Genomic DNA, 57,671 nt, shown 5'->3' with positions numbered 1-57,671 from the left:
CAAACTGAAATGGCCAATCCTGATATTGCGGCTTCATTTGAAAAACTCGGACCACTTCAAGAAAAATTATCTGCTGTTCAAGAACAACTCGAGCAAGCAAATAATGACTGGGAAAATGCCTTAGAAGCATTAGATGAATTTGAATAAAGTAAAAGATCAAGATTCTCAAAAAATAGAAAATCTTGATCTTTTTTCATGTTTATTTTATATATTAGCTATTCATTTCTCTTAATTGATGAATTTTATATTGAACCTTCACTTCTCCGTTTAAATTTTTCACAAAAATATGATATTGATCTTTAGGAACAAATACACGCATTGTAAAAACATTTTCTCCATTGTTAATAAATATCTCTGCAGATGATATATCCTGGATTATTCGTATGCTAATAGATTTTTCAGCCTTCAGATTGCAGCTTCTTTCAGTTCCAAATTCGTCTTCAAATTCTATACCAGTTTTAATTCTTTGCACTATAAATCTATTTTTTATCTTATCTAAAACTAAACGCAAATGACTCGTATTTTCTCTATTAGCGAACAAGTCAATTATACTTATAGCATTATTATCTTTAGTAAAAATATCAAATTTAATATCTCTACAATTAATTAAGCCAGCAACAATCTCCTGATTTTTACTGATTATTTTATTCTCCATGTAATCAGTTGTATATAATTTTATTATCTCATTTACCGGTTTTTGAATAAGTTTGCCATTTCTTATTGATAATTCTCTTGGAAAAATTAAGCATCCATCATAATGATATTTAATTAGTGGGGAATTTGAATTCATAATGCTCATCCATGCGCTTAAAATACGTCTTCCATCAGGTGTGCTCATGGTCTGAGGCGCATAAAAATCAAAACCTGAATCTATTTCTTCATACTCTTTACTTTTAAAATATAAGTTTCTAAAATCCAATTTATTTCCAATGGCATAACATGCTTGAAATGCATTTAAAAATTGATTTCCTTTGCTCTGCAATCCCTGCGGACAAAACAACAGCACTCCTTTATTATCTAGTTCAAAATAATCTGGGCATTCCCACATATAGCCTTTTTTTTCAAAATTAGTTTTAACCTCACCAACTTTGTTCCAACTTTTTAAATTCTGACTTTCATAAATTAGGACAGTACCAGTTTTGGCTTTTGTTTGTACGCCTATTATTGAATAATATTTACCATTTTTCTTAAAAATTTTAGGATCTCGAAAGTGACCTGTATAACCAGAAATTGGTCCTTTAATTAATGGATACATCATTTTGGCTACATTATCATTTTCGTCCATGTAGGCTCCTAATTGACACGGAACTCTATGCCAATCATCTGTATCAGTATTAGTCCAAGAATTACCATTGTACATAAGGAACAATTTATTATTGATTGGGATAGCACTTCCTGAATATACTCCATACTTATCAAATACAGTATCATTGTTCATTACTTCGCCAACCGGTCTCCAATCAACCAAATTTTTCGATTTCCAGTGAAACCATCCCTGTTGAAAATAATTTGGATTCATACTATATTTCATCGGAAACCATTGGTGAAATAAATGATAGTACCCATTAAAATATGAAAAACCATTTGGATCACCCAACATGCCAAATAAGCTCTCAATATGAATTCTTTGATGATATGGTGATCTTTTTACACTATTTTTTTCTTTGAGCAAATTTTCTTCAGGAATATCTTTTAGATTTGAAACTAGGTATTCAAATTGTTTTCTTCTATTAATCATTTTTAACTCTATTAATCATTTTTAACGCACTCATTTTGATAAAAAAGAAAGCTAAATGTATCTAACTAAAAAGAGGGGGGGAAGTACTGATACAATTAGCTCTCTTGCACTTAATACTTATTAATTCATTTCATTCACAGTACCTTTTACTTGCGCAGTCATTGTAGGTTCAGTTAGAACAATTAATTTTTGTTGTGCTTTAACATCTCCAGAAGCAATTGGATCAACTTCTGCATAATCCTTTGAGTTGGTAATCAAAACTATAACTATATTGTCATAACCTTTTTCGCCTATTTCTTTATAATCATATGTTCCAAGCAATTCACCCTTATTTACCTTTTGTCCCTGCTTTACTACAGTGCTAAAGCCTTTTCCTTTTAGATTTACTGTATCTATACCTAGATGAATGAGAATTTCCGCACCATCATCTGACTTAACTCCATATGCATGACCTGTTGGATAAGCCACAGTAATTGTTCCATTTACAGGAGAAACTATATTATTTGATGATGGTTCAATAGCTATTCCTTTTCCCATCATTCCCGAAGCAAAAGCTTTATCAGAAACTAAATTTAAAGCTTCAATTTTACCACTAACAGGAGCATCTATTACTTCGTCTGATACGTGACTAGGCTCTTGTGTAAAAGTATTTTGTTTTTTCTCTATATCTTCTTTTTGGCTATTTTTATCATTACTATCAAATGCATGTTTGCCATAATAAACGTAAGTTAGCCCAAATGCCACTCCAAAACCAACTACACAAACTAAAATATATAATGGAAGTTGTTGATTCAAAAATAATAATATACCTGGGATAACAGTTATTGACATACCAGTAGCTTTCAAATTTAAAATACTTGAAAGAAATCCACCGACACCACCACCAATACAGCCAAATAAGAATGGTTTGATATATTTAATATTTACACCATAAATTGCTGGTTCAGTGATACCTAGTAAAGCTGAAATTGTTGATGGATATGCAATTTGTTTCATTTTATTTGAATGAATTCGTAAAGCTACAGCCAAGGCAGCTCCGGCTTGTGCGGCAATAGCAGCGGATCCAATTGGATTTACGGGATTCCAGTGAGTATTGGCTAATAACTGGATTTCTACTAAGTTTAGTGCATGGTGTAATCCAGTAACAACAATCATCTGACAAACAGCTCCCCAGATCAGTCCACCTAATCCAAATGGTAATTGAACTATCCATTCTGCTGCATGTAAAATGCCTTGCTCAACAATTCTGAAGATTGGACCAACGCAAAGTAATCCTAAAATACTTCCAACTAATAATGTGGCAAATGGAGTAACGATTAAATCAAGAGAACTGATAACATGTTTATGGATCCACTTTTCAGTTTTTGCTCCAATAAATCCTAAAATAAAAGCTGGTAAAACTGAAGCTTGATAGCCAGCAACTGGAATAAAGCCAAAAAACATTAATGGAGCAACTTTCCCTTGGGCAACATCCCATGCTGATGGTAAAGCAGGATTAACTAGCATTAACCCCAGTAAAATACCCAAAATTGGACTACCACCAAAAACTCTAAATGCAGACCAACAAATTAAAACTGGTAAAAAACTAAAAGCCGTTCCAGTCAAAATATTAAAGTAAGTAGTAAATTGAACGGGAATTGATTTAGCTGACATTCCCATCATCTTTAAAAGAGATGGTTGTGTTAATAAACCTTGCAACCCCATAAAAAGCCCTGTTGCAACTAAAGCAGGGATAATTGGTACAAAGACATCTGCAAACATTCTTATCGATCGTTGAAACCATCCCGACTGTTCTGCAGCTACATCATTTAACTCATCTTTAGATGTTGTAGAAACGCCTTCTTCTTTTACCGCTTCATAAACATCATTTACTAAACCAGTACCAAAAATAATTTGATATTGTCCAGCTGTAAAAAAGTATCCTTTTGCCTTATCAATTTTATCCAGTGCTTTTTCATTTACCTTTTCACGGTCTTTTACAACTATTCTTAATCTGGTAGCACAGTGGGCTAAAGAAACGATATTTTCTTTGCCACCAATGGCGGCTATAACCTCCTCAGCTATCTTTTGGTTTTCTTTACTAGACATTTTCTTTCTCCATTTCTTTTACATCCCTTACGCCAATTATTGTAAGCGCTTATCATATATGATTAAATACATTTCTGTTACATCTAATATGTAAAATTATGACATTTTATTTATAAAATCAAATTTTCCTTCTAATAACTGAACTCCATTAGTACCAACGTAAACATGTATTTTGCTACTTTCTTTATGGGACCTGCCCATATTGTCATAAAATGACAATTGATTTGCATTTATATAAAATTCTACATGTTGACTTGAATGACCTGATATAGCAATCTTGGTAAAATCTATTAACCGCTTAACTGGCTGAACGATACTCGCTGTTTCTTGATGGATATATAACTGTATAGTTTCTTTTCGATCATAATCACTTAAATTCTCAATATCTATTGAAATTTTTATAGGCCTATCCAGAAATAGTCGATCAGAAGAAATAGTTAAATTTGAATACTTTATTTTTCCATACGAAAGTCCATAGCCAAATGGATATAAAGCTTTAGCCGGTGCATCAATGTACTTAGATACAAATCTACCAACATGTTGAGAGTTACTCTCTGGTCTTCCTGTAGACAGATGATTGTAATACAACGGCTCTTGAGCTGAAGCATATGGAAAGCTCATAGTTAATCTTCCTGAAGGATTTACCTTGCCAAATAGTATATCTGCAATTGCATTTCCACCTTCAGTACCAGGAAACCAACTTTCCAGTATTACATCGACCTTATCTTTAACTTTTGTCAGTACTAACGGTCTCCCACTAATGAGTACTAAAATTATTGGTTTATTTAATTGAGATAATTTATCCAATAATTTCAATTGATTTGGTGCAATATTTAAGTTTGTCTTAGCACCAGCTTCTCCTGCTTCATATGTTTCTTCACCTAATGTTAAAACGATAGTATCAGCTGCTTTTGCAGCTTTAATTGCATTCTGAATATTTATTCTTTCTTTTTCCGGTGAAGATACAATTTTATTAATATCTTTCTCTGTTAAAAAACCTAGCTTTTTTAATAGTGCTTTATCACGACACAAGTCTGTCCCATGATTTACAGTTAAATTATTAGTATATTGTCCTAATCCATCAGCTATTGTTACAGTATCTCTTGAATTTCCATGAATTGCCCACATACCAATTAATTTTTGACTATTGGCATAAGGACCAATTAAAGCAACTTTTGCATCTTTCTTCAGAGGTAATATACTATTTTTATTTTGAATTAAAACTAATGATTCTTGAGCCAATTTTCGTGCTAATTTACGTTTTTGAGGAGTAAGTATACTATTTTTTTCTTTTTCAACAGACGCACCAAAGCATGGTTTTTCAAATAATCCTAATTGATTTTTTAAATTTAGTACTTTGAGAACTGCATTATTTATTTTTCTTTCATCTAGCATTCCATTAGTCACCAAATCATGCAGGCCATTTGCATAACAAGGAGATTTCATATCGATATCTACGCCTGCATCCATAGCTTTTAAAGCAGCATCAGTTGAATCTCGTGCAAAACCATGCTTAATTAATTCATAAATAGATGCATAATCAGAAATTATAATACCGTTGAATTTCCATTTTTTACGTAGTACATCTGACAACAACCAATTATCTGCTGTAGAGGGCACCCCATTTAAAGTTGTTAATGCAGTCATAACCATTCCTGCCCCAGCTTTTACGCCAGCTCTATAAGGTGGCAAGAAATTTTGATATAAATTACTTAAAGACATATCAACTTGATTGTATTCCCGTCCAGCTTCCACGGCTCCATAAGCAGCGTAGTGCTTTATACATGCTACTTGACCTGTTTTATTTGCAAGATTTTCTTGCAAACCTTCAACCATATTTTCAGAGTAAACAGAATTTAAATATGGATCTTCACCTGGCGACTCTAAAACTCTTCCCCATCTCGCATCATGCACAACATCTACCATGGGTGCAAATGCTACTTGATTACCCGATGCTGATGCTTCTTCGGCAGCAACAGAGTATGCTCTTTTTACTAATTTTGGGTTCCATGAACTTCCTAAACCTAAGGGAATTGGAAAGATAGTTTTAAAGCCATAAATAACATCTGACATGAACAGCATCGGTATATGATGTGGCTGCTTCTGCATTTGTTGATTTTGTACTCTGCGAACATTTTCCGCACCTACAATATTTAATGCTGATCCACATAAATTAACCATCTTTTTAGAAATACCCAATTTTTCAATCGGACCAATAGAAATATCAGAAGCTGAAAAGAATTCTCCAGATAGCTGAATTAATTGACCAATTTTTTCATCTAGTGACATTTCATTTAATAATGTAAATATTTTCTCTTGTTTCATTTTTATCCTCGATATATTTATTTATCCTTTTCACTATAGATTTTAGATAATTAACCGCTTACAATAAATACCAGAATGTTACTACTTATATGTAAAATATTTACATCTACACTAAAAACAGCCACATGATAAAAGAAAGAAACAATTTTTGTATTATGAAAATAACTCACGAACAAATTTTAAATAAGTCAATTGCACCATTTAAAGCTTTCTCTTTTCGCTCCAGAGATTCATCAAGAATCATTCCATCACATTGGCATGAAAGCACTGAAATTCTTTTTGTTCTAAGTGGTAAAATGAACACCACTATCAATGGAAAGCTCCAAGAAATTAATCAAAATCAATTTATTATTATCAACCCATGTGTAATTCATTCAACTAATGCGCTTAAAAATAGCCATATTCTTTGTATACAATATCCATTCACATTTCTAAATTTAATTACTAATGGAAAATTTCAGCAGTTTTTTCAATTTAATTCCAATCTTAATTCTATTTCATCTTTAACCTTGTCAGCAAATATCATAAATTTAGTAAAAGCTCTTGAAACACAAGATAAAGACATTTCTATTAATTTATCTATTTATATCTTAGGCCTACAGATTCTACAAGAACTCATAAAGAATTATTTAGTTGTGACACATTGCTCCACTAATAAAAATATTCTTTTTCTCAATGAATTTATTGACTTCGTTTCAAAACACTACACAGAAAATATCAGTTTACACATGGTTGCTGATCATTTTGGCTATTCAGTAGCTTATTGTTCTCGATTAATCAGAAAAAATTTGGACCACTCTTTCTCTGATTATTTAACATCACTTAGACTTGAGCAATCACTTCGGCTTAGTTTGCAAAGCAATTTAAATATAGAAAAAATTGCAGAAAAATCAGGATTTAAATGCTATCGAAACCTTTATAATGCATTCAAAAAGGTTTATAATTGCACGCCAGAAGAGGCTTTTAACCAACTAAAAGAATAAATTTTTAACCATAAAAAAAGATTAAGATTCTCAAAAAATAGAAAATCTTGATCTTTTTTCATGTCTATTTTTATTCAAATTCTTTACGAATCTGTTTACCCTGTTCATTCAATTTCGGTGCATCTTTTTGTAAACCATATGAATTCCAAGTTCCATATTTAAGTGGTGAACCTAAAACTTCATTGCCATCAGGTAGCGTCTTAACCATCCCGCGCTCAATAATTTGATCAAGGCGTCTAGTCTTATCCACATTCAAAACTAAGTCAGCTGGCACCCCTGCTTTATGCAAAATTTCATCCCATTCTGTGGCAGTCCTAGTTTTAAGCACAGCTTGCATCGCATTCTCAACTTCTTGCCAGTTTTTCTCACACAAATCATTTGTCTTAAAATCTGCTTGATTAATCCATTCTTCATGCCCTAATGCATTAGATAATAATCCCCATAAATGATCGTTACCTCAACAAATGGCAATTGGCTGATCTTGGCAATCAAAAGTATCAAACGGATACATATCAGGATACGATTGCCAATTCTGTGTGGTACTTCATGTGGCCCAAGAGCAAGCATCAAGTCCTGCACCATTAAGGAAAAAGTAGAATCTAACATTGAAACATCTATTGTGATTCCTTTTCCAGTGCGTTCTCTTGCCACTAAGGCAGTGGTAATCGCGCTATAACCCATGATTCCAGCAACAACATCAGAAACTGAAGTTTCAACACGTGTTGGTTTACCGTTCGGCTCGCCTGTAGCATCCATTAATCCCGAAACAGCTTGAATAATGGTATCGTAAGCAGCTTGTTTTGACCAAGGTCCATATTGTTCAAATCCAGAAACAGATGCAAAAATTAATTTAGGATACTTCTTCACCATTTCTTCTGGAGCAAAACCTAAACGCGCCATAACACCTGGACGGAAGTTTTCTACAACAACATCTGCCTTGGCAATCATTTTTTCAGCTAAGGCATGATCTTTTGGATCTTTCAAATCTAAGGCAATTGATTCTTTTCCTGCATTGCAGATTCTGAAATATTCACTTGAACCATCTGCAATGTATGGGCCCATGTGGCGGGTATCATCCCCTGTTTTTCTTTCAATATGAATTACTCGTGCACCTGCGTCGGCAAGCATTCTTGTACAAGTTGGATCTGACAAGACATGGGTGAAGTCCACAACTAAGATTCCTGCTAGTGGATATGGCTTATCTTTATCTAAATGAGGATTATTTGCTTCTAACTAGGCATAATTTGGTTCTGACATTTTTATATACACTTTCTTGTTTTAACTGTATTCAAGTCTTATTTTAGATAAAAATGTGCAAAATAAAAAGCCGTTTGATATCGACGGCTTTGAACTTGTCAAGATTTAAAGTAAATAATTCAGCAGAAGTAGTCTTTTTCTTCCTACTGGTGTATGTTATATAAAAATTTTTTAGTAGAATAAACATTAGGTTCAATATAACAGGTAGCTCTTGTTAGAACTTAGTGACTTTTTAGCATGGCTACACACTCCTCAAATAGTTTAAGTTACGGAGGTGGAAGCTTATGCATAATTGGATAGACTGGAGAGTTAGACTGCCAAGTGATTTCTTTTGCTATTGCAGTAAGCATTAGCTTAGGTGCTCTTGGTACTTGTGCCATACGTATTGCAAAAGCTTACGCAATAATAAAAAAAGCTAATCACAAGGATTAGCTAGCAACACAGTCATACTTAAGTTACGATTGGAGTTAGTGAGTAGCAGTCACTAACTCCTTTTCTTTTGCTATTATATAATTTCTTTTAGTTATTGTCTACTTTTGAATTTTCTTATGCAGTTACTTCAAAACTAAAAAATAGAAATAAATTAAGGGGAACACCTTTTATTCCTAATAGTTAATTAAATAAGTATTAGCTTTTGCTAAAATCAAAGCTAAATCTTCAAAACTAAATTCCTTAAAGTTTTGCTCTCTGATTCTTTTTTGTGCATCTTCATAGTTTAGCCAAGCAGTCTGCCTAATTTCACTTTCTTGACGTTTTATTTTCTGATCAGGATTGTATTTTGCTAAAAATAAAGTTACAGTCTTTTCACTTTCTGAAGTAACTTGATATGAATAACTCTCATGAAAATCAAAATCAAATTCAGGCTTTAATCCTACTTCTTCAAAGACTTCTCTCTTTGCAGCATCCCGTTCTGTCTCATCTGCTTCAAGATGGCCCTTTGAAAATGCCCAAGCACTCTTGAATTGCTTATAAGGCTGACTTTGAATTAATAAATATTGGATTTCGTTATTTTTCTTGCGCCAGATAATTGCACCTGCTGAATGTTCATATTTCATGATGTTCTCTCTCTTCCAAAATAAAAAACGCCTTGTCAGACACAATTATATCTAACAAAACGTTCTTACTTCTATCTTAATCTAAGCCGCACTTTTCAAAAATTTCATCAACATGCTTCAAGTGATAGTGATAATCAAAAGCATTGTCTAGATCTTCTTCAGACAAGTAGTTCATAACTTCACTTTCTTCAATTAACTTTCTAAATGAAGTTTGTTCTTGCCAAGACTTATTAGCAAGCTTTTGCACCATGTCATAAGCCTTTTCACGTGATAAACCTGCTTCATCAATTAACTTTAAAAGCACACGTTGTGAATAGATCAAACCATAAGTACGATCCATATTCTTGAGCATTGTTTCTGGGAAAACATCTAAGTTGGTTAAGATACGGTTGAAACGGTTTAACATGTAATCAATTCCAATGGTTGCATCAGGTAAAATTACACGCTCAGCACTTGAATGAGAAATATCTCTCTCATGCCATAAAGCAACATCTTCATAAGCTGGAACCATGTAGCCGCGCATTACTCTAGCCATACCAGATAAGTTTTCTGAGCCGATTGGATTATGCTTATGAGGCATTGCAGAAGAGCCCTTTTGACCAGCTCTAAAGTGTTCTTCAACTTCATGAATTTCACTACGTTGCAAACCACGAATTTCTGTTGCCCAATTTTCAATACTTGTAGCAATTAAAGCAATCGTAGCAATGTAGTATGCATGTAAGTCTCTTGGCAAAACCTGACTAGTAACTGGTTGCTGAGTTAAACCTAGTTGCTTTAAAACGCTAGTTTCAACTGCTGGTGGAACATTGGCAAAAGTACCAACGGCACCAGAAATCTTACCAGATTCTACATCTTTAGCGGCTGCTTTAAAGCGTTCAATATCACGGTTAATCTCGGCATACCAGCGAGCAAGCTTCAAACCAAAAGTAGTTGGTTCTGCTTGAACACCATGAGTGCGTCCCATTTCAACAGTGTATTTATATTTTCTAGCCTTATCTGCAATAGTTTCTTTTAAAGCTTCTAAGTCTTTCAAAATGATCTCATTAGCTTGCTTCAAGATATAACCTTGTGCAGTATCAACAACATCAGTTGAAGTTAAGCCGAAGTGAACCCACTTCTTCTCTTCACCTAAGCTTTCAGAAACTGTTCTAGTAAAAGCAACCACATCATGATGAGTAATGGCTTCAAGTTCTGAAACACGCTCAACAGTAAAAGAAGCATTGTCTGCAATCTTCTTAGCATCTGCTTCTGGCACTTCGCCAAGTTCTGCCCAAGCGTTAGTTGCCGCGATTTCTACCTTTAACCAAGCAGCGTATTTATTTTTTAAGGACCAAATTTTGCCCATTTCTGGACGAGTATAACGTTCTAACATAAATTACATTTCCCAAGGATTCTTCAAAACAATAGTTTGTTCACGGTCAGGACCAACTGAAACAGTAACTAAAGGAACACCCACTAATTCAGAAACGCGGTTCAAGAACTTCTTAGCGTTTTCTGGTAAATCTTCCCAAGTCTTTACATTGGTAATATCTTCTTCCCATGCAGGAAGTTCTTCGTAAACTGGCTTACATTTGTATAATTCCTTCAAACTTGCTGGGTAGTAGTCAATCTTTTCACCATCAAGTTCGTAAGCAGTGGCAATCTTAATCTTGTCAAAACCAGAAAAGACATCTAATAAGTTCAAACTTAAAGCATTGATACCAGCAACACGTTTAGCGTGACGAAGAGCAACTGAATCAAACCAACCAACACGACGTGGACGACCAGTAACAGTACCGTATTCATGAGCAGTTTCACGAATGCGATCACCAACTTCATCTAATAATTCAGTTGGGAATGGTCCTTCACCAACACGAGTGGTGTAAGCCTTGCAGACACCAATAACAGTATCTAAGCGGTTAGCACCCATTCCGATACCAGAAGCAATTCCACCTGAAATAGTGTTTGAAGAAGTTACGTATGGGTAAGTACCTTCATCAATATCAAGCATTACTCCCTGTGCACCTTCAAAAAGAACTTTTTCGTCGTTGTCTAAAGCATCGTTTACAACTACTGAGGTATCAGTAACGTATTTCTTCATCTTTTGACCGTATTCAAGGTACTTTTCAAAGATGTCTTCAAATTTAAGTTCAGGCTTACCGTAAACCTTAGTGAATAAAGCATTCTTTTCAGCTAAATTAGTACGTAACTTCTCTTCAAAAGTATCTCTTTCAAGTAAATCGCAAACACGGATACCAGTTCTTGAAGCCTTATCCATGTAACAAGGACCGATACCATTCTTGGTAGTTCCGATCTTCTTGTCACCCTTTGCTTCTTCTTGATAAGTATCTTGCAAAATGTGGTAAGGCATAATAATGTGTGCGCGGTTAGAAATCTTCAAGCCGCTGATGTCGATACCTTCTTTTTCAAGGTTATCTAATTCTCCGAACATTACTTCTGGATTGATAACTACACCATTACCAATTACAGCACCCTTCTTAGCAGCAAAAATTCCAGATGGAATTAGGCGCATCTTGAAAGTCTTATCACCGATTTCAATTGTGTGGCCGGCATTATTACCACCATTTGAACGAACAGCCATTGCTGCTTCTTTACTTAAGAAATCAGTAATTTTACCCTTTCCTTCGTCGCCCCATTGACTACCTACAACTGCTATTGCTGTCATTTGATTTCACCTCATAAAAATCATTTTCTTAAAACCGAAGACTAGTTTAACAATCTATATCTTAATAGTCAATTTATTTCCGAACATTTTTAATAATCAATAAAATAAATATTCATTTTTATTCTTGACTTTAGCTAACTTCACCCGTATATTAACTCATGTAGTTTTTAAAGAGCACGAGGTAAATTAAATGAGCAATTATTTTAGTATGGAAGCTTTCGATTACGATGACATCCAACTTGTACCCAATAAATGTATTATTAAGAGCCGGAAAGAAGCTAACACAGGAGTTAAATTCGGAAGTCGAACATTTAAAATCCCAGTTGTTCCCGCAAACATGGAAAGTGTTATTGACGAGGATTTAGCCATCTGGCTTGCAGAAAATGGCTACTATTATGTTATGCACCGTTTTTACCCAGAAAAACGCGCCGACTTCATTAAAATGATGCATGATAAGGGATTATTTGCTTCAATTTCAGTTGGAATTAAGGATAGCGAATACGACTTCATCGACTATCTTGCTAAGGAAAACATTATTCCAGAATATACAACAATTGATGTAGCACATGGTCATTCCGACTATGTCATTAAAATGATCAAGTACATTAAGGAAAAATTACCTGATACCTTCTTAACGGCTGGTAATATTGCTACTCCTGAAGCAGTTCGTGAATTAGAAAATGCTGGAGCTGACGCAACTAAGGTTGGCGTTGGACCTGGTAGAGCCTGCATTACAAAGCTTAAGACCGGCTTTGGTACTGGTGGCTGGCAATTAGCAGCGCTTAGAATGTGTTCTAAAGCCGCTAGAAAGCCTTTAATTGCCGATGGCGGAATTCGCCACAATGGTGATATCGCTAAGTCTGTTCGTTTCGGTGCTTCAATGGTTATGATTGGCTCACTTTTTGCTGGTCATGAAGAATCCCCTGGTAACTTAATTACTATTGATGGTAAACGTTATAAGCAATACTGGGGTTCAGCTTCTGAAGTTCAAAAAGGCGCCTACCGCAATGTTGAAGGTAAGCAAATGTTAGTTCCATACCGCGGCTCAATTAAAGATACTTTGCGTGAGATGCAAGAAGATCTCCAGTCTTCAATTTCTTATGCTGGTGGAAAAGATCTAAGTGCAATCAGAGTAGTAGATTATGTTATTGTTAAGTCTTCTATCTTTGATGGAGATAAATAATAACCCTCACAACAAAAAAGATGTCGTTAATCTTCGCACTACGCGTTGATTAAACGACATCTTTTTTGTTTAATATTTCTACAAGTTGATCATAATGCTGAAGGCTAAGCCCCAAATAATAGCATAGATGACAACAATCATTACTAGGTAAATTACTGCACCCCAGAATGGATCGTGGATCATCTTTTCGGTTCCTGGATCAGGACAAACAACCAGTAAGAATGAACCTAAAGAAAACAGTGCATAGAAGATCCAGACTAAAGCCTCTCCAAATCCAAGCAAGCCTGAACTTAAGCTTAGGATTAAGAATAAGAATGCACAAATTACAATCCAGAAGTTCCAGTTAGTTACTTGTGCAACCTTGTTGACACACTGCCAAAAGCCGCCGGTACTGCCGAACACGAACAAGTGACCAAACATGGAACAAAGAATCGTAATAATCTGAACACAGAACAGAATTACGATTGCCCAGAAGGTAAACCCTGATGCATGATGGATCAGCCTAATATCAAACATATTAGCAATATAATTAATAGTAATAGCTAAACCAATGAATAATACAATATCTTCACCTAATAAGGTAACGACTCCGTACCACTTTTCCCCTAGGTTGTGGCCGAGAGGATAGCGCCATGACTCTACTAGCCAACGCCAATATGTATTAGGAGTTTCCTCTTGTGGAGCTTGAACTTCATCTTTCATAATAAATTTTCTCCTCAAGATTATTGATCTTTCACTTCTTATATAACAATATTCCTTATTCATAGGCAGAATAAGGACTTTTTTGTTATTAAACACAAAAAACAAGCAACCATTTCAGTTGCTTGTTTTCAATGAAAAATGTTAAACGATATTTTATGTAAAAATAAAATAAAAGATAAGTGGATTAGAGCTTTCACCCTAATAAAAAATCAAACTGTTATTTATTCTTTGGAGTTAACAGCCTATTTCCATTTTAGACTGTTTAAATCACCTCCTATAAAGAAGGCGCGATAATCATCTACCGTGTTTTCGCGTTTCAAAACTGACTTTGGACCTTTTTCTGCGTAATCGCAATTAGGAATGAAGATGTGAACTGCAATTTCTTCATCCGCATCTGAATCGATTACATATTGGCGATTGTCTTCTTCATTCTTTCTAACTGGAATAACTCGAAGTCTAGTACCAATCGGAATATTGTCATTAATATTTGCAAAAATAGCTTCTGCTTCATAGTAGAAACAAGTATCTCTATTATTCCAAATATTACTTTCGATTGACCCGAATATTCTTTAGAACTTTCGTTAGCACGTTTAAATTGAGGATAGGTCATTATATTATCGATATTTTGATCTGTTCCTAGATACTTTTCAATATTTTGAAGTACTCCACTAAATTTTCCTAGCAAATGACCTGCTTGAATATTCAAATCCGATTTAGTAATCTTTGTTTCCTTACCAATTAGTTCAGGCTCACCCACCATTACCTTATCAACGGATGTTCCCTTACCATTTTCTATCTTTTTCTTGATCCAAGATAGTTCATGATTTTCGGAATCTTCATCAGAAGCAGGCGCAACGTTCAAAAGTGCCCTCCAGCCCGTTATTATGATCTTAGCATAATCCCGATAGAATAAAATTGGCTGAATGAGTTGAGTAGAAGATAAATGACTAAGACTATTATTAACTACTAATTCATCTTTATCTGAAAGTCTAAATAAATCATTCTTCTCATCTTAATCAAGTGAATATTTATTTAATTGATCTAATTCACTCAATTCCTTATCATTCTCAAGGCCAAGCTTTTTTAAAAATTCTCTCTCTTCCATCGGCTTAGTTACGCTTTCTCTTCTTCTCGCCTACTAAAGAGCCTAGGCCTAGGGATGCTAAAGACAATCCTGCTAAAGCAGCAAATACGCTGAGCTTATCGTTAGCACCAGTTTGTGGTAATGAGTTCTTAGATGCATTAGCTTGGGCAACTAACTTCTTAGTTTGAGGACTTAAAACAGATGCAGTATTTGATCTTACTACTGCGTTAGTTAAGACTTTACTGCTTTGAGTAGTAGATACAGTACCTACTGAATCTACTGCCCGTGCTAAACCTACTGAGCTAGAAGTGCCAGCTTGAACACTAGTAGTTGTAGTAGCAGTATGCTTAGGAGCTGAAACATTATCTAGAGCCTTGTTGATTTGAGCATCAAGGGAAGCACGTTTTTGGTCTGCCTTTTGCTTGTTGATTGTAGTATTTAATTGCTTGATCTTAGATTCATAGTTAGTGATAGCTGTTGATAAGTCTTCAATATGATTGTTTAACTTAGTCAATTCATCTTGAGCAGCTTGGTATTCCTTATCAGTCTTAGCAGCGTCTTCTTTTGCTTCGTTATAAGCTTTAGTCTTATCTGCTAATTCAGAATTTGCCTTGTTCAAGTTATCAATTACATCTTTATGGGTGCTTACATATTCATCATATGCAGCTTTAGCCTTAGCTAAGTTAGCGTCAGCTTCTTCTTTAGTAGTTTTAGCAGTTGATAACTTAGCTTTCAATTCATCTAAACGAGAAGAAATAGCTGATAATTCACTTGTTGCCTTGTCTAAGTTAGCTTTGCTTTCTGCTACTGCACTTTCAGCCTTGCTCTTTGCACTGTTAAGATCATTTAACTTAGCTGTTAACTTATCTAAGTTAGATTTAGCAGCGTTAAATTGAGCAAGAAGATCTTTATTCTTAGCTTGGTAAGTAGCTAAATCAGCTTCTGCCTTAGATTGAGTCTTATCTAGGGATGCTTGTTTATCCCTCAATTCTTGAACGCGACCTGGTAGAACTGCAATCTTCTTGTCTGCATCTTCCTTAGTTGCTTTTGCGTCTGCAAGAGTCTTGTTAGTATCGCTAATTGATTTAGTCAAATCACTAATGCGAGTATTAAGTCCCTTAATATCGTTAGTTAAACCGTTAATTTGATTATCTAAGTTGGATTTCTTAGCACTCAAATCGTTTACTTGAGCTAAACTTTCAGAATATTGCTTAGATGCATCAGATTTATTTGAATCTAATGGAATATTTGCATTTACATTGAATACTTTTGGATCAAGAACCATGGATTCATGAACATTGATAAAGTGCAATTGCAAATCGTCATCGCCCCAATGGTTAGGAGTTGGTTTCGCACTGAAACTAATTGCGGCATAGTTTTTACCTTTTGCACTATAATCGAAAAAGTCTTGTGACAAAATACCATACGCATGAAGCCATTCATTATAGTTGAATGCAAATCGCTTAACTGCGTTATATACTTGATTCTTTAGGTGATCCATATCGTCTAATCGATTATTATAATCGTCTTGTGAGTGACTATACGTATTATCCATATTGTATGCTAATTCTTGGTCACTATAATGATATGGATTGCCAAATTTATCTGCATCGGCTTTTGCTTGTTCGAATGGGATTTCGGTCCATCCAAATAAATCAGTCATCATATTTTCATAATATTGGCCATCCTTACTATATGTACCATCCTTACGTGAAACCGCATAGTCTAAGCCATATTGATGGGCTAATTCATTAATAGCTGCACTATCATGGCCATTCTTATCTGAATCCCAGTCATCTTTTACATATCTATCGGCAATCGCATTTGCAAAGTCTAAAGCTGATTCGTTAAAGGTCCATGGATCTACGCCAATTTGGCTTCTTAATTGATTAATTAAATTAATACCAAACTTATTTAATTCAATTTGATCAGCTCTGGACATATGCTTTAAATCAACCATATGATTCTTTTCAGCTTCATTATGCTTGTATTCGTTTTGGGTCCAGCCAATCCAACTTGCGGCTTCCATTTCTTTGTAATAATCATCAGTAGGATCTCTAGTCAACCACTTCTTTACAGTATCCTTGTAAACTTGTGGCATAACCATAGTGTTGACTACTGTATCTTTATCTGCATTTGAGTCGGCTTTTGCAGCGTTCATCTTGTTTTGTGCCACTTGTAAATCTTTAGCTACTTGATCTCTTTGACTAGTTAAGTCGCTTGCTTGTTTTTGCTTTGCACTCAATTCACTCTTTGCACCGTTTAATGCGTTAGTATCATTAGTCAATTTTGTTTGCGCATTATTAATAGTTTCAGCAGACTTATTTGCAGTGTCTTGTGCCGTCTTTAACTCGTTTTGTGCTTGAGTTAATTCCTTAGCATTTGCTTCAGCAGCCTTTTGTGCATCACGCACTTCTTTAGCTTGCTTATCTAATTCGGCTTTAACGGGTTGATAATCCTTATTTACAGCATCATGAGTCTTTTGAACTTGGTCAACTTGACCTTGAGTCTTACTAATTTCTTCATTAGTTTTATTCAAAGTTTCAGTATTAGTCTTTAAGTCATCTTCTTGACCTTGACGATTATTTAAAGCTTCTGCTTGTTTAGTGTTTTGAACATTAATTTGTTCTTGAGTACTTTGAACATCAGCGTTAGCTTTATTTACATCGTTTTGTGCAGACTTAACATTATTTTCGTAAGAAGCATCATAATTTGCTTGAGCTTTAGCTTGTGCATCTTGCGCAGTCTTTAATTGATCTTGAGCGTCAGCTAAACCTGATTGAGCTGATTGATTATTTGAGTCAGCAGTTAAAACATTTGCTTGAGCATCTGAGGTCTTGCGAACAGCTTCATCATGCTCTGCTTGAGCCTTGTTTAATTGATCTTGAGTTTGAATTAAATCTTTTTGATTTTGATCAATTGTATTTTGTGCTGCATTCTTATCAGCTTGCTTTTGAACTTCAGCCGCATGAGCGTTTTGAGTGTTAACGCTAGCTACTGCACCAGCTGCAAGCACTGCAGCCGAAACATACATTAATTTACTATTTTTACTTTTCATTCTTACTCCTCCGAATATAATTAAATAACTGATTCTGATCTAAAAGGTAAACACAAGCCTAGTTTACCCCCCCATTTTTTATTTTGTCAAGGTGTTTTACGAACAAAGCAAAAAACCAAACGACATCAAAGAAAAAACGTTCTTCTTCAACATCATTTGGTTCTTTATAAAATAACTTATTCTGTTAACTATCTACAATTATGCTTTGTTTAGCTCTTACTTCAACATACTTTCAGCATAGGGCAACTCAAGTGATGGATCTGCATTTAAGTTCTCATCACTAAATTTACCTGCTTGATACAAGTTATAGGCAGCTGCACCAATCATAGCTGCATTATCTCCGCAAAGCTTCAAGTCTGGTAAGATCACCTTCGGCTTAATATCAGCAGGCAACTTCTCAATCTCTTCGGCTAATCTATCCCGTAAGCCGTGGTTTGCGGCGACACCGCCGCCTAGAATAAAGGTCTTTGGCTTATATTCCTTAATAGCTCTAATTGTCTTGTGACTTAACACATCAACAACTGAAGCTTGGAAGCTTGCAGCTAGGTCATACTTATCAAGTTCTTTGTGAATTTGGTCTGCATGGTGGCAAGTATTAATGAAGGCACTCTTAAGACCTGAGAAGGAGAAGTCATAATCATCATCTTCCATCATTGCTCTTGGGAAGTGGAAGGTATCTTTCCCCTTGTGTGCCCATTCATCGATGGTCTTACCTGCTGGGTAATTAACACCTAAAACGCGGCCGATCTTATCATAGGCTTCACCAGCTGCATCATCCCTCGTATCACCCACAATTTCAAAGTGGATCGGATCCTTCATCAAGACAATCTCAGTATGTCCACCAGACACCTGCAAAGCAAGGGCTGGATATTCAATTTCATCCTTTAATTGCGCTGCCATAATGTGGCCCATAATGTGGTCAACCCCAATTAACGGAATTCCAGTTGCCATTGAAGCTGCCTTTGCTGCACTAACACCAATTAAAAGTGCCCCAACTAGACCTGGTCCATAGGTGACCGCAATTGCATCAATATCATCCCAAGTCGCATTTGCTTCATCTAAAGCTTCCTTAGTAATCTGCGTAATTACTTCAATATGGTGACGACTTGCTACCTCTGGCACAACCCCACCAAAGCGTTGGTGACTTTTAATTTGAGTAGCTACAATTAAGCTTTCGATTTCACGACCATTTTTAATCACAGCAGTTGAAGTTTCATCACATGAGCTTTCAAATGCTAAAATTCGAACATCTTTTTTAGTCACTTTATCTCTTCCTATTCTTAATCTGTCAATTCTTTAATCATGCTAATCGCATCTGCTTGTTCAGTAGTATAGTAGTTCTTCCGGATAAAGTTATCTTTAAAGCCTAACTTACGATATAGACTCTGAGCATTATAGTTATCGCTGCGTACCTCTAAAGTCATCTGAACTGCACGATTTTTCTGAGCAATCCCAATCATGGTTCTGAGTAAGAACTCACCAATTCCTCTTCGTTGATAGGTAGGCTTTACCGCAATATTGGTAATATGTCCTTCTTGAGCCTGCATTCTCATCCCCACAAAGCCCACCAAAGTTGAGCCTTGATAAACTACCAAGTACAAGGAATTCGCATGCTTCTTTAATTCACTCTTAAAAGAGAATCGACTCCAAGGCGTCCGTCCAAAGTACACCTCTTGCTCTAGACCTAGCAAGTCCGCAATATTCTCATCGCTAGCCTTCATAATCTGATAAGTTTCATTATCTAACCTTAATGCAAAGGGCGTAAAGCTGAGGTCTATTTCTACCGGATGAAAAAATAAACTAAACTTCTTCAACATAGTCGCTATCGGGGCCAAATGCCTTTCCAGTCTTATTATGCCAGTCCATTTCAGCTTGCGTACGTCTCAAATATTTTGGCACCATCTTATCAGGATCTACTGCTTCTTTATCAAGAGCTAACTTTCCAATTTCACCAGCATGAATTTGGTTGTCGCCAGCATCTTGAGTGAAATTGTCTGAACCTAGTAAGTCCCTAATTTCATCTTGATATTTTTCAATTGGGCTACCAACAAAGATAACTTGTTCAGATAAGCCAAGGTCTTTCACCTTATTCATCAAGTCATCTAAATGGTAGTGACCGTCAGGAACTAGATTCTTTAACTTGCCGTCAGTTTTACGATAAACACCAGCAAAGAAGTTCTTGTTACGAGCATCTAATTCACTCACGATTAAGCCATCGCTTGCGCCGTTAGCTAATGCAGCTAAAGTTGATACCCCAACTAAGTCTTTATTTAAAATAGAAGCAAACATCTTCGCAGTAGTAATTCCAATTCTTAAACCAGTATAAGAACCAGGACCTTCTGCAACTGCAAAACGATCAATATCTTTTAAAGTAAGATCATTTTCCTTCAACAATTCATTAATTAAAGGATCTAAATGTTCACTATGATTTCGATGATCTTCTTCGTTCTTTTCCCAAATTTTATCTCCATCATTCAAAGCTACGCTCAAATGATTGGTTGCAGTAGTAATACTTAATATTTTCATTTAAATTCTATCCTTGATTATTATCGAAATTACCTTCTTATTTTAACACGTTGAAGAGCATTTAAAATCACGTAAAGAACGACAATTTGAATCCAAGGAGCGATCAACTCTTTTAGAATTCTTTGTAGAAATGCTGCTCTTAAATCTAAGCCACGTAATATATGAATCCAGTAAGTATTCATTAAGACATTAACCACTAAGGTAACTAATAAGGTTGAAGCAATAATACGCCACCACTTAATTGGTTTTTGATATAAGAAAAGAGCATAAATTACCACAGCAACAATTGCTGACAGCGTAAAGCCTGGGAAGAAGCCTCCCTCAACTCCAAAAATCGCTGACCGCAACAAGTCACTAACTAATGCCCCAATTCCGCCCCACAAGGGACCAAAATAATAAGCAAGCAATGCACTTCCAATAAATCCTAAACCTACCTTTAAGGTTAATGAACCAAAAGATATCTTCCCAAGCACAACATCCATTGCTACAAAGAGTGCTAGGGTAACTAACCCCTGCAAATCTAATTTCTTTATTCCTGTCTTCATTGACATACCTACCTTTCAAAAAAAAGCACGACTGTACTAACAACAAATCATGCCTTTAATTTTCTTTCCAATTAATTTCAGCCAAGGCAGACTCCTTACCCTGATTAGAAATCAAATGATACGAAGTCAATGTATCTTGGTCAAGCTCTACTTCTGCTAGTGCTTGGTTTCCATATTGAACTTCTTTTTTAAATGAAATATCAATACTTTTGACAGTATGAGAATTCAAGAATTCTCTTGGCAAGGTATCAATCATCCAATCGAAATAAATACTATTAGTTAAATGATGGTTTGTATCTAAATCATAATATCTAACAGTATATTTCTTACTTGAGCGATATTCTTTTAAGGGACGTAATCTCTTAAAGCGCGGCATATGTTTCAAGTATGGATTTCCAAATTTCTGCATCATTTGATCATCTGCTTCAGTAATTTTGCGATTTTTTAAATCTAAAATTACCCATTGGCTTTTGACATCCACTATCTTTTCGTTAGTAGAATCAATTATACCAAAATCTCTGTATTCAAAAAAGCGATTATATCCACTACCGTTGGTAGTAACAGTGATTTTTTCACCAGCTTCAGGCAAGCGGTCAATATCAAGATGATACTCAACTACAACCCAGCCTAGATTTTGCTTTAGTAAATCATGAATCCCAGCACCACCTGAAGTTAATTGATCATTTGAAACCTGCATAAAATGCTCAATTAAATGAGGAAGTTGAATTTTTCCTGTTTCATCACAATCACCATAGCTAACTTGGTGTTCTTCTTTAAAAATCTTTTCCATCTTAATCCTCGTGCTTAATTTTGATGGTATTTGTCATAAAGTTCATTCTTTGAAACCTTATTTGCCTTAGCAACTGACTTAATCGCATCTTTTTTACTTTCACCAGCTGCTACTTGGTCGGCTACTTGCTTGATTAACTCATCCCAAGAAAGTTGCCTTTCTTCCTCTTCATTAGGAGAAACTAAAACCACAAATTCACCTCGTGGATCGTTCTCAGTGAAGTATTCATTAATTTCACTGATTGATCCTCTGATATATTCTTCATGAATCTTGGTTAATTCACGAGCCAAGGCAATCTTTCGATCTGGCTTAATTACTTCAGCTAAAGTCTTCAAGGTCTTCTTCAAGCGATGCGGTGCTTCATAAAAGATTGAAGTAGCACGCGAAGTGTTCATCATTTCAAAGTACTTCTTCTGCTCACTGCTCTTACGCGGCAAAAAACCATAATAAGTAAAGGGTTGTGCATCAAACCCCGAAGCAATTAAGGCAGTGGCAAAAGCTGAAGGACCAGGAAGAGAGACAACTGGAATATCATTTTTGATACATTCTTGCACCAAGACATAACCAGGATCTGAGATTACTGGCATCCCAGCATCAGAAATCTCAGCAATTGTCTTTCCTTCCTTAAGCAGCTTAATCAATTCTGGAGCACGTTCTTTAGAATTATACTTATGAAAAGAAATCATCTTATTATGAACGCCAATCTTTTCAAGCAAGATCCCACTAGTTCTGGTATCTTCAGCTGCAATGTAATCAGCTTCAGTTAGAATTCTTTTAGCTCTTAAAGTAATATCTTCTAAATTTCCAATTGGAGTAGGGACAAGATACAGACGCCCCTTATCTTTTTCATTAAAACTACTCTGCACTTGCATCATTTTTATCCCCTACTCTTTTGTCCGTGATTTACAAAATTATCTAAAATATCTAAGCAAAACATGCAATCTTCACCTGATTCACGGTGAGAACCATAGTACATATTGCAGATATGGTAACCAGAATCGTAAATATTTCTCAGTGACTTCAAACCAGCTTGTGACTTATTTTCAGCTGGTTCTTTATTTGCATCTAGCTTACTAATCTTTTCTCTTAATAGTTGGTTTTCAACTTTTAATTCTGTATTTTCTTTCAATACTTCAAGCATGTCATTTTCCAGACCGGCAACAGTTTTTGTCATTGCCTGAAGATTGTGCTGTAATTGTGACAATTGTGAAAATGGATCCACTCAAAAACACCTACCGTTCAAAACTCAATACTAAATAATCTAATGTATTGTGGAAACTAACATTACTGGCTCGCATCTTATCGCAAGTCATTAATAACTCTAATAAAGATGCACTTTCCCTTAACTTTTGACCAGTTTCTAAGTTCTTCATAGCCAAAGTTTTAAGCTGATAAAAAACAAACTTTTGACTCGCTGGCTTAGTAGCAAGACTGCTAATCTGATTCACACGCACCAAAGCTAAATCATTACGTTCTAACAGCTCTTGAAACAAGTATTTACTCTCTTCTTCAAGCTTACTTGTATCGCCTAGATCATCAATTTCTTCATCTGTTAAGCCATATTCAAGTAATTGTGCTCTTTTACTATCAATCTTTTCATCAGAGAAATTAAGAATCTGGGTTCTAGATTTAACCGTTGGTAAAATTTGATTTTCATTATTTGTGATCAGAATGGTAACGACCGGCGCTACTGGTTCTTCTAATAAATTAAGCAAGGCGTTGCTTGCAGCTAAAGTTAATTTTTCCGCATTTTCAATTATAAAAAAGCGGCGATTTCCTTCAACAGGGCTCTTAGCAAGTTCTTCTTTTAAAGGACGAATCTGATCAATCGAGAGAGTCTGCTTACCTTCTAGTTTTACTAAGAAGACATCTGGATGATTTCCATCTAAGATTCTCTGGCAATTGTTACAAGTGCCATCCGGTTTGTCTTCTCCTACACAATTAAAGAGACAAGCTAGCCAGTAAGCTGTATTAATTCCCTTCTTTTGCATGGGATCAACAAACAAGTAACTATGGGCAACTTTTTTATTTAAATATGCATCCCTTAAAAGATCAGCCTGCTTTTGGCCGATATTTTTTAAATCAATCATTAAAAGTGTTTAAATTCCTCAACTGGTAATACAAAGACAGTCGCTCCGCCAACAGTAACTTGAACTGGTTTTCCAAGCATGGAAGTGCCTGCAGCATCCATGTTCATATTCGAGACATATTGTTCTCTAGTATGGGAGCTCTTTTTAATGATTTCTAATACTTCATTTACGCGGTCATCTTCAATACCCACGATAAAAGTTGTATTTCCTGCTCTCAAAAAGCTACCGCTGGTAGCTAATTTAGTTGCACGTACATCATTTTGAATAAATTCTTTTGCTAAGGTATCTGCATCTTTATCCTGTACAATTGCTAAAACAAGTTTCATTCTTACCAAATCCTTACATAAAAATATCAGGTAATTGTTTTCTTATTATTTTAACACTATTAGCTGCAACATCCTTGATCGGCAAATTAGCATCTACTTTTTTTATTCGATCAGGATAGCGTTCAAGTAATTCACGATAACCAGCATAGACCTTATTATGGAAGTCAATTTTTTCTTGTTCAAGTCGATCTTCTTGACCAGCGCGCTCTTTTTCAATTCTAGCTAAACCAACAGCTGGATCTAGGTCTAAGAAGATGGTTAAATCAGGCTCAAGTCCGCCAGTTCCGAAATCATTAATTTGCTTTACTTCTTCAATGCCTAAATTTCTACCTACACCTTGGTAAGCGAGTGAACTATCAATGAATCTATCTGATAAGACTACTTTACCCGCTGCTAAGGCTGGACGAATCACTTCACTTACGTGTTGACTTCTTTGGGCTGCATAAAGCAAAGCCTCAGTTCTATCGTCCATTTCTTTATTTTCTGGATCTAAAATAATTGTTCTAATATTTTCTGAAATTTTAGATCCACCTGGCTCACGCGTGACAAGAGTCCGTTCTTGTAAACTTTGCGGTAATTGCTTAATTATTTCGTTAATAACTGTAGTTTTTCCTGCCCCATCTGGGCCTTCAAATGTAATTAAATATCCTCTCATGTCTACCCCCACTTGGCATTGTACTGTAAAAGAAAAAAGAAAGACAGACTTGTTTTTTTAAGATTATTTATTTTTCCACAAAAAAAGTCCACCGCAGTGGACTACATTATCTAGTAATAACGCTTGATGAGCTACTAGATTTAGTGTTTCTTCTTCTAGCTTCTTCATACAAAAAAATAAATTTTGCATGGAGAATTTTATTTAAAACTCGATTATCAAATGAATAATCAATTGTCGTTTGATCGAAAACTTTTTGTTCAGCAAGTTGTCTTTGCAGTTGAGCAACAATTCTTAGTAATCGTTCGTCGCCTGCTTTTTTAACTTTGTTCCTTTTTCCAATCATAGATCTGTTCTCCCTTGAACAGCGCGCTTCAAAGTAATTGAGTTAGCGTATTCAATATCGCTACCTACGGCTAAACCAGCAGCAAGACGCGTTACCTTTAAGCCAGCTGGCTTAATCAGCTTAGCTAGATACATAGCAGTTGCTTCACCTTCTGGGCTGGAGTTTAGAGCAAGAATGACTTCTTTAACTTCATCTTGTTTCTGAAGTCTGGTAATTAAACTTTTAATGTTAATTTCTTCTGGTCCTACTCCATCCATTGGGGACAAGACACCATGTAAGACATGGTACAAACCATTATATTCGCCCATTTCTTCAAAAGCCATGACATCTTTTGGTTGCTCAACCACCATTATCGTTGAACGGTCACGGTTTTGATCGCGGCAAATTTCACATGGATCACTTTCAGTAATATTTCCACAAATAGAACAAGAATGAAGATTTTCTTTTACCTGCATTAATGACTTAGAAAAGTCTTCCACATCCTGTTCTGGCATGTCCATTGTGTAAAAGGCTAAACGTGTTGCTGTTTTTTCACCAATACCAGGCAGCTTCATATAATTATCAATTAAACGGGCAATTGGTAATGGATATTGCATCTTACATCAAACCTTTAGTGTATTTTCCCATTGATGCTTGAGTAGCATCATCTACTGCCTTGATTCCCTTGTTTACGGCATCGATAACAAGATCTTGAAGCATATCTGGATCATCTGGATCGATTGCTTCTTTATTAATCTTCAAGTCTTTTAGCTTGCGGTCGCCGCTAAAAGTAGCAACTACCATGTCATCAGCAGACTTACCAACAAATTCTTGAGTAGCTAAGTTTGCTTGTTCAGCTTCCATTTGTTGTTGCATCTTCTTAGCTTGCTTAATTAAACCTTGCATGTTACCCATGCCCATACCACCAAAATTAGGTCTCTTACCCATAGTTTTCTCTCCTTAATCTTTAACTTGTGCTAGATCTCCAAACAATTCTTTAGCCTTATCAATGACTTCTTTTTTTGCTTGAGGATCTATCTGATTACCATTTGCTTCTTGTTCAGATTTTTCTAGTCTTTGAAATTTTTTAGCAAGTAACTCTTCTTTATGACTTGCCACAAAATCATGCCGTACTTTCAACCATGAAGAATCTGCAACTAAAACAATACTATAATTATGCTTTGTTAGCTTCGCAATTTCAGCTTCAAGTTGAGAAATTAGATCTCCGTCTTGATTTGCTCGCTCAAACCATAATTCATACTTACATTTTAAAACAATTTGCTCGTGACTTGCAGCCACAGGATCTAAAACTTCCATTACAGCTCTTTGAGATACCTTTAGCGTAGACAGTAAGTCTGGCCAAATATCTTTTACTGTATTTAAGTCTTCCTTAGTGGCATTTTCAAGCACATGATATACCTGCCGGCGGTTATTTTCTTGAGCCGCTTGGTTATTAGAACTAGCCTTTCTTCTTTTCGGCTTTTGTTCTGGCTTATTTTCTTTATCGGCAACACGTCTAATTTGTGACTTAGTTTCAGTTTTAATTGTGCCTGAAAAGTCTGAAGTAGTACTTCTAGCAGGTGCTGGTCTGTTTTTCAATTCCGCAATTTGCTTACTTAAAGTGTCAATTTGATTTTTTAGAGTTTGAACAACATCTGACGAAATTGCTTCAGCTTGTTGAGGTGCATTATCAGCTTTTACTGGAGATTGAGTCACTTGAACTACAAATACATCAAGCGGAATTTGTTGCTGGTTAGTGTAGCGCAAGTCATTTAAGGCGTTATTAGCTGCTTGCACAAGAGAGTAGAATTTTTCTTCTGGAATTTTAGTTAATTCAGAAACATAATCCTCAGTTAAAAAAGTTTCTTTCTTATTACTCTTAATGGCCAGCATCCCTTTAACAGTTAAACTAATCAACTCATCTAAAATATTCTTAGTTGATGCTCCATCCTGCAAAAGTGCATGAACTATTTCAAGAGCTGCTGAAGTTTCGCCATTAAGTAAATTTAATAATACTTGTTCAATTTTTTCTTGAGCCGCATAACCAGTTATTCTTAAAGCATCTTCATATTTAACCTTATCTTGATCATAAGATAAAATCTGATCCAAGATACTTAAACTGTCACGCATTCCACCATCAGCTACTTGAGCAATTACTTCAAGGGCCTTTTCTTCAAAGTCAATTTTTTCTTGGCCAAGAATATAGGTCATGCGAGCGATTAAATCATGTTGATCAATCCGCTTGAAATTGTAGCGCTGGGTTCTAGAAATAATAGTTGCTGGAACCTTTTGAAGCTCTGTTGTAGCTAAGATAAAGACCACATGCTCCGGCGGCTCTTCCAGTGTCTTAAGTAAGGCATTGAAGGCCCCCATCGAAAGCATATGAACCTCATCGATGATGTAGACTTTATATTTACCCTGTGTTGGGGCGTATTTTACTTTATCTCTGATATCTCGAATTTCATCGACACCATTGTTAGATGCAGCATCGATTTCGATGATATCGTTCATTGTTCCTTGATCTGCTGCAAGACAGTTTTCGCATTCATTACATGGTTCTCCGTCTTGTAGATTAGTACAATTTAAGGCCTTGGCAAAAATTTTAGCACATGATGTTTTACCAGTACCACGTGGTCCTGCGAATAGAAAAGCATGTGATATCTTGCCACGCTTGATTGCATTTTTTAATGTATCAGTAATCGCTGTTTGTCCTACGACTCCATCAAAAGTTTGCGGACGCCATTTACGATATAGCGCTTGATAAGCCATTTTGCACTTCCTTTATCAAAAAAACTCCTAGCTCAAACGAGCTAAGAGCTGTTTAAATTCTCAAAAAAAGGCACATGCCCAAGCAACCTTAGTGCTGCTACCTTCCGGTCCTGACACAATTTGGAGGTCGAACATTGCCCACAAACTATAATACAGTATTTTGATTTATTTTTCCACTATTTATCTTGCTTTTGTTTACGTCTAATTTCACGGAAAAAATCCTTTAGCATTTGGGCTGCTTGATCCCTAAATAAACCGCCATAAATTTTAGGATGATGATTAAATTTTTCTACCTTAAATAAGTCAATGACACTGCCTGCTGCTCCAGCTTTTGGATCAAAAGCACCATAATAAACTTCAGCTAATCTTGAATTAATGATAGCACCGCTGCACATGGGACAGGGTTCAAGTGTAATAAACAAACTACAGTCGACTAGGCGCCAGGAATTTAACTTTTTACAAGCTTGTCTAATCGCAATCATTTCGGCATGTTGCGTCGCATCTTCATCAAGCTCGCGTCTATTATATCCTTCACCAATCACATTGCCATCTTTATCTACAACAACTGCACCAATTGGTACTTCACCTTGTTCTTCAGCCTTTTTTGCCTGTTCAAAGGCTAGGTGCATATATTTTTCTTTTTGCTCTTTAGTTAACATATATCTTCCTCTTTAATTTCTGCTTATATTCTAACAAAAAGAAAAAAGCTAGCGACCTGCTAGCTAAAAATTTTTATTGTTGGTTATAAAACTGATTTTTTTAATGTATGAAATTGATTTTACATATTGGCCCTTATGATGGATCTTAATATATTTCTGATTTGGATCATAGCCACCCACTTGTTTTATTTTATAAGCCCTAGTTTTACCATCCTTTGGGTTAATGATCGTTACTTGTTTATAATTCTGAGTGTTTTTTGGAACCTTAGCATAACTAACTGTTTCACTAACCAATGGATTTAACCGATCGGTAGCAGATGTATGAACAGTCAAAACGCCAATAATTGCTATTACCAGTACAGTCAGAAGTGAAATAGCTCCTATTTTAAATTTCTTCATATTTACCTTCATTACACTAAACTTATCGATTAATTATTTTAGATTGATTATATGTTACTAAGAAAGTATCGTCATCAGCAATTAAATTTCGATATTTCGAATTATTTTTATATCAGCTTTCATTCTGTAATCGATTTGCAAGTTTCGTTAGACCTGCATGTCTCAACACATCTTTTAATTGCTGCATAGATTTTTTATCTCCATTTCTCATATCTTCAAAATATTGAGTAATGAGAATCTTTAATCCAAACCTATCATCAAAAGACAATGTACGAATAAGAGCCATTGTTTCTGACACATATTTATCAATTTTTCTAATACAAAGCGCCGTGTATAAATAATTAACACAAACTGCGGATACTCTCCGCTGAAAAGTAGCTGGACAATTTTCTAAATTTTTATAGTAGCGTAAGACCTTTCCCATTCTAGCAATCAAAATATCTGGATCAGAAATAGGCATAGATTTACCAAAAATTGTCAATGCCTCGTTATCTGTAACCCAATTATCTTTTTGATAAATATATTGATTAATTTTTGTTCGAGTTGCTTTATCCATTGAAGTCATTTCATCCTTTAAATAAGCCCTGATTAATACAGCCCGATAATATGTAATTTTTGGAACAGCAGGCATATTTTCCAATTCATGAGTAATTTTTTCAATTTTTTCTAAATCATTATTATTAAAAGCAACCGATAATTAATTAGAAATATTCTCTATCATCCTTGCACGTTCATCAATTTTGTATGAGCCATTGACTGACTCAAAAAATTTTATTATATCTAGCTTCTTTTCCATTTTTAGCGTAACCTGTTTCTATTTCTGAATAGTGAGAAACAGACATAGGTATATTTTTAACCAAGCGGCTTGTGTTTTATGCTGAGCCAATCTTTCTTTTCGAAAAGCTTCTCTTATTTTCATATCATCATCTATTCCTATGTTTGAGCTTATAAGTACTGGTATTTGTAATATAATAACCTTTATAACTAAAAAAAGCTGGCTAAATTAACCAGCTCAATTAAATAAATTCATCATAAAACGTATTCATGTATAGAATAATAAGTAAAAATAAAAAAGATCCTCTGACCCTTTCTATTTAAATACGACCACGTTTTTTAATCGTATAACAGTTAACAAAATAGCCGATTGATCCAATGAAATAAAGCATTGCTAACCCAGCTGCACCTAAGAAACGATTACCATTAACTGATAAATAAATCATTCCACCAAGACCAGCTAAAACAATCAAGACTAAAATAATGTTAATAAACAGTTTCATAATGAATTCACTTCTTTCAAAGTATTTTTCTCCGCTTTGTATCCGCTTTCATTATAAACCTTTATTGTTATTTTTTTAATTATTTGTACTCATTAAAATGTAGTAGCCCTTGTCACGAGCTAGAATCTCACAATTTCCGTATATCTTTGTCATTAATTTCTTGGCACTAGGTGCACCTTGTTTCTTCTGAATTACTACCAATAAGACGCCGTTTTCTACTAGATGATCTTTTGCATCAGCTAAAATTTGGTCAACTACCTTTTTACCAGCACGAATCGGTGGATTAGTAATAATTAGCCCATATTTTTTATTCACTTGTTCATAAATATCTGACTGATAAATATTTACATTATCAATTCGATTGAACTGTGCATTTCTTTTAGCTAAGTCTAAGGCACGCTCGTTTACATCTACCATATCAACTTCTTGATCAGGCCAAAACTTGGCCGCAAACAATCCCATTGGACCGTAACCAGTCCCAACATCTAAGATGCCATCTTTAGGAAAATCAACGTTTTTCATTGCCTTTATTAAAACGCCAGAACCATAATCAACTCTTAATTTTGAAAAAACGCCCGCATCAGTTGTAAATTTTAAATCAATATCATCAATATGATAGTCAACTAAGTGTTCATCATGCTTGGCATCAGGATTAGCCGCAAAATACATTTGATTCTTTTTTGTCATAATTATTCTCGCTTCTTTAATTTCTATTTATAGTTTATCAATTCTGCTTTGTTTTTTTCCATAAAGCCTTATACTTAGAATGTTACAGAAAGGAAGAGATAGAATGATGATTTCTATTCCTATATTTATTTTAGCAATTATTATTGGAATTATCTTTTTATGGGTAGGATTTAGAATAAAAGGCAATCAAGCAGTTTTTGGTCGTGTTCTTTCAACAAATAGACAAACCTGGGCAAGATTTTGGTTAACAGCTGGTTGGGTTATCATTATTATCGCCGGATGTTATCTTCTATTCATGATTATTCTACATTTTTATTTGAAGATGTAAAAAAGCGTAAATTCATTTTTGAATTTACGCTTTAATTTTTATCTTTTTTCTTTTCAATCCATTCTTTAAATTTATCCCACTCTCGAGGAGGGCGACTTTCTTTTAATTCTTGGATTTGTTTTTGCAAGTTTTGATTTTGCTCAGCCAACATTTTATTTTGATCTTCTAGCCGGTCTAATTTATCTAAAATTAAGGTCAAATCTGCATCTTTATCTTTAATACTGATTTTACCTTCATTTCTTCTCATCAAGTAGGCAGTAAGCGAACTAGTAACGATTCCCATTACCCCTACTCCAATCAGAATCATCGCTAAAATCACTAATTTTCCCAGTAAAGATTGTGGTGAAATTGTGTGTTTAGAAATATCTCCATATCCTACCGTGCTTGCTGTAGTAATTGCCCACCAGAATGCTTGATCAAGTGAAACATGCTCAGTAATCGAAATTGCAACTGATCCTAACATCAAAAAGGCAATACTAAAGTATATTACATATAAAATACCATGAGTATGTAAGATATCTTTTAGCATCCCCACTAGACCAGCCAACCGGATTAAACGTAATAGCCTAAAATATAAACCAATATCTCCCAACTGAGCCAGTTTCATCCAACTAAAGGCAAGACCAACGGGAATAATTGCTAGCAGCTCAAAAATATTATTTCTAAAAAATACTTTCTTATTTTTTGCAAGATAGAGCCGAGAAAAGTAATCTATTGCCAAAATAATTAAAATAAGATTATTTAGCCAAAACCACTTACTATTCCTACTATTAATATCAATTATTGCCGCAAAATCTAACACAAGCAGAATAATTGGAATAATAGCTAAAGCAGCTTTAAACCATTTATAAAAATTTTTCCTAAACATAATTTTATTGTAAACAAAAATGAGGACTCCGTAAAATAGAGTCCTCATTTTCAGTAGGATGTTCAGTTAAGACGTTATTACTTAACAGTAACAGTTGCGCCAACTTCTTCAAGCTTAGCTTTGATGTCGTTAGCTTCGTCTTCAGAAACGCCTTCCTTAACGTTCTTAGGAGCACCATCAACAAGGTCCTTAGAATCCTTAAGGCCAAGACCAGTGATGTCACGAACAACCTTGATAACCTTAACTTTTTCTTGACCAACATCAGTCAATTCAACGTCAAATTCAGTCTTTTCTGCACCTGCGCCTGCAGCACCTGCAGCAGCAACTGGAGCAGCAGCTGAAACACCAAATTCGTCTTCAATAGCCTTTACTAAGTCGTTTAATTCAAGGATTGAAGCACCTTTTAAATCTTCAATAATCTTTTCAGTATCTAAAGCCATTATAAGTTTCCTCCGAAATTAGATATGTGTAAATTTACTAATATTATTCGTCTTTTGAATCAGCGACAGCCTTAACAGCGTATGCAAAGTTGCGAACTGGAGCTTGTAATACAGATACAAGCATTGAAAGTAAACCTTCGCGACCTGGAATAGCTGCAAGTTTCTTGATTTCTTCTTGGCTGGCAACCTTACCTTCGAGCATACCACCTTTAATTGATAATGCGTCGATATCATCTTCGTATTTAGAAACAATACGAGCTGGTTCAGTGATGTCTTCTGCATCAGCAGTGTAAACAACAGCAGTAGGACCAACAAAAGTATCTTCTAAACCTTCAATACCAGCCTTTTCAGCAGCACGCTTTAAGTAAGTGTTCTTGATAACTTTCATCTTAACGTTAGCATCACGTAGATCCTTACGTAAGTTAGTTACTTCTTCAACAGTTAAACCTAAGTAGTCAATTACTAAGATAGCCTTAGCTTCCTTAAGTTCTGCTGCAAAGTCATCAACAAGCTTTTCTTTTTTAGCAATAATTGCTTTACTCAACGAATTCACCTCCAAATTTACTTTAAGATAAATTCTATCAGCCGAAATAAAAACTCCATGCCAAAAAGACATGGAGTTGTAAAACTCTTTGTTTTTCTGGCCTCGGCGGGATATTAAGGCACGTTAGCCACCCGAGTCTTAGGTAGAATTTACTGTACAATATATTACCTTAAATTAGATAAGTCGTCAATAGCTTTTTTTAATTAAACCATTTTTCGCGAATCTTTTTTAACTCTCCCGTCTTCTCTAAGTGGTCAAGAGCTTGATTAATCTTGTTTTTAAGAGTTTCATCTTTTTTATTGATTCCTACTGAAAATTTTTCACTTGGATATGGTAATTTTTCTTTTTTAAATTCTTTTTGATACTTACTATGAGCTAAATAATAATTTGCATATACCCCATCAATTAATAAGCCATCAATTCTGCCAGCTTTTAAATCAATGAAGGCATTGTTATAAGTATCATACAAAACTGTACTTTTGACACGTTTCTTTAAGACTTTCGGATAATTATCCAAATCATCGGCTCCTGAAGATCCTGTTTGAACTCCAAGAATCTTCCCCCTCATTTGTCGATAATTATTTATTCCTTCATTTTTTCGTGTAACCAGGATCTGATCATTTTCAAGATATGGTTTTGAAAATGCTACTTTCTTTGCCCTAGCCTTCGTCTTAGTATACCCATTCCAGATAACATTTATTGTCCCATTGCGAAGTTCTGTTTCTTTCATTGACCAATCAATTGTTTGAAAATCAGGTTTTAAACCGATCTCCTTGCAAACAGCCTTAGCTAAGTCAACATCAAAGCCAGCGAGCTTACCATTCTTTTGGCGAAAATCCATTGGTACGAAGCTGTCGTCAACACCAATTACTAAAGTACCACGTGATTTAATCGCCTGCCATGAGTTTTCCTGTCCTTGACACCCAGCTACGCCAACAGAAGCTAGCACAATGATCAATAGACCCAAAAATCGTATTATTTTTTTCATCATTTTTCTATTGGCTCAACTTTTAAGATTTTATCAGCAACAGCTTTTCCAAACTGGTGATCGTGAGTGATAATTACCTGCGTCATTCCTGTTTGTTTAAGCTTTAAGAAAATATCTTTTACTTTTCCTACTAACTCGGGATCTAAGGCAGACGTAGGCTCATCATAACACAAGATTTCAGGTTTCATTTGCAGGGCTCTGGCAATGGCTACACGCTGCTTTTGTCCTCCTGATAATTGGTATGGATATAAAGTTTTAAACTTGTCTAAGTCTAATTGCTCTAAAACAGGTGCAGCTGCTTTTTCAGCCTCTGCTTTACTCATCTTATTTACCATAATTGGAGCAAGCGTAATATTATCCATTACTGAAAGGTTTGGAAAAAGATTGTAATCTTGAAAAACCATCCCTACCAAATGATTATTACGATCTGTAGGATCAAATTCTTTTCCATTATGGAGGAATTTTCCACTATCGGCACTTTCAAGCCCTGCGATCAAGCGAAGCAGTGTAGTTTTTCCTGCACCTGAAGGGCCAATAATACTTAAGATATCTCCTTGATCTAGTGACAAATTTAACTTATCAATAATTTTTCTCGTGCCAAAACTCTTACTTATATTCTTGAGCTCTAAAACTTTATTTCCAGACATTGCTTCTCTTCTCCACTACTCTCAATAAAGCTGTTAAAACTGCTGTCATTGCCAAATATACGCACCCTACTAATACTAGTGGAACTAAAGACACGTCTCTTGCAGTCGCAACATTTCCGGCACGTAAAAGGTCTCCTAAACCAATTACATAGACCAAACTGGAGTCCTTAACTAAGTTTATCAGCTCATTACCAATCGAAGGCAAAACAATCTTAACAACTTGTGGACGCACAATACGATTAATTGTTTGCCATCTACTTAAGCCTAGCACTTGTGCTGCCTCAAATTGACCGACGGGTACTGCTTGCAGTCCACCACGGAAGATTTCTGCAAAGTAAGCAGCATAATTGATAATAAATGCGACTAATGCAGCCTCGTATCTTGGAAAGACAATTCCAACAGTTGGTAAGCCATAAAAAATAAAAATTAATTGTAGTAAAAGTGGTGTACCACGAATAATCCATACATAAAATTTCAAAATAGCTTTAACTAATTTCAATTTTGAATGTAAACCAAAGGCAACTAATAAACCTAGCGGAATAGAAACTACAGTCGTCCAAAAAAAGATTTCAGTAGTTAACCAAGCACCGGAAAATAATGATGGCATAATACTAAAAATATAATTTAGCATTTCCTTCACCTGCTATATAAAACATGGAAATATGTAGAAGAATACGAATTTTCTACATATTAGAAAGATATATTTTTCCTTTCTTTGTTTCATTTACTGTCGTCTTCACTAGTATTCTGATATTCCAAATAGGAGTAATCACATTGACCAGCTCTTCGATGTCCTGCATCACTAGCAAAACAAGTTTTGCAGTGAGCCAGACTCTTCCAGCTTAAGGACCTAGCCAGCCCCGTTTATTTTTTTTATTTTGCTAACGCTAAAAGGTTTAAAACCGCATTTTCATCTCGATCATTCTTGTAGCCACACTCATAACAGACATACTCATTATGTTTGGTACCATGCTTTTTGTTACCTTGCAAAGTGATCTTTTCCTCGCCTTTTTTGACATAACCACACTGAGCACATCTTTGAGTTGATGGGTATTTTTTATCAGCCAAGATTAATTCTTTGCCATACCAATCACACTTGTAAGTTAAGATCTGTCTAAACTTGCTAAAGAGCGATCGCTGCATACCTTTTGAAGCTACATGCATCATCATCATTTCTTTAACTGCTAAGTCTTCAATTACAATTTGGTCGTAATTATCTATAAGCTTAGCAGTGAACTTTTGTAAAAGATCATTTTGGATATTAGCCACTTTACGATAATCTCTTTGCAGTTTGGCTCTCACTGCATAGTAATTATTTGACTTAGTAGCTAACTTACCATTCACTTCTCTTTTACGCGCCAGCATTCTTTGATAATGCTTAATACGCTTATAAAGCTTTTGCAATTTAGCTGGCAAAACATTGATTGGGCCCTCTGTATAGTTGAAGTGACCAACATTAACATCAACTGCTGTCTTTTGATGAGTTTTAGCCTTAGCTGGCATGTCCTCTTCATAAGGCAACGCCGCATAATAGCTCTCTTTTTCTTTGAAGATGCTTACCACTTTGACTTCATCCATCTTTAGGGCTTCATAACTTTTTAAATCAAACCAAGACTCTTTTGAGATGCTTCTTGGGCGATCAAGACGAAGCTTGCCATTAACAATCTTAGCTCTATCAGTTTTAAAGCCTTGTCTGGGGGATTTCTTAGATTTAAAACTAGGTATTCCCCAATCAGGCTGTGCCTTATCAAAAAAGTTCTTCCAAGCATTAGCTAAGTCTTTAACAGCTAGTTGTAAACATCTAGCAGACAAAGCATATTGCCAGGCGTCTTTATTTGCAACTAGTTCATCGCGGACTCTGCGTTCATTAGGACTTGGATTATTTTGCTTATTCAAGGTATGAGCTTCATACATTAATTGCCAAGTTTCAAGTCCTTTATTCCAGCAGTATCGGCGATAGTCACATAAAGCATCAAGATACTTTTGCATAGTCTTATTAACTTTTAGCTTAACTACTTGAGTTTTAATCATTGCTTCACCTCCTAAAATACAAACATAAGTTTATCTAAGGAAGAAAAGCAAAACAAGTAAGTATTGAATTAAAGCTTATTTTCCATGTTTAACTTTCTAAATAAGCTAATTTTTCCATCTTCTTCTATAAATTTCTATATTTTTGTTAACAGTTAATCAGCTCCTGTTCTAAAAATAGCATATTGTTTGATTTTAACTAAAATCTCATTACACTTTCAACCTTAGTACAAAAAAAGACTTCACAATTGTGAAGTCTTTTTGCTTAATTAAACAACTATTAATTAGTCTAAGTTTAATGGATCCAAGTGGATACCAGGGCCAAAGGTTGCAGAAACGGCAACACTCTTAACGTATTGACCCTTAGCTGATGCAGGACGTGCACGAAGAATAACGTCACGTAATGCATCAAAGTTTTGTGCTAATTTTTCAGCGTCAAATGAAGCCTTACCGATTGGTGCATGGATTAAACCTTGCTTATCAACACGGTATTCAACTTGACCTGCTTTTTGGTTTTCAACAGCTTTAGCAACGTCCATAGTAACAGTACCAGTCTTAGGGTTTGGCATTAAGCCTTTAGGTCCTAAGATACGACCTAAACGACCAACCTTAGCCATCATCATTGGAGTAGCAATAACTACGTCAAAGTCTAAGTAACCGTTTTGAACTTTTTCTACTAAATCATCAGAACCAACTTCGTCAGCACCTGCTTCTTTAGCTTGATCAGCTTGTGGACCTTCAGCAAAAACAACAACTTTCTTAGATTTACCAGTACCGTTTGGAAGTACCAATGCACCTCTAATTTGTTGATCTGCTTGCTTAGGGTCAACGTTTAAGTTATATGCAACTTCAATAGTTGCATCAAAGTTTGCGTATGAAGTTTCTTTTGCTAACTTCATAGCTTCATCTACTGAATAAAATTTAGTTGAATCAACTTTTTTAGCTGCTTCTAAATATCTCTTTCCATGCTTTGCCATGTAAAAATCCTCCTGAAAATGTGGTCAAACGAGTCTTCTCACACTCTCCCACCTTGATTCGTTAATTTTGATTAACGATCCGACGTTCCTAAAAACACTAGTCTTCTACAGTGAAGCCCATGCTTCTAGCAGTACCTTCAATCATGCGCATAGCAGCTTCAATATCTGCAGCGTTTAGATCTTTCATCTTGGTTTCGGCAATTTCCTTAACTTGGTCCTTAGTTACCTTAGCAACCTTCTTAGTGTTAGGTTCACCAGAACCCTTGTCCACTTTAGCAGCCTTCTTCAAAAGAACAGCAGCTGGTGGAGTCTTAGTAATGAATTCGAATGAACGATCTTCATATACAGTAATAACTACAGGGATAATCATACCCTTTTGATCAGCAGTACGTGCGTTGAAGTCCTTAGTGAAACCAACGATGTTGATTCCAGCTTGACCTAATGCAGGACCAACTGGAGGTGCAGGAGTTGCTGCACCAGCAGGAATTTGCAGTTTAACTACGTTAATAACTTTCTTTGCCACGGTCAATACCTCCTTGATTCCGTGATGCGGTTATAGTGGAGAATTTTCCTTCTTCTCCTCCCACAATAATAAAGATACTCTAATATACTACCAGCAATTTATTAAATTGACAATAGCTAATTAAATTTTATTATTGGTCAAATTCTTTTACTTGGTTATAGTCAAGTTCAGCATTTGTTTCTCTGCCGAACATATCAATAGAAACATAAAGTTTATCTTTTTCTGGATTAATTTCAGTAATCTTACCACTCATGCCACTAAATGCACCATCAATAATAGTTACGGTTTCACCAACTTCATAGTCAGCTTTAGGTTCTTTAGCTGGTTGGCCTTGAGAAGCAAGAATTCTTTCAATTTCGTCATCGTATAAAGGCGATGGCTTTGATCCACCACCGTGACTGCCAACAAATCCAGTAACGTTTGGCGTGTTTCTGACAACATACCAACTTTCATCAGTCATTACCATTTCTACTAAAACGTAACCTGGAAATACCTTTTCATCTACTTCTTGCTTCTTACCACGAACAGTTTCAGTCTTTTGTTCTTCAGGAACAATTACTCGAAAGATATAATTTTGCATACCCATTGATTGGGCTCTTGAAAGTAAATCTTTCTTAACCTTTTCTTCGTAGCCAGAATAAGTGTGTAAAACGTACCATTTCTTTTCGCTGGTTTCAACCATGTTTCTAAACTCCTTAAAATAATACCTTTATGCAAATAAAAAAACCTCCGAGGGAGGTTTTTTAACTGATTTAATTATAACACATATACTGTTTTTATAAGAACATTTGCGTTAAGTAGCTAAATAATAAATCTAGCAAGCCAAGGTAAGCACCAAACAAAATTGAGCTGATGATTACAACACCTGTATCACGTCTATTTTGTTTCCATGTAGGCCATGATACTTTTGCCATAGTTTGGTTAACACTCTTAATAAACTTAAACATTGCTACCTACCTCGTTTCCTTGTGCAAAGTTTGCTTTCCGCAATGCTTGCAAAACTTCTTAAGTCCAAGTCTTTGCGTTCTATTCTTGCTTGCTGCAATAGAATAATTGCGAGAACCACATACAGTACATGCAAGAGCTGCTTTCTTTACTGCCATAAAACCACTCCTAAACTGCATTTATCTTAGCAAAAAAATGTTATTTTAGCAATTCCTATCAATAAAGTAAAGAAGAATCTAATTTACTCATCAAAAAATTATATCTCCTTTTAAATAATATTAATAGATAGTGTAGAATTATACTTATAAGATCTTTTTTAATTAAAAATAAAGCTATCTTCAAAATTGAAAATGAAATAAAAAATAACAATTTTACTTCATTAACTTTATTTCCGTTTAATTTTAACTGCTCTTATGCTGATATTCAACTGATTGGGAGGATTTATTAATTAAAAGGAGCAACTTTTTCCTTTTAATTAAATATTTATCATGGCAGAAAATTCAACTCATCCACTACAAAATTTACTTCCCGAAAAAAGGAACAATAACAAGAGCAATTTCACTTTTTGGGATAATTTTCCAGAAACTCAAAAAGATATGATTGCCATCAATCGTATTATTTTAAAACATGTAAATACTGTTCCGGGTCTACTAGGAGACGCCTTAAAAGATACTTTTGCTTCCCCTGGGAAAATGCTACGTCCTGCTTGTGTAATGCTCTTTGGCTCTTTTGGGCCAAACGCTAACCAAAAACGCGAAGAACTACAAAAAATAGCAACCTCAATTGAGACACTCCATAATGCTACTTTAATTCACGATGATATTATCGATGAATCGAGCATGCGCCATGGAAGACCCTCAATTCAAACAAAATATGGCAAGCATATCGCAGTTTACGCTGGCGACTATTTATTTGCTTTATCACTCACTCTTTTAAGTGAAAATGCTCAAAGCTTGCACAGTGTTATTGCAGATGGAAAAACCATGCAAAATATCCTAGTTGGTGAAACTGAACAGTATAACAATGCCTATAACATTAATATTTCTGAAAAGGAATACTTAGACCAAATTAAGGGTAAAACTGGAGTCTTATTTGGCCTAGCTTGTTTTATTGGCGCTTATGAGAGTGGTCTTAAAGTAACTAGGGCTCTAAAAGCTAAAAAGTTTGGTGAATACTTGGGCCAAGCTTTTCAACTAAGAGATGATATTTTAGACTATACAACTACTAGTTCTACTTTTAAAAAGCCGGTCTTATTAGATGTTAAAGATGGTATCTACTCTGGCCCCTTAATTTTCGCCTTACAAAACGACTCTACAGGCCGCTTACATGAGTTAGTTAAATTAGGAAAAGATTTGACTAAGGAACAACTACAAGAGATAGAAAAAATGGTTAATGACCTTGGCGGGGTAAAACGAGCACAAAAGTTAGCTGATAAATTCACTGATAAAGCTTTACACAACTTGCAAAAGCATTGGCCAGACAACAAAACTCGCCAGCAACTTGAAGAGCTGACAAATATTTTATTAAAGAGAAGCTATTAATTAAGAGAATGTTAAGACATTCTCTTTTCTTTCCTTATTTTTTACTAATTCGCTATAATCTTTTTTTGGATTATAATTCTAGAAAGTAGGAAAAGAAGTGAATAAGAAAAAAGAAAATTCGCATTTTTTTGCCTGGTGGGTTTTTATTGCCTCCTGTTTAATTTCTTTAGTAGGATTTGGATTAATTGTTAATACTATTGGTTTATTCTTTGAACCAATTAGTAAAAGCTTCCATGTTGGTCGAGCAAGCGTTGCCTTAATGACAACCTTGCAAAATGCTGCTGCCGCAATTACCTTGCTGTTTGCAGGTAAAATTATGACCAAGCTTAACTTGCGTTGGCTTTTAACTTTCTGTTTTGCTGTAATTGGAGTTTCCATGCTTAGCTTATCAGCAGCTCAAAGTTTAACTCATTTTTACATTGCTTGGATCATCATTGGAATTTGCCAACCAATTGCTATTACTTTATCCATCCCTGTCCTATTAGGAAATTGGTTCAATGAAAAATTAGGAACTGTGATGGGAATTTCCCTTGGAGTTTCAGCCTTTGGTGGTACCATCTTTAACCCAATTATTGGTAACATCATTACCAACTTTGGATGGAGAGGTGGCTTCATCTGCGAAGGATTACTGATTCTCGGAATTTTAGTTCCTTCAGCATTCTTCCTAAGAGAAAAACCTAACCAAAAACACCAAGCATATGGCAAAGTGAAAAATATACCAGAAAAAGTTCTTGAAACTAGTGGCATTACCCTTAAGGCAGCTCTTAAGACCCCTGTCTTTTATGCTTTAGCATTTGCAATGCTTGCACTGCAATTTGTTTCTGGATCTGTGCAACATATTTCAGGTCATATCACCAGCCAAGGCCTCCCATTAACAATTGGTGCATCAGTAGTTTCTGGGGTAATGCTTGGAGCAGCGGCTGGTAAGATTTCTATCGGTTTTATGCTTGATCGTTTTAATACACGAGCTACTTTATTTATTTATTCTCTATTTGGCTTGTTAGGCTGGAGCGGCGAAATTTTCTTTAAGACTAGTCTTCCACTTATTGCCTCTGCCTTTATTTTAGGTTTGGGTCAAGGTGTGTGTTTAGTTGCTCTTCCTTACCTTATTCGAGAAGAATTCGGAGCTAAGGACTACAGTACAATTCTTTCAGTAATTAATATGACTGGTGCATTTGCAATGTCTGCATCTGTTTACTTGAACGGTCTTTTATTTGATACTACTGGTTCTTATAACTTCGGTTGGGCAATCAACGCAACTGCTTTTGGGCTCAGTTTTGTTGCTTTGTTCCTTACTCTCAAAAAGCAAAATGCATCTCAACCATTAGAAGAAAGTATAGATTAAACTTATAGTTATCTATGCTAACTTAATATTAGTAAAAGCTTACTCATTGACTTACAATAAATGAGTAAGCTTTTTTTATTAATGTTGGGGTGAAAAAGTATGAACAAACATCCAGAATTTTTATTAAACAAGATTAAAAGTCCAAAAGATCTTAAAAAATTAGATCTAAAAGAACTAGAACAATTAGCTAGTGAAATTAGAACCTTGATCCTAGAAAAAGATGCTGCTAAAGGTGGCCACTTAGGACCAGATCTAGGAATTGTCGAAGCTACAATTGCCTACCACTATGTTTTTGCTGCACCTAAAGACAAGATTGTTTGGGACGTTTCTCACCAAACTTATCCACACAAGATGTTAACTGGACGTGCTTATGGTTGGCTTGATCCTGATAAGTACGAAGAGGTAACTCCTTATTCTAATCCTGAGGAAAGTCCATATGACTACTTTGCTGTTGGTCATACTTCAACTTCAGTTGCTTTAGCAACTGGAATGGCCAGAGCACGTGATATGCTCGGAGAACATGAAAATATTACGGCTCTTATTGGGGATGGTTCTTTAACTGGTGGCTTAGCCTTTGAAGGCTTTAATAATGCAGCTGATGAAAAGCATAATCTAATTATTGTAGTAAATGACAATCAAATGTCGATTGATGATAATGTCGGCGGTGTTGTAACTGCTCTGAAGAAATTACGTGAATCAAATGGTCAAACAGCTGATAATCCATTTACTGCAATGGGACTAGATTATAAATATGTTGGTCAGGGAAATGATATTAAAGCAATGATTGATGCCTTCAAATCAATTAAAGATATTGACCACCCAATTGTTTTACATATCAATACCCTTAAGGGTAAGGGATATGAGCCAGCTATTGAAAATGAAGCTAGTCACCACTGGGTATTGCCTTTTGATCTTAAGACGGACAAGACAACTGTACCAGCTCCAAAGACTCCTAATCCAACTACTGTAGTTTTGGATTTCTTAAAGAAACATATTGAAAATCAAGAAAACATCTTAGCCATCAATGCTGCTATTCCTGGCGTCTTTGGCTTAGGCGAGATTAAGAATAAGTATCCTAATAATTATAAGGATGTAGGAATTGCTGAACAAGAATCTGTTGCCTTTGCTGCAGGGGCTGTTAAAGAAGGAATTATCCCAGTCTTATTTGAAAACTCTACTTTCTTACAACGGGCTTATGATCAGCTTTCTCACGATGTAGCAGCTAACGATCTACCAGTCGTAATGGTGGTAGCTGGCGGCGGAATTACTGGCACTTCTAAGACCCACTTAGGTATTTTTGACAACGCCATGGTCGCAAATTGGCCAAACTGGGAATACTTAGCTCCTACCACCTTGAATGAATTAAAATCAATGCTTGAATGGGCAGTTAAGCAAAGAAAGCATCCCGTAGCAATTAAATCTCCAGTAAATCCAATTCCTGAAGGTGAGCCAGTGGATGAAGACTATTCAACTATTAAGTATGATGTAAAGCCCGGTTCTAAGGTTGCCATCATTGGTTTAGGTGACTTTTATCAATTAGGTGAAAAGGTAGTTGATTTATTAAAGACAGAAAACATTAATGCCACTTTGATCAATCCAAAATCTGCTGCTCACCTTGATTATGACGCATTAGATAAACTTCAAAACGACCATGAATTAGTTGTTACTCTAGAAGACAACAGTATTGATGGTGGTTTTGGTCAAAAGGTTGCTAGCTACTATGGTCCAACTAAGATGATGGTTAAGAATTATGGTGCTAAAAGAGAATACACTGATAATGAACCAAAAGAATCCATCTACAAGCGTGATCATTTAATGCCTGATCAAATTGTTAGTGACATTTTAGAAATCCTAAAATAAGTCAAATTCATATTTATATTAGAAAAAAGGTAAATTGTACTAATTTGATACAATTTACCTTTTTATTATTCAAATAATTTAGGATATTTTTTCTGAAATTGAGCTATTTTGTCATAGCTTTGGTCTAAATCATGTTCTACTTCTCGATATATCGGAATTATATTCTGGTAGACCTGCACATTTTTTTGATTTGGAAAATATACTTTACTGTCATCTATTTCTTTCACTATTTTGTCTAAGCTATTCTCTTCATTCAAGCCTAATTGCGCTAGAAACATGGCTGCTAAAGTTCCACTTTGATCATTTTTAATTACCACTACTGGTAAATTAAAAATATCAGCAATTAACTGTCTTACAAAATCACTTCTTACAAAGCCGCCAGTGACTCTTAATGCTTCTGGTTCCCCTATTTTTTCGCGCAATCCTCTAGCTGCACCTAAAAGATTAAAGACAATACCTTCTAAAACACTCCGCGCCATTTGCGGTTTAGTGTGGTTTCGACTTAATCCAATAAAAGATCCGCGAGCTTGAGCATTCCAAATTGGTGCTCGTTCTCCCCCTAAGTAGGGATGAAAAATTAAGCCATTACTGCCTGCAGGAACAGTTTCAGCAACATTAATAAAATCTTCTGCAGTCTGATCGGGCCCAAAAATTGTTTTTCTAGCCCACTCAAAGACGATTCCCCCATTATTTACTGGGCCACCAAGAAGATAATGACTTTTATCGACTGGATAACAAAAGAAGCGATTTTTTGAGTCAACTATTGCTTTAGGTGCAATTGCTCTTACAGCCCCTGATGTACCAACATTTAGTGCAAAGTATTTTTTATCTAAAACACCAACACCAATTGTTGATAAATATCCATCACTAGCTCCTAAAATAATTTTTGTTTCAGAATTTAAACCCAATTTTTGTACATATTCTGCTTCTACTTTTCCAACCACATATTCTGGTTTAGCTAAGCCGGGCAATTTTTCTCGATCTAGTTCAATTTTATCAAGTAATTTCCTATCCCAAGTTAAAGTGTGCAAGTTAAGCAAGCCAGTTCCAGCTGCCATCGTTGTATCGGTAACTATCTTGCCAGTTAAACGCCAAATAATATATTCTTTAATTCCAATCCACTTTTGCACCTGTGCAAAAAGTTTAGGATTTTTTTCTTTAATCCACAGTAATTTATATACAGGAGCCATTGGATGGGGCGGCATCCCTGTCTGCTGATAAATATCTTGCGCAAGACCATTTTCTTTTGCTTGAGCCACAAGCTGGCTACTTCGATTATCCGCCCAAGTAATACTGTTAGTTAATGCTTGATCATCTTTTCCAAGTCCAATTAAACTATGCATTTGACTCGACCAAGAAATTGCTTTAATTTTTCCTGACACTCTTTTACTTAAGTCGAAAATAATCTTTTGAACAGCATCAAATATTACTTGTGGATCTTCTTCCGCTTGATCTACTTTTTCTTGAATTAAAGGATAAGGAAGTGACATTTCTTCAATCTTCTTGCCATTTTCTTGATATAATACACCCTTACTTGCTGTTGTTCCGATATCTATCCCAATTATATAGTCCATAAGCCGCCCCTTTCTTTTAAAATATATTTTCTCACAAAAAAAGAACAATCCCTAGAGATTGTTCTTTGGTGGTCAAACAATGCGTGACCACTGTGCGTAGAATTATTATTTTTAGGTGATGTTACTTCTTAAGATTTTCGTTGACGAAGGCTTCGATCTTATCGTCAGAGTCTTTCAAGAACGGAAGCATGTCACTTTCCGTCTTCATGGTATCTCTACCATTCTTTTCCATAAAGTAGTCCCAAAGTGCGTCTCTAACAGGCATGTCAGAATCGCTCCAATCAAAAACTTCCTTCATGTGACGGTCTAACAATTCTGTCTTAATAACTTCATCTGCCATCTTAAAATTACCTCCTAAATAAATTCTACAAAACTTATTATAGTCTTTTTATTCGTTCTATGCGAATTTAAAATAATTCTTTCCGCATTTTTGCCTTACACCGAGCCTTTGCTTGTAGTAATTGATAACGACTATAATTTGTCTTCTTACTCGCTTCTTCAATCGTTAATTCTCCCAGAAAAATTTTGAGAGCAATTACCTCTTTTTCTGACAACTTGTTAATAAATTTTTGATACATTTCCTTTCTAGGTGTGATGTGCATCTCTTCAACTTCTTCTTTAATCAAATTTTTATGCACCACATTGTCATAGGAAATAGCTTTAGTAAAAGACGTTCTTTTCTGTGCTAATTCATACCTTAAGAGTGATCGGAGATGATTATAAAATTTTGTCCGATAATACGCCCCAAAACTATTTGCTCGTTTCTCATCGTAGGTACAGCAACTTTGATAACACATGATTAATGCTTCTTGTTCCCAGTCATCATGATCAAAATTGCGAATGAAAAAATTTAGTTTTGCTCCATTGATTAAAGGCCGATACCGCTCTACTAGTTCATGCAAAGCTTCCATATCTTGCTCTTCTTTTACACGTCGAATCAAATAAACTTCATTCAATCTTTCCATTCCGGAAATTCCTCCTTTTCTATTTGGTAATAAGAATAAAAAAGAAAAAATCTCATTCTAAGGGAACGAATGTTTATTAATCACAGGTATAGAGCAACTGTACTTTATTAATGATCAAGACTTTATTATGTGTTCGTTTTTATAACTATAAGCAATAAAAAAAATGTCACTTAGCTCTTTCTAAAACTAAATGACAATTTTTTCTAATCTTTAATTATTTTTCAGGATGACGACTATTGAACATTCCGTAAAGCAAAACACCAGTTGCAACACTAGCATTTAATGATTGAACATGTCCAACCATTGGAATGGTTAAAGTTTGATCCATTTGCTTTAACAATAATGGAGAAATTCCCTTACCTTCATTACCAATCACAAGCACTGTCTTTCCTTTGGCATTCCACTTACGATAATCTTCACCTTCCATGGCAGTACCAAAAATCCAGTAACCACGCTTTTTCAGCATCTTAGTAGTTTGAACTAAGTTATTAACTCGAGCTACTGGCACATAATCAATTGCACCCGTTGAAGTTTTGGCAACAACGGAAGTTAAACCACTTGCTCTTCTTTTTGGAATAATGACTGCATCCACGCCTGTCGCATCACAAGTTCTTAAGATCGAACCTAGGTTATGGGGATCTTCAATTGAATCAAGCATTAAGATAAATGGTTCTTTTCCTTCTTGGTCAAACTTATCTAAGAGCTCATCTAAATCAGCATATTCAAATGGAGCTACAGTTAAGACCAAGCCTTGGTGATTTTCATGGTTAACCATTTGATCCAACTTATTTTTAGGTGCATTTTGAACAACTAGATTTTTTTTACGTGCTAATTGATAAACTTGATTAGCAAATTCTTCCTGAACGCCATTTTGTAAAAATACTTTATTAATTAAGTTAGCATCCTGTGTTTTTAAAAAATCAATGCCAGCATGACGTCCATATACAAATTCATCATTATTTGAACTCATAATTATCTAGTCCTCCTTGTTCTACTTGGTCAATGCACCATTTTGCAAGTTCATCAACACGTTCTTTTTTACCTAATAAATCTAAGTATCCAAACATCGCTTCAAATCCAGTTGAGAGCTTATAAGTGTTAATTGAAGTATTTTTTGCATGCGTATGACTTTTAGCATTTCTTCCTCTCTTAAAGGCTGCTAATTCATCTTTATCTAGCATTTCTAAGTCTTGCATTTTAGTAATTAATGCTGCTTGAGCTTTGGCGGAAACATAATGTGTTGCATATCGTTGAAGCATTTGTGGTTTTACAATTCCGCCCTTAACCAAGTGACGTCTGATATAAACCTCATATACTCCATCCCCTAAATAAGCTAAAGTAAGAGGACCTAACCCATCTGGATTAGTATTTTTTTCTGTTAAAATCTTCGGCTTAAGCACGGTGCCACCTCGTTCCTCGTGGAGTATCTTCAATTACAATGCCTTTAGCCTGTAACTCATCTCTTAAGCGGTCACTTTCAGCCCAATCCTTATTTTTACGTGCTTCATCGCGTTGAGCAATTAATTTTTCAATTTCATCATCATTTTCAGCTTGCTCTTCCTTAAAGCTAACTCCAAAAATTTCGAGCCAAGCAATCAATAATTTTTTAGCACGCTTTAAAGCTGGCTTATCCACTTGATCTTTTTGCAAGTGATTATTTAAAGTTGTAGCCAAATCGTACATAATACTCAAAGCATTTTGAACATTAAAATCATCATCCATGGCCTCAATAAATTCAGCTTTTGCTTGTGTTAAATCATCTCTTAAGCCATTATCTTCAAGCGTCTCATTTTCATCATTTAGTCTAGCATCAAGATTACGCAAAGTATTTTGGTAGCGTTTAAGAATAGTTTCAGCTTGTTTTAAGCCATCTTCAGAATAGTTAATTGGACGACGATATTGAACACTAGACATGTAAAAACGTAAAACTTGTGGATCAATTTGCTTTAGAATATCATGCACAGTCACAAAGTTATGGAGTGATTTTGACATTTTTTCTTGTTTCTTACCTACTGTCACAAAACCATTGTGCATCCAGTAATTAACAAATTTTTTACCGGTCTTAGCTTCACTTTGAGCAATCTCATTTTCATGGTGCGGAAATTCCAAATCTTGGCCACCACCATGAATATCAATAGTATCGCCTAAGTACTTAGTTGACATTACTGAACATTCAATATGCCAGCCTGGACGCCCCTTTCCCCATGGCGAATCCCAAGCAATTTCATCCTCTTCTTTTTGAGCCTTCCATAAGGCAAAGTCAATTGGATCTTCTTTCTTACTTTGTTCTTCTTCATTAATATGCTCAGAAGCACCTTCTTCAAGTTCAGCAATATTTTGATCGCTTAGTTGACCATAGTTAGGGAATTTTCTAGCGCGGTAATATACATCCCCATCAACTTCATAAGCAAAGCCTTTATCAATTAAATCTTGAACAAAGTCGATAATTTCTTTAATTTCATGAGTTGCGCGTGGATGAAGAGTAGCTGGCTCAATATTTAATGCTTCGGTATCTTCCATAAAAGCCTTAATGTAGCGCTCAGCAAGCTTTTCGACAGTTGTATGTTCTTTACGGGCCTCATTAATCATCTTATCGTCAACATCGGTGAAGTTAGAAACATAATTCACATCATAGCCTCGATACTCAAAATATCGACGAATTGTATCAAACGCAATCACACTGCGGGCATTTCCAATATGAATATAATTATAAACAGTTGGTCCACAAACGTACATGCTTACTTTTCCAGCTACTAATGGCTTAAACTCTTCTTTTTTTCGAGTTAAAGTATTAAAGACCTTCATGATCATCCCTCTTTCATTTAAGACATTCTTTCATAACTATTCTAACAAAAAAAGCTACGCTTTCACGTAGCTTTAACTGTATTAAATAATTAAAGACCTAAATCACTTAATTGCTTTAAAGTTAAATCAATGTGCTTGTTAACTTTTTCCTTACCCATTAACTCAATAGCTTCACCAATACCAGGTCCAACCATTGAACGAGTAGCAGCAATTCTAATTGGCATAAATAATTTTCTACCCTTTACGCCAGTTTCACGACGAGTAGCTTGAATTGCGTTCATAGCTTGTACAGCAGTAAAGCGAGGAACAGCATTTAGTTGCTTCTTGAATTCTTCAATTACAGGACGAGCATCGTCTTTCTTGATTTCTTCAATTTCTGCATCAGATAATTCTGGAGCTTCTTCAAAGAAGATCTTAGCAATATCTACAATTTGCTTAGTATAAGACATTTGTACAGCGTAAATATTTACTAATTGACGAACCCATTCCATCTTTTCTGGTGAAATTTCTTTATCAACTAAACCTGCTTCTTGTAAGTTATTCAAAGCAAGATCTAATAAAAGATCACGGTCTGCCTTCTTAACGTATTGGTTGTTAATCCATTCAAGTTTCTTTTGGTCAAAGGCAGCTGGTGACTTAGATAAACGCTTAGGATCAAATGACTTAATTAATTCTCTTTGTGAGAAAATTTCACTTTCACCAACAGGAGACCAGCCAAGTAAGGTAATAAAGTTGAACATTGCGTCTGGTAAGTAACCAAGGTCACGGTATTGTTCAATAAATTGAAGAACTGATTCATCACGCTTAGAAAGTTTTTTACCAGTTTCAGAGTTAATGATCAAAGTCATGTGACCAAACTTAGGTGGTTCCCAGCCAAGTGCTTCATAAACAACTAATTGCTTAGGAGTGTTAGCTACGTGGTCATCCCCTCTAAGAACGTGAGTAATTTCCATTAAGTGGTCATCAATTACAACGGCGAAGTTGTAGGTTGGCATACCATCACGTTTTTGAATAACGAAGTCACCACCGATAGTATCTGATTCAAATGATACCTTACCCTTAACCATATCTTCCCAAGCATAAGTTCTATTTTCAGGAATGTGGATACGAACAACTGGCTTTAAGCCTTTTGCTTCTGCAGCTGCTTGAGCTTCTTTAATTTCATCAGCGGTCATGCCTTCATATTCATAAGTGTAGTGAGGAGCAATTCCCATTGCACGTTGTTCTTCACGTTGTGCTTCAAGTTCTTCCTCAGTCTTGTATGAATAGTAAGCTTTACCTTCATCAATTAATTGTTGAATATATTTATTGTAAATGTCTTTACGCTCTGATTGGCGGTAAGGGCCAAAGTCGCCACCCTTATCAGGACCTTCATCCCAGTCAATACCTAACCAGTGCAAGTTTTCCATTTGGGACTTAGAACCACCTTCAACGTTACGTTTTTGGTCCGTATCTTCAATTCTTAAGACCATTGTCCCTTTATTGTGACGTGCAAATAGATAGTTAAATAATGCAGTACGTGCGTTACCAATGTGCAAGTGACCTGTTGGACTTGGTGCGTAACGAACGCGGATTTTTTGTTTTGCCAAAATTAAAGCGCCTCTTTCAAAATTTATTAAAATTCATCCATTTAAGTGTAACTTTTAACGAGCAAAAGTTCAATCTCTCTGCTAGTTAAAAACAAGTTTTAAAGCTTGTGGTAAACTTGCTACTCCAATTACTTCGATCTCAGAGTTATTCTTAAGGTCCTGGTTTAAGTTGTTTTTAGGGATAAAAATCCTCTTAAAGCCTACTTTTGCAGCCTCTTTAACTCTAGCTTCAATTTGATTAACTCTTCTAATTTCACCAGTTAAGCCAACTTCACCTACAAAGCAATCAGTCGAAGAAATTTCTTTATTTTTGTAACTTGAAGCAACCGCCATACAAATTGCAAGATCAATTGCTGGTTCATTTAATTTAATCCCACCAGTTGCAGTTAGAAAAGCATCTTGATTTTGAAGCATTAAGTTGCCTCTTTTTTCTAAAACTGCCAATAAAAGTGCTACTCGATTAAAATCTAATCCTGAAGTTGTTCTTTTTGCATATCCGAATGCTGTTGGGGTTACTAAAGCTTGGATATCCGCAAGAAGCGGCCGCGTTCCTTCAAGTGAAACGACAACTGAAGATCCAGTCGAATTAGGTAAGCGTTCGTCTAAGAAAATAGCTGAAGGATTACTTACTTCTGCTAACCCTTCATTTTTCATCTCAAACATTCCAATTTCATTAGCTGCGCCAAAACGATTCTTGACTGATCTTAAAATTCGATATGAGTGGTGCCCATCCCCTTCAAAGTAAAGGACGGTATCAACCATATGTTCCATAATCTTGGGACCAGCAATTGCTCCTTCTTTAGTTACATGCCCAATAACAAAAGTAGTTATTTGTTCATTTTTAGCAATTTTCATTAATTCACTTGTTACTTCACGTACTTGAGAAGCAGATCCAACCATTGAATCAAGTGAAGGTTCGTTCATTGTTTGAATAGAGTCAATTACCAAAAAATCTGGCTTAATTTCATCAATCTGGTCACGAATATTTTGCATATTTGTTTCTGGATAAAGCAAAATTCCGCTATCGCTTACTCCTAGTCGATCTGCTCGCATCTTTATTTGACTCGCAGACTCTTCTCCTGAAACATATAAGACGCTATATTCTTTAGCTAAAGCACCAGTAATTTGAAGCATTAAGGTTGATTTTCCAATTCCTGGATCTCCTCCAATTAAAACTAAAGATCCTGGAACAATCCCTCCTCCTAAAACTCGATTTAATTCTTCAAAAGGAGTCACAATTCTTTTTTCTTTCTCAGCTTTTACTTCAGTTAACTTTACTGGATCATTATTTCCAATTTTAGTTATCAACCGGCTTGCAGTTGCCTTAGCTGATACTTTTTTAATTTCCTGTGTCTCTTCTTCAAATTGATTCCAAGCACCACAATTGGGACATCTCCCAAGATAGGAAGCAGAAATATATCCACAATTACGACACTTATAACGAGTTTTAACTTTTGCCATTAGTCATCATTCCTTGTTCCAGACGAACCAAATCCTCCAAGACGCTGTCTTTGAACTGGATCATCATTATCTGCTTTTAAGTAAGGCATAAAAATTCCTTGTCCAATTCGTTCACCCTTTTTGATCTTTAGCGGACGAACGCCGTAATTAATTAATTGAAAGTAAATTTCACCTTCGTTTTTTTCATTATTATAGTAGTCACTGTCAATTATACCGATCCCATTTGGCAAAGTAACGTTTCGCTTATAAGTATTAGAAGAGCGGTTAGCTAAAATTAGAACTTCATCCTCTGGCATGTATGCCTTAATTCCAGTGGGTACTAAAAAAGGTTTTAATACTTTTTCAGCTAATTCTAAATCGTGTTCATTCAATTCATGACCATTTCTAATTAGTCTAAAAATTCGAACAAAGTTCATACACCAAATTGATGGCAAAACTATATCTTGTGCACATTCAAAGTCATAGCCTGCACTCGCAATTGTTTGGCGTTGAGGCAGGTGTAGGCCTGCATTACGGTATTTAGATACTATTTCAAAACCACGTTTTTTCATTTTTATCCTCTCTTACATTCGCTTAGACCTATATTTTACGTTAATTTATTATACTTGTCTTACTTATATATACGAAAAAAACACTTATTTTTTGGGCCAATAAGTGCTTTATTTTTTATCATACTTTATTAACTGGAATATAAACTTGAGCGTCATTTGGTAAAACATAATTTACATTATTATAGCCATTCCAGTTAGTTTGCATATCATTCATTTTGGTTTGAATATTATTAACTTTAACCTTTGTTAATCCTAGTGCTTGACGGGTATTATCTGACAAACGCTGCATTTCCCGATTTGGAGCTATTTGAAAACTAAAATTATCAATTGTCGCATTTTTCCCTTGTAAATGATCACTCTGAGTATTGGATAATGCCCCATGATAGTTCTTATATAGAGTCATTAAATCATCTAAAGGTAAATCAGTCCGAACATTATCTTTGGCCGTGTCGAGTAAAGAATTCATTTGTATAATATTTTTTGATTTATTAACTTTTGTCAGAGCACTAAGCAGAACCTGCTGGCCTCGTTTTTGACGGCTGTAGTCATTATCAGGATCATCATATCTCATTCTACTGTAGCCTAAAACCTCGTTGCCATTTAAATACTGTTTTCCCTTAGGATAGTATGTCCTTCATACTTAAAAGCAAAAGGATTATTAACAGTAACGCCGCCAACAGCGTCTACAGTCTTTTCTAATCCACCCATATTAACCAAGGCATAATAATCAACAGGAACATCTAGTAATTCATGAACCTGCTTTTTTATTTCTCTAGGTCCGCCTAAAGCATAGGCTGCATTAATTTTGGTATATTCTACCTTATTTTTAGTTTCAACCCTTACTAATGTATCTCGAGGAATAGCAGTTGTAGTTAAAGTTTGCTTTTTAGGATTAACAGTAATTAATTCCAAGGTATCTGTATTTCCAGCATAACTAGTTCCTCGTCCTAAGGCTCCCACATCAGTACCTAATACCAAGATTGAAAATGGCTTCCCTTGTTTTAATTGCTGACGACTGGCTAAAGAATGATTAGTAGAAATAGTATTAGCCGTCGATTGAATTTTTTGGTATTCATAACCAAAAATTCCTAAAATCGCTACTATTAAGATCCCAACTATTGAGAAAAATAAATATTTTTTCTTGAGTTTCATATTTTTTCCTCCAAATTCCGTGATCAGAATAACAAAAAGAAGCATATTATTATCTCTTTTATCTATTTTTTTAATAAAGCTTTAGGCTAATCAAAAAATTATTTATATCATATTTAAATTTTAAATACCGTGACTAGACATAACTCTTTATTTTAAGCTAAAATATAATTAAGTTTTTTTTAATTAAGGAGGATCTTATGAGCAAAGAAATCACAAACGATCTTATTAATAATTTCGAAAATGACTTTAACTCAAGTAAAGCTAACAAAGTTGCGGCTCGTGCTGCTCAAGAAAATGGTATTTTTAAAGCTAGTCAAAATCTACAAACTAAGATTGACTTAGACCCAACTTTTTCAATTGAAATTGATACTGGCAAAGTTGCTAACCAAAAACAATCTGGTCGCTGCTGGATGTTCAGTGCTTTAAACACAATGCGTCATTCAATTCAAAAGAACTTCAAAATTAAGGACTTTGAATTATCTCAAAATTACACTAACTTCTGGGACAAATTTGAAAAGTCAAACTGGTTCTTTGAAAATGTGATTGCTACTGCTGATAAAGACTTAGGCGATCGTAAAGTTGCTTTCCTATTTGCAACCCCACAACAAGACGGTGGTCAATGGGATATGCTTTGCGGAATAATTGAAAAATATGGTATTGTTCCAAAGAAAGTTTACCCAGAAACTGCTAATGCAACTAATTCAAGTGCTTTAAATGATACTTTAAATACACTTCTTAGAAAAGATGGTCTTGAATTACGTAAGATGGTTCAAGATGGAAAGAGTGAAGAAGAAGTTCAAGAACGCAAAAACGAAATGCTTAAAGAAGTTTACCGTATTTTAGCTATTTCTCTTGGTGTTCCACCTAAAACTTTTGACTTTGAATACAAAGATGATGATGGTAACTACCATAGAGATGCTGCCCTAAGTCCACAAGACTTCTTTAAAAAGTATGTTGGTTGGGACTTAAGTGAGTACATTTCCACAATTAATGCACCGACTAAAGACAAGCCTTTCCATAAAGTATTTTCTGTTGAATACTTAGGAAATGTGGAAGGTGGCCGTCAAGTACGTCACTTGAACTTACCAATTGATGAAATGAAAGATTTGATTATCACTCAACTTAAAAACGGTGAAGTTGTTTGGTTTGGATCAAACGTTGTTAAAGACTCCGAACGTCAAGCCGGCTTACTTGATACTGAATTATACAAGCGTGACGACTTATTTGACGTTGACTTTGACATGTCTAAAGCCGACATGCTTGATTCAGGCGAAAGCATGATGGACCACGCAATGGTTATTACAGGTGTTGATTTAGTCGATGGCAAGCCAACTAAGTGGAAGATTGAAAATTCTTGGGGTGAAAAGCCTGGATTTAAAGGTTACTTTGTAATGAGTGACAGCTGGTTCGATAAGTTTGTTTACCAAGCAGTTATCAACAAGAAATACCTTAGTGATGAATTGAAGGAGACCTTTGAAGAAGGCAGTAAAGATCCAATTCAATTACTTCCTTGGGATCCAATGGGTGCTTTAGCTAATAATTATTAGAAATAAAAAATCATTCGGAATGCAACATAAAGCAAACTGAATGATTTTTTATTTTATCTATCTTTCATATCTAAAAATATAAAATTAATTTCTTTCACTACAGCTTTTTCTCTTACTTTTTAATAATAGCAGTTATTAAGTAAAAAAGGATCTCATACAATGCCTAACATATTAACAAAACGTGTTTCAATGATTGAATTATTTTATGATCTTGTGTTTACTTATATGATCTCGCAAGCAACCAGTTTGATTCATCATTTACAGCACGGAACTATTTCGCCTGTTTCATTTTTGATCTTTGCAGTTATCGTGATTGTCTTCATTAATTCTTGGATGGTTCAATCCGTTTTTACTAACCGCTATGGATCATAAAGTGGACAGATATTACTTTTTACTTTATTGATATGATGATTTTGCTATATATGTCCAACTCTTTTAGCAATACTAGTTCAAAAGATTTAACTACTTTCTTCCTGGCTGCTAGTTTACTATCTTTTACCCTCTTTCTTCAGTATCTAATTGTTTTCTTTAAATCGTCTAATTCAAACGATAAGAATATTGCTAAAGCATTTTGCAGCATTTTAATCTTTAGAACTCTTGCCTTATTAGTTGGTGGTCTTTCTAACACAAGCCTGGGTCGACTAGTCGCTTTTTTAGGAATCATTATTAGCTGGATCCTGCCGAGTTTTACTGGTAAATATACTAAGAAAACATTCTAAGCTAAATAGTGAATTAGTTATCCGACGGGATAATTGATTCACTATTTTTATTCTCTTGTAGAATTTAAGTAGTAGTAAAACTATATGTCATCGGGGCTTTAGACACTTGATGTCGCATAATAAACTGGCAGTTTCGCTTGAGTTTTCAGGAGTCTCTTCGAAGAATGTGGACACTTAGATGTCGAGTTTAGAAAATTAGATCTGATTTCTTAAGTAAATACGTTTTACTACTTGAGCTTAGGGGGTTATATTATGCAAGTTACTTTTGGAATTGATGTAAGCAAGTCGAATTCTACTGTTTGCGAACTAATTGGTGAAAGTAAAAATGAACTTACTATTACCAATGATCGTCCTGGTTTTATTCAATTACTTCATGAGCTGGCTGCTTTTTCTAAACATCCACAAATTATTTTTGAAGCTACCGGTGTTTATTCACGCAGACTTCAGGCCTTTCTTGAAGACTACGGCTATGAATATATTGTTCTTAATCCGCTTAAAGCCAAAAAAGAGATGAAACAACAAGACCGATAAAACTGATGCTTATCATTTAGCTTTAATTCAAAGACTTTATCGCCATCCGGTTAATCAAAGCGAATCCCAAACTTATAAGCAGCTTAATGCTTTGAGCCGCTTCTATGACCAGCTGACAAGTGACTTGGTAATAGCTAAAAATCGACTTCACCAAGCTCTACAATCAACCTTTCCCGAAATTGAAAACTTATTTTCTATTGCTAGAGGTAAGAATTATTGGCAAATAGTTGCTCGTTATCCTCATTGTGATTTAGTAAGAAAAGATGATAAAAAGCAAATTATTAACTGGTTGATGAAATTGAAAGGCATCGCTTTTAATCATGCACAAAGGACAACAGATAAACTAATTGAATTAGCTCATTTAGCTTATCCAGTTGTTTCTTGCTCTGACATAGAAGTCCAGCAAGCACAATATTATGCCCGAAGACTGCTTAATCTAAGCAATCAACGTCAACGTATAATTACAAAAATGGTTAAACTCGCCAAAACTTTGCCTAATCATGACTTAGAAAACCTAGAAAGCATTCCAGGCTTTGCACAGACCACTGCAGTCAGAGTTT

The 57,671-nt window shown here is 35.2% G+C and carries 61 protein-coding genes, 1 other RNA gene, 2 pseudogenes and 1 other annotated feature (1 of these 65 running past the window's edge); of the genes and pseudogenes, 11 read left to right on the top strand and 53 right to left on the bottom strand.

What is annotated here, in order from left to right:
• Nucleotides 1-147, top strand: the final stretch of a protein-coding gene (locus CP370_RS04535; protein WP_087713242.1) for an ABC-F family ATP-binding cassette domain-containing protein. Its footprint begins 1,785 nt before the window's first position; 147 of the gene's 1,932 nt are visible here — the last part of the coding sequence; the start codon falls outside the window, past its left edge; its stop codon occupies nucleotides 145-147.
• A 64-nt stretch (nucleotides 148-211) separates the two neighbouring features.
• On the opposite strand, the gene CP370_RS04530 is transcribed toward CP370_RS04535, so the two are convergent.
• From CP370_RS04530 to bglX, 3 genes are all read right to left on the bottom strand, one after another.
• Nucleotides 212-1,738, bottom strand: coding sequence for a sucrose-6-phosphate hydrolase (locus CP370_RS04530; protein ID WP_087713243.1), 1,527 nt, complete (start codon nucleotides 1,736-1,738; stop codon nucleotides 212-214).
• A 120-nt stretch (nucleotides 1,739-1,858) separates the two neighbouring features.
• Nucleotides 1,859-3,826, bottom strand: a complete 1,968-nt coding sequence (locus tag CP370_RS04525; protein WP_087713244.1) for a sucrose-specific PTS transporter subunit IIBC — start codon at nucleotides 3,824-3,826, stop codon at nucleotides 1,859-1,861.
• A 96-nt stretch (nucleotides 3,827-3,922) separates the two neighbouring features.
• Nucleotides 3,923-6,151, bottom strand: a complete 2,229-nt coding sequence (bglX, locus tag CP370_RS04520) for a beta-glucosidase BglX (RefSeq protein WP_087713245.1) — start codon at nucleotides 6,149-6,151, stop codon at nucleotides 3,923-3,925.
• Between the two features lie 125 nt (nucleotides 6,152-6,276).
• Between bglX and CP370_RS04515 the strand changes: the two genes are divergently transcribed.
• On the top strand, nucleotides 6,277-7,134 hold the full coding sequence (locus CP370_RS04515) for an AraC family transcriptional regulator (protein WP_087713246.1): 858 nt from the start codon (nucleotides 6,277-6,279) through the stop codon (nucleotides 7,132-7,134).
• Between the two features lie 70 nt (nucleotides 7,135-7,204).
• Here CP370_RS04515 and CP370_RS04510 read toward each other — a convergent pair.
• From CP370_RS04510 to CP370_RS04495, 4 genes and pseudogenes are all read right to left on the bottom strand, one after another.
• Nucleotides 7,205-8,391 (bottom strand): annotated as a pseudogene (locus CP370_RS04510) (CoA transferase).
• Nucleotides 8,392-8,996: 605 nt separating this feature from the next.
• Nucleotides 8,997-9,446, bottom strand: coding sequence for a bis(5'-nucleosyl)-tetraphosphatase (locus CP370_RS04505; RefSeq protein WP_087713247.1), 450 nt, complete (start codon nucleotides 9,444-9,446; stop codon nucleotides 8,997-8,999).
• A 76-nt stretch (nucleotides 9,447-9,522) separates the two neighbouring features.
• Entirely contained in the window at nucleotides 9,523-10,818 is a 1,296-nt protein-coding gene (gene purB / locus CP370_RS04500) for an adenylosuccinate lyase (protein WP_087713248.1), read from the bottom strand.
• A gap of 3 nt (nucleotides 10,819-10,821) precedes the next feature.
• Nucleotides 10,822-12,111, bottom strand: coding sequence for an adenylosuccinate synthase (locus CP370_RS04495; protein WP_087285090.1), 1,290 nt, complete (start codon nucleotides 12,109-12,111; stop codon nucleotides 10,822-10,824).
• Nucleotides 12,112-12,301: 190 nt separating this feature from the next.
• Between CP370_RS04495 and CP370_RS04490 the strand changes: the two genes are divergently transcribed.
• The gene (locus CP370_RS04490) at nucleotides 12,302-13,294 is read left to right on the top strand and encodes a GMP reductase (protein ID WP_012845708.1); all 993 of its coding nucleotides are present in this window, start codon (nucleotides 12,302-12,304) and stop codon (nucleotides 13,292-13,294) included.
• A gap of 78 nt (nucleotides 13,295-13,372) precedes the next feature.
• Here the strand turns inward: CP370_RS04490 and CP370_RS04485 are convergent, their stop codons facing one another.
• The 23 genes from CP370_RS04485 to CP370_RS04375 all read right to left on the bottom strand — a co-directional run bounded on the left by CP370_RS04485 (nucleotide 13,373) and on the right by CP370_RS04375 (nucleotide 31,183).
• Nucleotides 13,373-13,996, bottom strand: coding sequence for a hypothetical protein (locus tag CP370_RS04485; RefSeq protein ID WP_087713249.1), 624 nt, complete (start codon nucleotides 13,994-13,996; stop codon nucleotides 13,373-13,375).
• A 403-nt stretch (nucleotides 13,997-14,399) separates the two neighbouring features.
• Nucleotides 14,400-14,858 carry a hypothetical protein gene (locus tag CP370_RS09975; protein ID WP_232457403.1) on the bottom strand — a complete coding sequence of 153 codons (459 nt, stop codon included), beginning with the start codon at nucleotides 14,856-14,858 and terminating at the stop codon, nucleotides 14,400-14,402.
• Nucleotides 14,859-15,105: 247 nt separating this feature from the next.
• Complete coding sequence (locus CP370_RS04475; RefSeq protein ID WP_087713250.1) at nucleotides 15,106-18,138, bottom strand: SEC10/PgrA surface exclusion domain-containing protein; 3,033 nt, start codon at nucleotides 18,136-18,138, stop codon at nucleotides 15,106-15,108.
• 216 nt (nucleotides 18,139-18,354) lie between these two features.
• Nucleotides 18,355-19,401, bottom strand: a complete 1,047-nt coding sequence (gene tsaD, locus CP370_RS04470) for a tRNA (adenosine(37)-N6)-threonylcarbamoyltransferase complex transferase subunit TsaD (RefSeq protein ID WP_087713251.1) — start codon at nucleotides 19,399-19,401, stop codon at nucleotides 18,355-18,357.
• A gap of 17 nt (nucleotides 19,402-19,418) precedes the next feature.
• Nucleotides 19,419-19,955, bottom strand: a complete 537-nt coding sequence (gene rimI / locus CP370_RS04465; protein WP_004895726.1) for a ribosomal protein S18-alanine N-acetyltransferase — start codon at nucleotides 19,953-19,955, stop codon at nucleotides 19,419-19,421.
• Complete coding sequence (gene tsaB, locus CP370_RS04460) at nucleotides 19,939-20,664, bottom strand: tRNA (adenosine(37)-N6)-threonylcarbamoyltransferase complex dimerization subunit type 1 TsaB (protein WP_087285087.1); 726 nt, start codon at nucleotides 20,662-20,664, stop codon at nucleotides 19,939-19,941. The genes rimI and tsaB overlap by 17 nt, the downstream gene beginning before the upstream one ends.
• Nucleotides 20,665-20,693: 29 nt before the next feature.
• A complete protein-coding gene (locus tag CP370_RS04455) occupies nucleotides 20,694-21,209 on the bottom strand; it encodes a folate family ECF transporter S component (RefSeq protein ID WP_098043374.1) in 516 nt (171 codons plus the stop codon).
• Between the two features lie 55 nt (nucleotides 21,210-21,264).
• On the bottom strand, nucleotides 21,265-21,999 hold the full coding sequence (locus CP370_RS04450; protein ID WP_087713253.1) for an acyl-[acyl-carrier-protein] thioesterase: 735 nt from the start codon (nucleotides 21,997-21,999) through the stop codon (nucleotides 21,265-21,267).
• A gap of 14 nt (nucleotides 22,000-22,013) precedes the next feature.
• Complete coding sequence (rsmI, locus tag CP370_RS04445; protein ID WP_041822397.1) at nucleotides 22,014-22,871, bottom strand: 16S rRNA (cytidine(1402)-2'-O)-methyltransferase; 858 nt, start codon at nucleotides 22,869-22,871, stop codon at nucleotides 22,014-22,016.
• A gap of 5 nt (nucleotides 22,872-22,876) precedes the next feature.
• Complete coding sequence (gene yabA, locus CP370_RS04440; protein ID WP_004895731.1) at nucleotides 22,877-23,221, bottom strand: DNA replication initiation control protein YabA; 345 nt, start codon at nucleotides 23,219-23,221, stop codon at nucleotides 22,877-22,879.
• Between the two features lie 10 nt (nucleotides 23,222-23,231).
• A complete protein-coding gene (locus CP370_RS04435) occupies nucleotides 23,232-24,089 on the bottom strand; it encodes a DNA polymerase III subunit (protein WP_012845698.1) in 858 nt (285 codons plus the stop codon).
• On the bottom strand, nucleotides 24,089-24,415 hold the full coding sequence (locus CP370_RS04430) for a cyclic-di-AMP receptor (protein WP_012845697.1): 327 nt from the start codon (nucleotides 24,413-24,415) through the stop codon (nucleotides 24,089-24,091). The genes CP370_RS04435 and CP370_RS04430 overlap by 1 nt, the downstream gene beginning before the upstream one ends.
• A gap of 13 nt (nucleotides 24,416-24,428) precedes the next feature.
• Nucleotides 24,429-25,070: a dTMP kinase gene (gene tmk / locus CP370_RS04425; RefSeq protein WP_004896743.1), complete on the bottom strand. Its 642-nt coding sequence runs from the start codon at nucleotides 25,068-25,070 to the stop codon at nucleotides 24,429-24,431.
• A gap of 106 nt (nucleotides 25,071-25,176) precedes the next feature.
• Nucleotides 25,177-25,413 (bottom strand): YaaL family protein, encoded by a 237-nt coding sequence (locus CP370_RS04420; protein WP_004896742.1) that lies wholly within the window; start codon nucleotides 25,411-25,413, stop codon nucleotides 25,177-25,179.
• A complete protein-coding gene (gene recR / locus CP370_RS04415; RefSeq protein WP_012845696.1) occupies nucleotides 25,410-26,009 on the bottom strand; it encodes a recombination mediator RecR in 600 nt (199 codons plus the stop codon). The genes CP370_RS04420 and recR overlap by 4 nt, the downstream gene beginning before the upstream one ends.
• Before the next feature lies 1 nt (nucleotide 26,010).
• Entirely contained in the window at nucleotides 26,011-26,340 is a 330-nt protein-coding gene (locus CP370_RS04410) for a YbaB/EbfC family nucleoid-associated protein (RefSeq protein ID WP_061400186.1), read from the bottom strand.
• Between the two features lie 12 nt (nucleotides 26,341-26,352).
• On the bottom strand, nucleotides 26,353-28,161 hold the full coding sequence (gene dnaX, locus CP370_RS04405; RefSeq protein WP_087713254.1) for a DNA polymerase III subunit gamma/tau: 1,809 nt from the start codon (nucleotides 28,159-28,161) through the stop codon (nucleotides 26,353-26,355).
• Nucleotides 28,162-28,223: 62 nt separating this feature from the next.
• Nucleotides 28,224-28,304: signal recognition particle sRNA small type (gene ffs, locus CP370_RS04400), an RNA gene on the bottom strand.
• Nucleotides 28,305-28,337: 33 nt separating this feature from the next.
• Entirely contained in the window at nucleotides 28,338-28,820 is a 483-nt protein-coding gene (gene tadA, locus CP370_RS04395) for a tRNA adenosine(34) deaminase TadA (RefSeq protein WP_004896738.1), read from the bottom strand.
• A 63-nt stretch (nucleotides 28,821-28,883) separates the two neighbouring features.
• Nucleotides 28,884-29,219 carry a YxeA family protein gene (locus tag CP370_RS04390; RefSeq protein ID WP_012845692.1) on the bottom strand — a complete coding sequence of 112 codons (336 nt, stop codon included), beginning with the start codon at nucleotides 29,217-29,219 and terminating at the stop codon, nucleotides 28,884-28,886.
• 112 nt (nucleotides 29,220-29,331) lie between these two features.
• On the bottom strand, nucleotides 29,332-29,859 hold the full coding sequence (locus CP370_RS04385; protein WP_232457404.1) for a transcriptional regulator: 528 nt from the start codon (nucleotides 29,857-29,859) through the stop codon (nucleotides 29,332-29,334).
• A gap of 454 nt (nucleotides 29,860-30,313) precedes the next feature.
• Nucleotides 30,314-30,496 carry a hypothetical protein gene (locus tag CP370_RS04380; protein WP_004895743.1) on the bottom strand — a complete coding sequence of 61 codons (183 nt, stop codon included), beginning with the start codon at nucleotides 30,494-30,496 and terminating at the stop codon, nucleotides 30,314-30,316.
• A gap of 75 nt (nucleotides 30,497-30,571) precedes the next feature.
• Complete coding sequence (locus CP370_RS04375) at nucleotides 30,572-31,183, bottom strand: class I SAM-dependent methyltransferase (RefSeq protein WP_012845690.1); 612 nt, start codon at nucleotides 31,181-31,183, stop codon at nucleotides 30,572-30,574.
• Between the two features lie 103 nt (nucleotides 31,184-31,286).
• Here CP370_RS04375 and CP370_RS04370 point away from each other — a divergent pair, with 103 nt between their 5' ends.
• A complete protein-coding gene (locus CP370_RS04370) occupies nucleotides 31,287-31,511 on the top strand; it encodes a hypothetical protein (protein WP_087285082.1) in 225 nt (74 codons plus the stop codon).
• Between the two features lie 31 nt (nucleotides 31,512-31,542).
• Here the strand turns inward: CP370_RS04370 and CP370_RS04365 are convergent, their stop codons facing one another.
• The 12 genes from CP370_RS04365 to rpmG form a co-directional block, all read right to left on the bottom strand.
• Nucleotides 31,543-32,379 (bottom strand): ion channel, encoded by an 837-nt coding sequence (locus CP370_RS04365; protein ID WP_232457405.1) that lies wholly within the window; start codon nucleotides 32,377-32,379, stop codon nucleotides 31,543-31,545.
• A 77-nt stretch (nucleotides 32,380-32,456) separates the two neighbouring features.
• Complete coding sequence (gene rplL, locus CP370_RS04360) at nucleotides 32,457-32,819, bottom strand: 50S ribosomal protein L7/L12 (protein WP_003647769.1); 363 nt, start codon at nucleotides 32,817-32,819, stop codon at nucleotides 32,457-32,459.
• Nucleotides 32,820-32,862: 43 nt separating this feature from the next.
• The gene (gene rplJ, locus CP370_RS04355) at nucleotides 32,863-33,363 is read right to left on the bottom strand and encodes a 50S ribosomal protein L10 (protein ID WP_004895747.1); all 501 of its coding nucleotides are present in this window, start codon (nucleotides 33,361-33,363) and stop codon (nucleotides 32,863-32,865) included.
• 37 nt (nucleotides 33,364-33,400) lie between these two features.
• Nucleotides 33,401-33,524: a sequence feature (ribosomal protein L10 leader region), on the bottom strand.
• Between the two features lie 38 nt (nucleotides 33,525-33,562).
• A complete protein-coding gene (locus CP370_RS04350; protein ID WP_180707240.1) occupies nucleotides 33,563-34,351 on the bottom strand; it encodes an amino acid ABC transporter substrate-binding protein in 789 nt (262 codons plus the stop codon).
• On the bottom strand, nucleotides 34,351-34,998 hold the full coding sequence (locus CP370_RS04345; RefSeq protein WP_012845685.1) for an amino acid ABC transporter ATP-binding protein: 648 nt from the start codon (nucleotides 34,996-34,998) through the stop codon (nucleotides 34,351-34,353). The genes CP370_RS04350 and CP370_RS04345 overlap by 1 nt, the downstream gene beginning before the upstream one ends.
• Complete coding sequence (locus tag CP370_RS04340; RefSeq protein ID WP_012845684.1) at nucleotides 34,985-35,629, bottom strand: amino acid ABC transporter permease; 645 nt, start codon at nucleotides 35,627-35,629, stop codon at nucleotides 34,985-34,987. The genes CP370_RS04345 and CP370_RS04340 overlap by 14 nt, the downstream gene beginning before the upstream one ends.
• A gap of 242 nt (nucleotides 35,630-35,871) precedes the next feature.
• On the bottom strand, nucleotides 35,872-37,029 hold the full coding sequence (locus CP370_RS04335; protein WP_087285079.1) for an RNA-guided endonuclease TnpB family protein: 1,158 nt from the start codon (nucleotides 37,027-37,029) through the stop codon (nucleotides 35,872-35,874).
• Between the two features lie 281 nt (nucleotides 37,030-37,310).
• A complete protein-coding gene (gene rplA / locus CP370_RS04330) occupies nucleotides 37,311-38,003 on the bottom strand; it encodes a 50S ribosomal protein L1 (RefSeq protein WP_004895751.1) in 693 nt (230 codons plus the stop codon).
• Between the two features lie 97 nt (nucleotides 38,004-38,100).
• Nucleotides 38,101-38,526 (bottom strand): 50S ribosomal protein L11, encoded by a 426-nt coding sequence (rplK, locus tag CP370_RS04325; protein ID WP_004895752.1) that lies wholly within the window; start codon nucleotides 38,524-38,526, stop codon nucleotides 38,101-38,103.
• 130 nt (nucleotides 38,527-38,656) lie between these two features.
• Nucleotides 38,657-39,208 carry a transcription termination/antitermination protein NusG gene (nusG, locus tag CP370_RS04320; RefSeq protein ID WP_004895753.1) on the bottom strand — a complete coding sequence of 184 codons (552 nt, stop codon included), beginning with the start codon at nucleotides 39,206-39,208 and terminating at the stop codon, nucleotides 38,657-38,659.
• Nucleotides 39,209-39,302: 94 nt separating this feature from the next.
• On the bottom strand, nucleotides 39,303-39,473 hold the full coding sequence (gene secE / locus CP370_RS04315) for a preprotein translocase subunit SecE (RefSeq protein ID WP_004895754.1): 171 nt from the start codon (nucleotides 39,471-39,473) through the stop codon (nucleotides 39,303-39,305).
• Between the two features lie 6 nt (nucleotides 39,474-39,479).
• Nucleotides 39,480-39,629: a 50S ribosomal protein L33 gene (gene rpmG / locus CP370_RS04310; protein ID WP_087713257.1), complete on the bottom strand. Its 150-nt coding sequence runs from the start codon at nucleotides 39,627-39,629 to the stop codon at nucleotides 39,480-39,482.
• Between the two features lie 330 nt (nucleotides 39,630-39,959).
• On the opposite strand from rpmG, the gene CP370_RS04305 reads away from it, so the two are divergent.
• The 3 genes from CP370_RS04305 (at nucleotide 39,960) to CP370_RS04295 (ending at nucleotide 44,217) form a co-directional block, all read left to right on the top strand.
• A complete protein-coding gene (locus CP370_RS04305; protein WP_087713258.1) occupies nucleotides 39,960-41,012 on the top strand; it encodes a polyprenyl synthetase family protein in 1,053 nt (350 codons plus the stop codon).
• Nucleotides 41,013-41,109: 97 nt separating this feature from the next.
• Entirely contained in the window at nucleotides 41,110-42,357 is a 1,248-nt protein-coding gene (locus tag CP370_RS04300; protein ID WP_087713259.1) for an MFS transporter, read from the top strand.
• A gap of 99 nt (nucleotides 42,358-42,456) precedes the next feature.
• The gene (locus CP370_RS04295; RefSeq protein WP_087713260.1) at nucleotides 42,457-44,217 is read left to right on the top strand and encodes a 1-deoxy-D-xylulose-5-phosphate synthase; all 1,761 of its coding nucleotides are present in this window, start codon (nucleotides 42,457-42,459) and stop codon (nucleotides 44,215-44,217) included.
• Between the two features lie 65 nt (nucleotides 44,218-44,282).
• On the opposite strand, the gene CP370_RS04290 is transcribed toward CP370_RS04295, so the two are convergent.
• The 11 genes from CP370_RS04290 to CP370_RS10195 form a co-directional block, all read right to left on the bottom strand.
• Nucleotides 44,283-45,791: a gluconokinase gene (locus tag CP370_RS04290; RefSeq protein ID WP_087713261.1), complete on the bottom strand. Its 1,509-nt coding sequence runs from the start codon at nucleotides 45,789-45,791 to the stop codon at nucleotides 44,283-44,285.
• A 121-nt stretch (nucleotides 45,792-45,912) separates the two neighbouring features.
• Nucleotides 45,913-46,131, bottom strand: a complete 219-nt coding sequence (locus tag CP370_RS04285; protein ID WP_003649422.1) for a hypothetical protein — start codon at nucleotides 46,129-46,131, stop codon at nucleotides 45,913-45,915.
• Nucleotides 46,132-46,198: 67 nt separating this feature from the next.
• Nucleotides 46,199-46,756, bottom strand: a complete 558-nt coding sequence (locus CP370_RS04280; RefSeq protein ID WP_087713262.1) for a sigma-70 family RNA polymerase sigma factor — start codon at nucleotides 46,754-46,756, stop codon at nucleotides 46,199-46,201.
• 214 nt (nucleotides 46,757-46,970) lie between these two features.
• A complete protein-coding gene (gene rlmB, locus CP370_RS04275; RefSeq protein WP_004895769.1) occupies nucleotides 46,971-47,726 on the bottom strand; it encodes a 23S rRNA (guanosine(2251)-2'-O)-methyltransferase RlmB in 756 nt (251 codons plus the stop codon).
• The gene (locus tag CP370_RS04270) at nucleotides 47,713-48,156 is read right to left on the bottom strand and encodes a Mini-ribonuclease 3 (RefSeq protein ID WP_087713263.1); all 444 of its coding nucleotides are present in this window, start codon (nucleotides 48,154-48,156) and stop codon (nucleotides 47,713-47,715) included. The genes rlmB and CP370_RS04270 overlap by 14 nt, the downstream gene beginning before the upstream one ends.
• Entirely contained in the window at nucleotides 48,149-49,561 is a 1,413-nt protein-coding gene (cysS, locus tag CP370_RS04265; protein WP_087713264.1) for a cysteine--tRNA ligase, read from the bottom strand. Before cysS ends, CP370_RS04270 begins: the two co-directional genes overlap by 8 nt.
• 89 nt (nucleotides 49,562-49,650) lie before the next feature.
• Entirely contained in the window at nucleotides 49,651-51,150 is a 1,500-nt protein-coding gene (gene gltX / locus CP370_RS04260; protein ID WP_004895777.1) for a glutamate--tRNA ligase, read from the bottom strand.
• 81 nt (nucleotides 51,151-51,231) lie between these two features.
• Nucleotides 51,232-52,611, bottom strand: a complete 1,380-nt coding sequence (radA, locus tag CP370_RS04255) for a DNA repair protein RadA (protein ID WP_012845675.1) — start codon at nucleotides 52,609-52,611, stop codon at nucleotides 51,232-51,234.
• Nucleotides 52,611-53,162: a dUTP diphosphatase gene (locus CP370_RS04250; RefSeq protein WP_087713265.1), complete on the bottom strand. Its 552-nt coding sequence runs from the start codon at nucleotides 53,160-53,162 to the stop codon at nucleotides 52,611-52,613. The genes radA and CP370_RS04250 overlap by 1 nt, the downstream gene beginning before the upstream one ends.
• A 118-nt stretch (nucleotides 53,163-53,280) precedes the next feature.
• Nucleotides 53,281-53,733: an LCP family protein gene (locus CP370_RS10200; protein ID WP_250638312.1), complete on the bottom strand. Its 453-nt coding sequence runs from the start codon at nucleotides 53,731-53,733 to the stop codon at nucleotides 53,281-53,283.
• Between the two features lie 29 nt (nucleotides 53,734-53,762).
• The gene (locus CP370_RS10195; protein ID WP_250638269.1) at nucleotides 53,763-54,314 is read right to left on the bottom strand and encodes an LCP family protein; all 552 of its coding nucleotides are present in this window, start codon (nucleotides 54,312-54,314) and stop codon (nucleotides 53,763-53,765) included.
• Between the two features lie 197 nt (nucleotides 54,315-54,511).
• Here CP370_RS10195 and pepC point away from each other — a divergent pair, with 197 nt between their 5' ends.
• The 4 genes and pseudogenes from pepC to CP370_RS04230 all read left to right on the top strand — a co-directional run.
• Nucleotides 54,512-55,861, top strand: a complete 1,350-nt coding sequence (gene pepC / locus CP370_RS04240; RefSeq protein ID WP_087713266.1) for an aminopeptidase C — start codon at nucleotides 54,512-54,514, stop codon at nucleotides 55,859-55,861.
• A gap of 159 nt (nucleotides 55,862-56,020) precedes the next feature.
• Nucleotides 56,021-56,233: a low temperature requirement protein A gene (locus CP370_RS10190; RefSeq protein WP_087713267.1), complete on the top strand. Its 213-nt coding sequence runs from the start codon at nucleotides 56,021-56,023 to the stop codon at nucleotides 56,231-56,233.
• A gap of 50 nt (nucleotides 56,234-56,283) precedes the next feature.
• A complete protein-coding gene (locus tag CP370_RS10185; protein WP_250638270.1) occupies nucleotides 56,284-56,580 on the top strand; it encodes a hypothetical protein in 297 nt (98 codons plus the stop codon).
• Nucleotides 56,581-56,832: 252 nt separating this feature from the next.
• A pseudogene (locus CP370_RS04230) lies at nucleotides 56,833-57,671 on the top strand (IS110 family transposase); the annotation flags it as partial.

It is taken from the genome of Lactobacillus sp. UMNPBX19 (assembly GCF_002553805.1).
Taxonomy (GTDB): domain Bacteria; phylum Bacillota; class Bacilli; order Lactobacillales; family Lactobacillaceae; genus Lactobacillus.
Note: the sequence above shows the minus strand (reverse complement) of the source record. Positions and strands in the feature narration are given on the sequence as shown.

Bases quoted from the DNA above. Each gene is read 5' to 3' on its own strand.
- CP370_RS04250 (WP_087713265.1), bottom strand. From the start codon at position 53,162: ATGAAAAAACGTGGTTTTGAAATAGTATCTAAATACCGTAATGCAGGC.
- CP370_RS04435 (WP_012845698.1), bottom strand. From the start codon at position 24,089: ATGATTGATTTAAAAAATATCGGCCAAAAGCAGGCTGATCTTTTAAGG.
- pepC (WP_087713266.1), top strand. From the start codon at position 54,512: ATGAGCAAAGAAATCACAAACGATCTTATTAATAATTTCGAAAATGAC.
- CP370_RS04290 (WP_087713261.1), bottom strand. From the start codon at position 45,791: ATGGACTATATAATTGGGATAGATATCGGAACAACAGCAAGTAAGGGT.
- tmk (WP_004896743.1), bottom strand. From the start codon at position 25,070: ATGAGAGGATATTTAATTACATTTGAAGGCCCAGATGGGGCAGGAAAA.
- CP370_RS04490 (WP_012845708.1), top strand. From the start codon at position 12,302: ATGAGCAATTATTTTAGTATGGAAGCTTTCGATTACGATGACATCCAA.
- secE (WP_004895754.1), bottom strand. From the start codon at position 39,473: ATGTTTAAGTTTATTAAGAGTGTTAACCAAACTATGGCAAAAGTATCA.
- CP370_RS04365 (WP_232457405.1), bottom strand. From the start codon at position 32,379: ATGTTTAGGAAAAATTTTTATAAATGGTTTAAAGCTGCTTTAGCTATT.
- CP370_RS04495 (WP_087285090.1), bottom strand. From the start codon at position 12,111: ATGACAGCAATAGCAGTTGTAGGTAGTCAATGGGGCGACGAAGGAAAG.
- CP370_RS04350 (WP_180707240.1), bottom strand. From the start codon at position 34,351: ATGAAAAAAATAATACGATTTTTGGGTCTATTGATCATTGTGCTAGCT.
- recR (WP_012845696.1), bottom strand. From the start codon at position 26,009: ATGCAATATCCATTACCAATTGCCCGTTTAATTGATAATTATATGAAG.
- tadA (WP_004896738.1), bottom strand. From the start codon at position 28,820: ATGTTAACTAAAGAGCAAAAAGAAAAATATATGCACCTAGCCTTTGAA.
- dnaX (WP_087713254.1), bottom strand. From the start codon at position 28,161: ATGGCTTATCAAGCGCTATATCGTAAATGGCGTCCGCAAACTTTTGAT.
- CP370_RS04455 (WP_098043374.1), bottom strand. From the start codon at position 21,209: ATGAAGACAGGAATAAAGAAATTAGATTTGCAGGGGTTAGTTACCCTA.
- rpmG (WP_087713257.1), bottom strand. From the start codon at position 39,629: ATGGCAGTAAAGAAAGCAGCTCTTGCATGTACTGTATGTGGTTCTCGC.
- radA (WP_012845675.1), bottom strand. From the start codon at position 52,611: ATGGCAAAAGTTAAAACTCGTTATAAGTGTCGTAATTGTGGATATATT.
- CP370_RS04410 (WP_061400186.1), bottom strand. From the start codon at position 26,340: ATGGGTAAGAGACCTAATTTTGGTGGTATGGGCATGGGTAACATGCAA.
- CP370_RS04505 (WP_087713247.1), bottom strand. From the start codon at position 9,446: ATGAAATATGAACATTCAGCAGGTGCAATTATCTGGCGCAAGAAAAAT.
- rimI (WP_004895726.1), bottom strand. From the start codon at position 19,955: ATGTTGAAGAAGTTTAGTTTATTTTTTCATCCGGTAGAAATAGACCTC.
- CP370_RS04340 (WP_012845684.1), bottom strand. From the start codon at position 35,629: ATGCTAAATTATATTTTTAGTATTATGCCATCATTATTTTCCGGTGCT.
- CP370_RS04280 (WP_087713262.1), bottom strand. From the start codon at position 46,756: ATGGAAAGATTGAATGAAGTTTATTTGATTCGACGTGTAAAAGAAGAG.
- CP370_RS10190 (WP_087713267.1), top strand. From the start codon at position 56,021: ATGCCTAACATATTAACAAAACGTGTTTCAATGATTGAATTATTTTAT.
- rplL (WP_003647769.1), bottom strand. From the start codon at position 32,819: ATGGCTTTAGATACTGAAAAGATTATTGAAGATTTAAAAGGTGCTTCA.
- rlmB (WP_004895769.1), bottom strand. From the start codon at position 47,726: ATGAGTTCAAATAATGATGAATTTGTATATGGACGTCATGCTGGCATT.
- CP370_RS04430 (WP_012845697.1), bottom strand. From the start codon at position 24,415: ATGAAACTTGTTTTAGCAATTGTACAGGATAAAGATGCAGATACCTTA.
- CP370_RS04335 (WP_087285079.1), bottom strand. From the start codon at position 37,029: ATGATTAAAACTCAAGTAGTTAAGCTAAAAGTTAATAAGACTATGCAA.
- CP370_RS04375 (WP_012845690.1), bottom strand. From the start codon at position 31,183: ATGACAAAAAAGAATCAAATGTATTTTGCGGCTAATCCTGATGCCAAG.
- CP370_RS04380 (WP_004895743.1), bottom strand. From the start codon at position 30,496: ATGAAACTGTTTATTAACATTATTTTAGTCTTGATTGTTTTAGCTGGT.
- CP370_RS04295 (WP_087713260.1), top strand. From the start codon at position 42,457: ATGAACAAACATCCAGAATTTTTATTAAACAAGATTAAAAGTCCAAAA.
- CP370_RS04390 (WP_012845692.1), bottom strand. From the start codon at position 29,219: ATGAAGAAATTTAAAATAGGAGCTATTTCACTTCTGACTGTACTGGTA.
- CP370_RS04475 (WP_087713250.1), bottom strand. From the start codon at position 18,138: ATGAAAAGTAAAAATAGTAAATTAATGTATGTTTCGGCTGCAGTGCTT.
- CP370_RS04525 (WP_087713244.1), bottom strand. From the start codon at position 3,826: ATGTCTAGTAAAGAAAACCAAAAGATAGCTGAGGAGGTTATAGCCGCC.
- rplA (WP_004895751.1), bottom strand. From the start codon at position 38,003: ATGGCAAAGCATGGAAAGAGATATTTAGAAGCAGCTAAAAAAGTTGAT.
- CP370_RS04420 (WP_004896742.1), bottom strand. From the start codon at position 25,413: ATGATTGGAAAAAGGAACAAAGTTAAAAAAGCAGGCGACGAACGATTA.
- CP370_RS10200 (WP_250638312.1), bottom strand. From the start codon at position 53,733: ATGAGATATGATGATCCTGATAATGACTACAGCCGTCAAAAACGAGGC.
- tsaB (WP_087285087.1), bottom strand. From the start codon at position 20,664: ATGAAAATATTAAGTATTACTACTGCAACCAATCATTTGAGCGTAGCT.
- CP370_RS04285 (WP_003649422.1), bottom strand. From the start codon at position 46,131: ATGGCAGATGAAGTTATTAAGACAGAATTGTTAGACCGTCACATGAAG.
- rsmI (WP_041822397.1), bottom strand. From the start codon at position 22,871: ATGCAAGTGCAGAGTAGTTTTAATGAAAAAGATAAGGGGCGTCTGTAT.
- purB (WP_087713248.1), bottom strand. From the start codon at position 10,818: ATGTTAGAACGTTATACTCGTCCAGAAATGGGCAAAATTTGGTCCTTA.
- CP370_RS04345 (WP_012845685.1), bottom strand. From the start codon at position 34,998: ATGTCTGGAAATAAAGTTTTAGAGCTCAAGAATATAAGTAAGAGTTTT.
- CP370_RS04370 (WP_087285082.1), top strand. From the start codon at position 31,287: ATGATGATTTCTATTCCTATATTTATTTTAGCAATTATTATTGGAATT.
- CP370_RS10185 (WP_250638270.1), top strand. From the start codon at position 56,284: ATGTCCAACTCTTTTAGCAATACTAGTTCAAAAGATTTAACTACTTTC.
- nusG (WP_004895753.1), bottom strand. From the start codon at position 39,208: ATGGTTGAAACCAGCGAAAAGAAATGGTACGTTTTACACACTTATTCT.
- CP370_RS04450 (WP_087713253.1), bottom strand. From the start codon at position 21,999: ATGGAAAAGATTTTTAAAGAAGAACACCAAGTTAGCTATGGTGATTGT.
- CP370_RS10195 (WP_250638269.1), bottom strand. From the start codon at position 54,314: ATGAAACTCAAGAAAAAATATTTATTTTTCTCAATAGTTGGGATCTTA.
- CP370_RS04515 (WP_087713246.1), top strand. From the start codon at position 6,277: ATGATAAAAGAAAGAAACAATTTTTGTATTATGAAAATAACTCACGAA.
- cysS (WP_087713264.1), bottom strand. From the start codon at position 49,561: ATGAAGGTCTTTAATACTTTAACTCGAAAAAAAGAAGAGTTTAAGCCA.
- CP370_RS04485 (WP_087713249.1), bottom strand. From the start codon at position 13,996: ATGAAAGATGAAGTTCAAGCTCCACAAGAGGAAACTCCTAATACATAT.
- CP370_RS04305 (WP_087713258.1), top strand. From the start codon at position 39,960: ATGGCAGAAAATTCAACTCATCCACTACAAAATTTACTTCCCGAAAAA.
- bglX (WP_087713245.1), bottom strand. From the start codon at position 6,151: ATGAAACAAGAGAAAATATTTACATTATTAAATGAAATGTCACTAGAT.
- CP370_RS04530 (WP_087713243.1), bottom strand. From the start codon at position 1,738: ATGATTAATAGAAGAAAACAATTTGAATACCTAGTTTCAAATCTAAAA.